This is a genomic window from Pseudoxanthomonas helianthi (genome assembly GCF_017939625.1).
GTDB lineage: Bacteria > Pseudomonadota > Gammaproteobacteria > Xanthomonadales > Xanthomonadaceae > Pseudoxanthomonas_A > Pseudoxanthomonas_A helianthi.
Genome location: NZ_JAGKTC010000002.1, coordinates 56,954 through 113,589 on the forward strand (window position 1 = coordinate 56,954; position 56,636 = coordinate 113,589).

A 56,636-nucleotide genomic window follows, 5' to 3' on the forward strand; every position below is an offset into this window, starting at 1 on the left:
CTGGGTACTGCCGTCGCCGAGCACCAGCACGTAGTCGTCGGCGAGGATCTTCGCCATGGTGTCGGCGTCGTTGGCCTTGACCGCGGCCTGGAAGGCGGTATCGAGCGCCGCGACTTCGGCCTGGTCGCGTTGCGCGGGCGTCGTTGTCGCGACGGCGAGGAAAATCAGCGGAAGGAAGGGCATGGAGCCGGCTCCGGAAGGAAGTGGAGCCAGCGTAGGCATCGCGGCGCGCGCTTACTCACCGTTTCCGGACAAGGTCGACAGCCCGACAGAAAACATCTTCCGATGTGGGAGTGGTTGTGGACGCCACAACCACTCCCACACCGGAGATCCTTGGATGGAAGTGGAGCCAGCGCGGGTGGCGCGCTTACTCGCCGTTTCCGGACAAGCTCGCCGGTCGCGCGAACCGCGCCGCGATGCGCGGCCACAGTGAAATCACCGCCAGTCCGGCCAACAGCAGCACGCAGGCCTGAATCTTCCATCCCGGCAACGCTTCGCCGAACGCCAGCGCCGCGGCCAGCATGCCGAACACCGGCACCAGCAGCGACAGCGGCGACACCGTCGCGGCGGGATAGCGCGCCAGCAGCCAGTTCCATGCGCCGTAGCCGAACAGCGTGTTCGCCACGCCCTGCCACAGCGCCGCGCTCCAGCCGATCCAGTTCGCCTGGGCCAGGGCTTCGCCGATCCGCTGTGGGCCTTCGAACGCCAGGCTGGCCAGCAACAGCGGCGGCACCGCGAACAGGCTCGACCAGACCATGAAGCCGAGCATGTCGATCCTGCCGGCGCGCTTGGCGATCAGGTTGGCGACGGCCCAAGACAGGCCCGCGCACAAGGTCAGGACCAGTCCGCGCACGGTCAGCGACGCATCGGTATGCGCGAACAGCAGCACCAGCCCGGCCACGCACAGCGCCAGTCCCGCGACCTGGAACGCACGCAGGCGTTCGCCCAGCAACAGCATCGACAGGCCGATGGTGAAGAACGCCTGGGTCTGCACCACCAGCGAGGCCACGCCTGGGGTGATGTCGGCGCGCATCGCGATGAACAGCAGGCCGAACATGCCGAAGCCGAGGAACACGCCGTTGCCGACCAGCCAGCGCCACCGCACCGGCGGCCGTTTGACGAACAGCAGCCACGGCAGGAACGACAGCACGAAGCGCAAGGTAGCGAACAGCAGCGGCGGGAACTCGTCCAGGCCCAGCCGGATCACGACGAAGTTGGTGCCCCAGACCAGGACCACGGCCAGGGCGAGCAGCAGGTGGGCGGGGGACATGCGGGGGCATGGAGCGCGGGGCGGGATAGTGTGCACGCGCCGCCGGCGGGCGGAAAGCGCGGCTCCGCCGCAGTTCGCCTCCCTGCGCGGCCGGTTTCGTCGCCGCCGGCCGCGTTTCGTCGCAACGGCGCTTCCCAAGGCGCCAGCCGCGACTATGCTTCGCCGCATCTTCCGCAACGGAACGCCGACGTGATCCGCAACTGCCTCTTCCTGCTCCGCCTGGTCGCTGCCTGGTTCGGCGTGTTTTTCCTGCTGGCGCTGGTATGGAACGGCCTGCTGTTCCGCGGCATGGATCCCTGGCCGGTCCTGCTGGTCGGTGCTGTGGTGATGGTGTTCGTGATCACCGGCGCGTTCTCGCACCTGCGCCGGGTACGCCTGATCGCGGGCCGCACCGATGGCGACACGCTCGGCAACCGCCAGCGCCGGCAGATCGAGATTCCGTTCGAAGCCGGCGAAGCCTTCGACCTGCTCGACGCCGCGATCCGCGAATTGCCGCGCGTCGTGGAAGTGGAAAGCGCGCGGGACAGCCTGCAGATCAAGGCGAAGGTACGCCGCCCCGATCCCTACGGTCGCAATCCGCTGGGGCGCTGGAATCCGCTGGAATGGTTCGGCGTGCCGCGCAACCAGATCCTGGCCACGGTGACCCCGGGCCACGACAGCGGCAGCGTCACCCTGGTCTGCGAACCGGAGAGCGGCGCATGGAGCGACTGGTTCCGGGTCGACGACGGCACCAATTTGGAAAACGCCGAAGCCATCGCCCGCGCCATCACCCGCCGCGTGGCCGAGCGCCGCCGCAACGAACAGGCCGACGTCCAGCGCACCACGGTGGAAAAGGACCTGACCGTGGCCAAGCTGAGCCTGCTGCACGCGCAGGTCGAACCGCATTTCCTCTACAACACGCTGGCCAGTGCGCAGTTGCTGACCCGCAGCGATCCGGAACGCGCCGAGAGCATGCTCGGCCACCTGATCCAATACCTGCGCCATTCGCTGCCGCGTACCGACGATGCGTGGTCGACGCTGGGCGAGGAACTCGAGCGCGCCATCGCCTACCTGGAAATCCTGAAGATCCGCATGGGCTCGCGCCTGGCCGTGCAGGTCGACGTGCCCGACGCGCTGCGCGGCACGTCGATGCCGCCGATGATGTTGCAGACCCTGGTAGAGAACGCGATCAAGCATGGGCTGGAGCCGAAGACCTCGGGCGGCACCGTCTGGATCCGCGCGCGCCGCAGCGACGACGCTGTGGCGGTTACTGTCGCCGACGACGGCGAAGGGTTCAGTGCGGCCAAATCCGGTGGCACCGGCATCGGCCTGAAGAACGTGCGCGAACGCCTGCAACTGCTCTACGGCGGCGAGGCGGCGCTGGCGGTGGTGGCCAATTTCCCGGCGGGCGTCGCGGCGACGATCTCGGTGCCGGCCGGCCACGAACCGGTGCGGGACGTGGCCCATGGCTAAGGCCGTAGTCGCCGAAGACGAAGCGCTGCTGCGCGATGCGCTGGTCGATGCGCTGGCGCAGGCCTGGCCGGCGCTGGACATCGCCGCCGAGTGCGAGGATGGCGCCAGCGCGCTGGAAGCCATCGCCGAGCACCAGCCGGAAGTCGCTTTCCTCGACATCCGCATGCCCGGGCTGACCGGTCTCGAAGTCGCCGCGGCGGCGGCCGAAGCCAGCCCGCGCACGCGCATCGTGTTCACCACCGCGTACGACCAGTACGCCATCGACGCGTTCGAACGCGGCGCGGTGGATTACCTGCTCAAGCCGGTGGCACCCGAGCGCCTGGCCGCCACCGTGGCGCGGCTGCAGGCGCGCGCGGGCGAAGCGGATGCCGGCAGCGCCGCGCTGGCCGAACTGCTGCGCAAGCTGGGGCAGGGCGCGCCGGCCGAACGCAAACAGCCGCCGTTGACCTGGATCACCGCCAGCGTGGGCCGCGAAACGCGTTTGATCGGCATCGACGACGTGCTGTATTTCCGCGCCGCCGACAAATACACCACCGTGGTCACCGCCGAAGGCGAGGCCTTGCTGCGCACGCCGATCAAGGACCTGTTGGCTGCGCTCGACCCCACTCATTTCAAGCAGATCCACCGTTCGACCCTGGTCAACCTGCGTGCGATCGCCTCGATCGTGCGCGACGACAGCGGCAAGGGCGTCGTGCGCCTGAAGGCACGGCCGGAGACGCTGGTGGTGAGCCAGCCGTTCATGACCCTGTTCCGGCACATGTAAGTCGATCCGCGCAACACCGCTTCGCGAAACGCCGTCACCCCATCCGCGCCGCACCTTCCGGAGATCACGCCATGCGCCGATCCATCGCCTTGCTTTGCCTGACGTTCCTGCTCGCCGCCTGCTCGCCGGGCACCCGCACCTTCGTCTATCGCGCCAGCGAGAACGGCGAATGGCGCATCGATGCCCGGATCAAGGTCGCCAACGGCATCGCCGATTTCGAATGCCGGCACAGCTTCAGCGGCCGTTGCCACTACGCCCTGTTCGGCGATTGCCAGGCCGGCGCGGGCATCGATTGCGAAGGCAAGGTGCTGCAGCGCTTCAGCTTGGCGGTGAACGCCCACCGCCGTATCGCCGTCCTGCCCGACCTGCGCCTTTGCGTCAGCGACCGCGCCGACCAGTCGGATCCGGTCTGCAACCTCGATCCGCCGGCCAAGTCATGAATCCGAACGCGGAGGCGTTGATGGACACGTTGTCTCCCGGCTGGAAGTTCCTGCTCATGGCCGCGGTCCTGGTGCCCGTGGTCTATTTCGGAGCACAGGTCCTGGCCGCACCGTATTTCCCGAACTACAGCATTCTCACCACCTCGGCGAGCGAGCTCGGCTCCAACCTTTCCTCGCGGCCGGGCATCCTGAACATCGGTGCGCTGCTCACCGGCGTGTTGGCGCTGCTGGGCAGCGTGGGCCTGGCCGGATCGCTTCCGCGCCTCGGTGCCGGCAAGCTCGCCGCCGGCGCGTTGGCCCTGTGCCTCGCATCCGCCGGCGTGGCCTCGTTCTGGGCCGGCTGGCATCCGCTTCCCAGTCCGCGACACGACCCGGGCGCGCTGGGCATCGGCATGTTCGTCGCGCCATTCGCGGCCGTGTGGGTCGCATGGCGCATGTCTGCCGCGAGAAGGTTGCGTTGGGTCTTGTCGCTGAATGCCGTCGCGTTCATCGCGTTGGCGGCGATCATGTTCGGTGTCGGCCGTATCGATCTGTCTGCGTGCGGCGGGCTCATGCAGAAGCTCATTGCCGTCACGTCGTTCTCGCCCAGCGCCGTCATCGCCGCCATTGCGATCCGGGGTTCGGGGCGACCCGCCGACGCGATCCGGTAATCCGTCGGGGCCGGCGCCATGCCGCGCCCCGCTTGCGGGTCGCCGGCAGGTCATGAATCCGACAGGATTTCCGCGAAAACCGACAAGCCCGGCGGATGCGCCGGCCGTCGCGGGCAACCTACGATGCCGGCATGACGACCATCGACCTGCACCGCCCCTATCCGGTTTCCGCGCAACAGATCGCGAACTTCCGCCGCGACGGTTTCATCCGCCTGAAGGACGTGTTCAACGCGGATGAGTTGCGCCATTACGGCGACGAGATCACCCGCCTCACCATCGCCCTGAACACCCAGACCACGCCGCTGGAGGAGCGCAGCACCTACGACCGCGCTTTCCTGCAGGTGATGAACCTGTGGGAGCAGGGCGGATTGGCCCGCGAGTTCGTGTTCGGCCGGCGCCTGGCCGGCATCGCCGCCGCGCTGCTGGAAACCGAGGGCGTGCGCCTGTACCACGACCAGTCGCTGTACAAGGAACCCGGCGGCGGCATCACCCCCGCGCACGCCGACCAGTACTACTGGCCGCTGCACAGCGATCGTTGCGTCACCGCGTGGGTGCCGTTGCAGGCGGTGCCGCGCGACATGGGCCCGCTGGCGTTCTTCGCCGGCAGCCAGCACGTCGAATTCGGCCGCGACCTCGGCATCTCCGACGAGAGCGAACGCGAGATCACCGCGAACATGGAAGCGCACGGCTTCCCGGTGGTCGACGAACCGTTCGACCTGGGCGAAGTCAGCTTCCACCTCGGCTGGACCTTCCACCGCGCCGGGCCGAACCGCTCGCAGGCGCCGCGTTCGGTGATGACGGTGATCTACATGGACCGCGACATGCGGTTGAAGGCGCCGGAGAACCACATGCAACAGCAGGACTGGGAGAAGTGGTGCCCGGGCGCGCAGGTCGACGAGGTCATCGACACGCCGAAGAACCCGGTGCTGTTCGAACCGGCGGCGTGAGCGTGAACAGTCCGGACATCCTGGCCGGTCGCGCCGCCATCGCCGATGGTGCGGGCGGCTTCGTCATCGACACGATCGAAGTCGATCCGCCCGGCCCGGGCGAGGTGCGCGTGGCCGTCGCCGCGGCGGGCGTGTGCCATACCGACCACGCCTCGCTGCGCTGGCCGGGACCGCTGGTGATGGGGCACGAAGGCGCGGGCGTCGTCGAGTCCGTCGGCAGCGGCGTGTCGCACCTGCGCGCCGGCCAGCCGGTGCTGCTGAACTGGGCGATTCCCTGCGGCGATTGCTTCCAGTGCGGTCGCGGCATGCAATCGTTGTGCGAACGCACGCACGGACCGCGCGACGCGGCCGACGCCAGCAGTCGCGCGCATGCGGGCGGCACGCGCTGGCAGGGCTGGCCGATCGAACGTTCGTTCCATCTCGGCACATTCGCCGAATGGACCCTGGTGCGCGCCGAGGCGGCCACGCCGCTGCCCGAGGCATTGCCGCCGGATCCCGCCTGCATCCTCGGCTGCGCGGTGATGACCGGCGTGGGTTCGGTGCTGAACATCGCCCGGGTCGCGCCCGGCGACAGCGTCGCGGTGCTGGGTTGCGGCGGGGTTGGCCTGAACGTCGTGCAGGGCGCGCGCCTTGCCGGCGCATCGAAGATCATCGCCATCGACCGGGTCGCCGAACGGCTGAAGCGGGCGCGCAAGCTCGGCGCCACCCATGTCCTGCAGCCGCAGGCGAACGACACCGGCCATGCCGGCTTGATCGCCCAGGTGCGCGCGATGGCGGATGGGCGCGGCGTCGACCATGCCTTCGAAGCGACCGGCGTTCCTGCGCTGGCCTTCCTGCCGTTGCGCCTGGCGCGCAACGGCGGCAATGCGTTGCAGGTCAGCGGCGCGCACGGCGCGGGCAACGTCGAGCTGACCGATTTCTTCTGGAACAAGCGCTACCTGGCACCGCTGTACGGCGGTTGCGTGCCGTCGCGCGATTTCCCGCGCCTGTTCGACTGGGTGGGCAACGGTTCGCTGGAACTCGCCTCGCTGGTCAGCCATCGTTATCCGCTGGAAGCGCTCGGCGATGCCTTCGCCGATATGCTGGCCGGACGCAGCGCCAAGGGCGTGCTGCGGATCGCGCGGGAGGATTGAGTGGCGGATTTCCGCACCATCGAACTGTCCGATCCGGCGATTCCCGTCGATGGCTTGCGCTTCGCGACGGTGAAAAGCCGCGCGCTGCGGCAGCGTGCCGACGTGACGATGTACGCGACGCCGGGCGCCGACGGTGCTACCGACCTGCCTATCGTGATCCTGCTGCACGGCGTGTACGGTTCGCACTGGGCCTGGGCGCTGAAGGGCGATGCGCATCGCACCGCCGCACGCTTGGTTGCGGAAGGCGCGTTGCCACCGGTGGCGTTGCTGATGCCTTCGGATGGTTTGTGGGGCGACGGTTCCGGCTATCTGCCGCACCAGGCGCAGGATTTCGAGCGCTGGATCGTCGAGGAAGTACCCACGCTGGCCCTCGAGGCCATTGCGGGCTGCACGCCGCGTTCGCCCTTGCTCATCGCCGGGCTCAGCATGGGCGGCTTCGGTGCGTTGCGGCTGGTCGGCAAGCATCCGGCGCGCTTCGTCGCTGCCGCGGCGCATTCGACGATGACCGACATCGCGCAGTTCGATGGCCTGGTCGAAGACGACCGTGCGGGCTGGAGTGGGGCCGAGGCCGACCGCAGCGTCGCCGCCGCACTGCACGCCGCGCGCGGGCAACTGCCGCCGATCCGCTTCGATTGCGGGCGCGAGGATCCTTTCATCGAAGCCAACCGCACCTTGCACGCCACGCTCGACACGGCAGGCATCCGCCACCGCTATGTCGAGCGCGATGGCGGGCATGAGTGGTCCTACTGGACCGTTGCGCTCGAAGACACATTGCGCTTCTTCGGCCGCGTGTTGCGCGGCGCCGGCGACGTATACGAGGAGAAACCATGAATCCGATCCGCACGCTCGCCGTCCTGGCGATGGCAATCGCCTGCAACCTTGTGGGAGCGACCTCGGTCGCGAATGCTTCTGCTGGTGTTGGGCAGGATGGACAAAATTCATTCGCGACCAAGGTCGCTCCCACAAAAGCTGTCCCTGCGAGGGTCACGCCCGCCAAGGCCGGCGAGGAAGTCTTCTACCACGTGTTCTTCCGCAGCTTCGCCGACGGCGATGGCGACCGCATCGGCGACCTGAAGGGCATGACCGCGCGGCTGGATTACCTGAAGCAACTGGGCATCACCTCGATCCTGCTGACGCCGCTGCAGCCGTCGCCGTTCTACCACAACTATTTCGCCACCGATTTCGAAAGCATCGAGCCGGCCTACGGCACGATGGACGACTACCGCGCCTTCCTCCGCGCCGCGCATGCGCGCGGGCTGAAGGTGTATATGGACATGGAAATCCAGTACGTCGGCGAGGGCCATCCGTGGTGGCCGCAATCCGTCGGCAAGCCGGATGCGCCGTCCTCCGACTTCCTGTTGTGGCGCGACAAGGCGCGCGGCGAGGCCGAGCCGTTCCTGAACCAGGCGCGCTGGGAAGGCTACGACGGCCGCATGATCGGCATCGCCATGGTCGATCTGAACTCGCCGAAGGTTCGCGACTATTTCCAGCGCGTGCTGCTGCAATGGGCCGATCCGCACGGCGACGGCAGCGGCCGCGATGGCGCGGACGGTTTCCGCATCGATCACATGATGGACGACCTCGACAACAAGCATCTGGCCACGCAGCTGTTCGGGACGTTCTGGAAACCGATCTTCGATGCCCTGCGCGAACGTCGCCCCGGCTTCCGGATCATGGCCGAGCAGTCGGACTGGGGCTATGGCGCGGATTGGCTGGTGCGCGGCCATGCCGACATGGTGTTCGCCTTCCCCCTGCGTGGCGCGATCGACAAGCTCGACAAGCGCGAGATCATCAAGGCGCTGCGCGAAACCGAGCGCCTGACGCCAGCGGGGAAAAGCCAGATCGTGTTCCTCGAAAACCACGACACCGACCGCTTCATGTCCCTGGTCGGCGGCGACATGGCGAAGGCGCGCGCCGGTGCCGCGATCATGTTGCTGGCCCAAGGCGAACCGCTGGTCTACTACGGCCAGGAACTGGGCATGCGCGGCATCACCGGCAAGGTCGGCCTGTCCGACGCGAACCACATCCCGCTGCGCGAAGCGATGCGCTGGTCGGCCGACCTGAACGCGCGGGGTTCGGCGACCTGGTACCAGGGCGACAAGCCCTGGTGGACGAATCGCTACAACCGCAGCGACGACGGCGTGTCGGTGCAGGAACAGGACAAGGATCCCGCTTCGCTGCTGAACTGGTATCGCCGGTTGCTGGCGCTGCGCCAGTCGCGTCCGGAATTGCGGCATGGCGCGCAACGCATCCTCTGCGACGATGCCGGCCAGGTTCTGTGCCTGCTGCGCGAGTCCGGCGGGCAGCGCACATTGCTGCTCGTCAATCTAGGCAATGCGGCGGCGGCGCCGAGCTTGGGCAGCGAAATCGCGGGCATGCCGTGGTTCGACCTGCTCGACGCGAAAGCCGCACGGCAGCCGATCCATCCGGCTTCGTTGTCGTTGCCGCCGATGGGTGTGCGCGTGCTGGGCGCACCCTGAACTCTGGACATAGCCCAAGCCACGATTTTTCCAGGACATCCCGCCGTGGGAGCGACGTAAGTCGCGAAGCTTTACGTCCAGACCATCGCAATCCGTTCGCGACTTACCGGTCACGGCATGCCGTAACCACTCCCACATCGGGCATCATGGCATCCCTTGGAGTAGGGCCCGCTCCTACAATGACGACATGATGGTTCCCCATCTCGACCGTCCGATCTGCGAGCCGGTGGAATTGCGCCCCGGCGCGCGGCTGCGCGTGCGCCACGTGGCCGAAGGGCGCGGCGCCGAGCCGAGCACACCGTTCCCGCATTACCACGACGTCTGCGAGCTGGTGTTGTTCGGCCAAGTGCGCGGCGAATTCGTCGCCGATGGCGTTCGCTATCCGTTGTCGCGCGGCTGCCTGGTGTTCGTGCCTTCGTTGCGCCAGCACGACTTCACCCTGGCCGGCGGCGCGCGCGACTGGACCCTGGTCCAGATCGATCCCGGCACCGTCGCCTCGCTGCCCGGCGGCGAATCCCTGCGCAGCGCTTTCTGCGCCCGGCCCCGCGGCGCATTGGCCCAGCGCATCGGCGTGCTGGTCGAATGGCTGCGCGAAGCCGGGGAAGACGATGTGCTGGCGACGCCGTCGGCGCAGCTCCTGTTGCTGGCCGCCGCGCAGGCGCCTCGGATCGAGGGCCTGGCCGATGGCGTCGGCGCCGACGCGTTACGCCGCCTGCGTCCGGCGATAGAACGGCTGCGCCGCGATCCCGCCAACGCGCCCTCGGCGGAACAGGCTGCGGCGCTGTGCGCACTGTCGCCCGCGTACTTCAGCCGCCGTTTCCACCAGCAGCTGGGCATGGCCTGGAGCGATTACGTGCGCACTCATCGCCTGCACCTGGCCAGCCAGCGCCTGCGCGACGGCGAAGGCAGCGTGGCGGAAATCGCCTATGCGCTCGGTTTCTCCACGCCTTCGCATTTCGGCGACGTGTTCCAGCGCCACTTCCACGTCACGCCCGCGGAGTACCGCAGGCGCGGACGTTGAGCGCAGCTCAGGCCGCTTCGGCGAACGCCGGACGGGTCAGGTTCTGCGGCTCGCCGTCGGTGCACAGTACCTCGTCCTCGATGCGGATGCCGCCGTAGGGACGGAACGCATCGACGCGCGCCCAGTCGACGCTGTCGGCGTGGCCGTTCTGCTTCAGTTCGTCCAGCAGCATGTCGATGAAGTAGAGGCCGGGTTCGATGGTCACCACCATGCCCGGTTCCAGCACGCGGGTCATGCGCAGGTACGGATGGCCGGCGGGACGTTCGATGCGGCCGCCGCGATCGCTGGCGGCGAAGCCGGCCACGTCATGCACCTGCAGGCCGATAGGATGGCCCAGGCCGTGCGGGAAAAAGGCGGCGCTGACGCCGCTCGCCAGCGCGGCTTCCGGCGACACCTTGATCACGCCGAAATCCTTGAGGATCGCCATCAGCTGCAGGTGCGCATCGACGTGCAGCTGCTTGTAGTCGACGCCGGCACGTACCGACTTGCCCATCTTCACCTGAGCCGCGTCGACCGCATCGATCAGGGCCTGGAATTCGCCCGAGCGGTCGGCCGCATAGGTGCGGGTGATGTCGCTGGCGTAGCCGCGATGGCTGGCCCCGGCGTCGATCAGGAAGCTGCGCGATTGCGCCGGCGCGGTGCGGCCCAGGTCCATGTAGTGCAGCACGGCGGCGTGTTCGTTCAGGCCGATGATGTTGCCGTAGGGCAGTTCGTTCGCGTCCTGGCCGACAGCGCTGCAATAGGCCATGTGGATTTCGAATTCACTGGCGCCGCTGCGGAATGCGGCTTCGGCGGCGCGATGTCCGCGCACGGCCAGGCGTTGCGCCTCGCGCATCAGCGCGACTTCGTACGGCGTCTTGTACGAACGCTGGTATTCCAGGTAGTTGATGACCGGTTCCGGATTGTTCGGAATGTAGTCGCCCAGGGCGCTTTGCGGTTCGCCAAGGATCGCGCAACGTCCCGCCGCCTTCGGCAGCAGGCCCAGCGCTTCCTCCGGCTTGCGGATGATGAGGACATCGAAATGCTCGACCCACCAGCCGTTCGGTGCGTCCGGCACCACGTGCCAGTAATCGTGCGGCTGGTAGTAGATGACCTGCGGACGTTGGCCGGGCGTGTAGACCAGCCAGCTGTACGGCAATTTGGTCAGCGGCAGCCAGTGCTTGAATTGCGGGTTGACCGCATAGGGATAGTCGCGATCGTCGAACACCTGCCAGTGCTGGGTGCCGCTGGGCACGACCAGGTGGTCGAAACCGCCGCGCGCCAGCGCTTCGTCGGCGCGACGCTTGAGTTCGGCCAGGTGGGAGGCGTAGAGGGCGGCGATGTCGGGAGCGTTCATGGAAGGGCCTGCGGGATCGAAGACCTACATTTTGCCCCACCTGGCGCGGATCGCGCTGTGACCACGCCTGCCCGGTCACTTTCATTGTGGGAGCGACGTAAGTCGCGATGCCTTTCGGCAGCAACCTCAAAAGCATCGCGACTTACATCGCTCCCACAATGGAGTTCCGCCGCAGGTCGGGGCTACAGGAACAACTCGACCGCGTCATTGGTGAAGCGCCGCCCCAGCTCGGTCGGCACGATGCGGTCGCCATCGCGCTCCAGCCAGCCATTGGCGAAGGCCTGCTGCAATGGCGCCGCGATGGCGCTCTCCGGCAGGTCCGTGGTCGCCTCGAAGCCGGCCAGCGTGAAGCCCTCGCGCAAGCGCAGCGCGTTGAGCATGAATTCGAACGGCCGCCGCGCCGCATCGATGCGGTCGTCGCCGCCGATCGCCTGCGGCGTGCCGGCGGCCGCCAGGTAGGCGGTCGGGTGCTTGATCTTCCAGCGGCGCAGGATGGTCTGCTCGCTGCCCAGGGTGATCTTGCCGTGCGCGCCGGCGCCGATGCCGAGGTAGTCGCCGAAGCGCCAGTAGTTCAGGTTGTGCGCGCATTGCCGGCCCGGCCGCGCATACGCACTGACTTCGTACTGCGCATAGCCCGCGTCGGCAAGCAGTGCCTGGCAATGCTCCTGCATGTCCCAAGCCGCGTCGTCATCGGGGATGCCCTTCGGCGGCCGGGCGAAATACACCGTGTTCGGTTCCAGGGTCAGCTGGTAGTGGCTGATGTGCGCCGGCTGCAGCGCGAACGCCCGCTGCAGGTCGTTTTCCGCCATCGCCAGGGTCTGCTGCGGCAGCGCGTACATCAGGTCGAGGTTGAAATTGTCGAAGCCGGCGTCCTGCGCCAGCTTCACCGCCGCTTCGGCTTCATGGCTGTCATGGATCCGACCCAGCCGTTGCAGGCTGCCATCGTCGAAGCTCTGGATGCCAAAGCTGATCCGGTTGACCCCGGCCTTGCGGTATTCCTCGAACCGGCCGTGCTCGGCGGTGCCGGGATTGGTTTCCAGGGTGATCTCGCAGCCCGGCGCGAAACGCAGGCGCGCACTGGCTTCCTGCAGGAAGCGGTCGATGTGCTGGGGCGGGAACAGGCTCGGCGTGCCGCCGCCGAAGAACACCGTCTGCACGGTGCGGCCCCAGACCAGCGGCAGATCGAAGTCGAGATCGCGCAGCAACGCGTCGACGTATTCGCCGAACGGCAACTCGCCCTTGCCCTGGTGCGAATTGAAATCGCAGTACGGGCATTTGCGCACGCACCAGGGCAGGTGCACGTACAGCGAGAGGGGCGGGGGAATCAACATATGCGTATTGTGTAGGAGCGCACTTCAGTGCGCGACCGGAGACGATCCGATGCGGGGAATTTCCACGCGACGCCGACTGTCCGGTCGCGCACTGAAGTGCGCTCCTACAGGGCCGTGAGCAGCCTGCGGCGCAACTCGACCAGCGCCTTGCCGCGATGGCTCAGCAGGTTCTTCAGCTCCGCCGGCATCTCCGCGGCGGTCTGGCCGCGCTCGACGTCGAGGAACACCGGATCGTAACCATGTCCGCCGTCGCCGCGCCGCTCGAACGCGATGCGCCCGCGCCATTCGCCCTCGGCGATCAGCGGTTGCGGGTCGTCGGCGTGGCGCACCCATACCAGCACGCAATAGAAATGTGCGCCGCGTGCTTCTTCGGGCACGTCACGCAGCTCGTGCAGCAACTTGTCGATGTTGGCTTGTGCATCGCCATGCACGCCGCTGTAACGCGCCGAATACAGGCCGGGGGCGCCGTTCAGCGCGTCGACGCACAGGCCGGAATCGTCGGCCAGCGCCGGCAATCCGGTCAGCGCGGCGGCGTGTCGGGCCTTCAGCAAGGCGTTTTCGACGAAGGTGACCGCGGTTTCGTCCGCGTCGGTGACGCCGAGTTCGGACTGCGCGACCAATTCGACGCCGGCGTCGCCGAGCAGGTGGCGCAACTCCTCCAGCTTGCCCTGGTTGGAAGAAGCCAGGACGAGTTTCATGCTTTCGGCTCCAGCAGGTCCCACTTGTTGCCGTAGCGATCGCGGAACACGGCAACGATGCCGTAACTCTCCTCGCGCGGCGCTTCAAGGAATTCGACGCCGCGTTCGCGCATCGCGGCGTAGTCGCGACGGAAGTCGTCGGTATGCAGGAAGAACGACACGCGTCCGCCGGTCTGGTCGCCGATCCGCGCCTGTTGCGCGTCGCCGTCGGCGCGGGCCAGCAGCAATGCGGTTTCCGCGCCGCGCGGGGCGACACAGACCCAGCGCTTGCCGCCGCCGCGGTCGCTGTCCTCGCGCAGTTCGAAACCCAGGTCGCCGGTGTAGTGGGCGATCGCGGCGTCGTAGTCGTCGACGACCAGGGTGACCAGCGCGATGTGACGCTTCATAGGTCGCCTAGCCGGCGGCCAGCGCGGCGCGCTGCGCGGCGAACAGTTCGCCGATGCCCTTCTCGCCCAGCGCCAGCAGTGCGTCGAGTTCGTCGCGGCGGAAGGCGTGGCCTTCGGCCGTGCCCTGCAGCTCGATGAAGCCGCCGCCGTCGTTCATCACCAGGTTCATGTCGGTATCGCAGTCGCTGTCCTCGGCATAGTCGAGGTCCAGCACCGGCACGCCACGATAGACGCCGACCGAGACCGCGGCCACCGCGCCGAGGATCGGGTCGCGCTTGACCATGCCCTGCTTCTTCAATCCGTTCACCGCGTCGACCAGCGCCACGTAGGCGCCGGTGATCGCCGCGGTGCGGGTGCCGCCGTCGGCCTGCAGCACGTCGCAATCCAGGGTGATGGTGCATTCGCCCAAGGCGGCGCGGTCGACGCAGGCGCGCAGCGAGCGGCCGATCAGGCGCTGGATTTCCAGGGTGCGGCCGCCCTGCTTGCCTTTCGCCGCTTCGCGGTCGCCGCGGGTGTGGGTGGCGCGCGGCAGCATGCCGTATTCGGCGGTGACCCAGCCTTCGCCCTTGCCGCGCAGGAAGCCCGGCACCCGGTTCTCGACGCTGGCGGTGCACAGCACGCGGGTCTCGCCGAAACTGACCAGCACCGAGCCTTCGGCGTGCCTGGTGAAGCCGCGCTGGATCGAAACCGGGCGCAACTGGTCGGGCGCGCGGCCGCTGGGGCGGAGTGCTCCAGACGGAGACGTACTCATGGCGAAATCCGTGGAAAGGGCAGCATAGGTTACCATTCGCGTCCATTCGCACCGGCCGTTGCCATGATCCGCAGCATGACCGCCTTCGCCACGCTGGAGCGCGCCTTCGAAGGCGGCGCACTGGTGGCCGAACTGCGCGCGGTCAACCATCGTTTCCTCGAACTGGGCCTGCGCCTGCCCGAGGAACTGCGCGCGCTGGAACCCGCGCTGCGCGAACGCATCGCCTCGCGCATCGGCCGCGGCAAGCTCGACTTCGCCCTGCGCCTGCGCGCCGGCGAAAGCGACGGCGAACTGAAGCCCAACCCGCGCGTCGTCGCCCAGTTGTCGGAGCTGGCGCTGGACTTCGGCGCGCGCTTCCCGGGCCTGCACACCGAACTCGGCGCGTTGCTGCAGTTCCCCGGCGTGCTGCAGAACAAGGCCTTCGACGCGGACGTGCTGCAGGCCGAGGCGTTGGCCCTGCTCGACGCGCTGCTCGACCAGTTCGTCGCCGCGCGCGAACGCGAAGGCGCCAAGCTGGCCGCGGTGATCAACGATCGCGTCGACGCCATCGCCGCGCGCGCGGCCGAAGCGCGCGAACTGATGCCGCAGATCCGCGCCGGCCAGCGGCAGAAGCTGGAGACGCGCCTCGCCGACCTGTCGCAACCCGCCGACCCCGGCCGGCTGGAGCAGGAACTGGTGCTGTGGCTGCAGAAGCTCGACGTGGACGAGGAGCTCGATCGCCTCGACAGCCATGTCAAGGAAATCCGCCGCGTACTCAGGCAATCCGAGCCGGTCGGCCGCCGCCTGGATTTCCTGTTGCAGGAATTCAATCGCGAAGCCAACACCTTCGGCTCCAAGTCGGTCGACGTGCGCACCACCAACCTCGCCGTCGAGCTGAAGGTGCTGATCGACCAGGTGCGCGAACAAGTGCAGAACATCGAGTAGGGAAGCGGACGGATGAGCATGCGCGGCACCCTGTACATCGTCGCGGCGCCTTCGGGTGCCGGAAAGTCCAGCATCGTCAACGCGGTGCTGGCGCGCGACCCGCAGATCTCGCTGTCGATTTCGTTCACCTCGCGCCAGCCGCGCCCGGGCGAACGCCACGCCGAGCACTACAACTTCGTCGGCGCGGAGGAATTCCAGCGCATGATCGACGCCGGCGATTTCTTCGAACACGCGCGGGTCCACAACGACTGGAAGGGCACCGCCCGGCAGTCGGTGGAACCGCAGTTGAGCGCGGGCCAGGACGTGCTGCTGGAAATCGACTGGCAGGGCGCGCGCCAGGTGCGGGCCAAGGTGCCGGACGCGGTCAGCGTATTCATCCTGCCGCCGTCGCGCGCCGCGCTCGAGGACCGCATGCGCAAGCGCGCGCAGGACAGCGAGGCGGTGATCCAGCAGCGCCTCGCCGCCGCGCGCGAGGAGATGTCGCATTACGGCGAGTTCGACTACGTGATCGTCAACGACGTGTTCGAGCGCGCGGTCGACGAGATGCACGCCATCTTCACCGCCAGCCGCCTGCGTCGCGACCGCCAGGTCGCCCGCCACGGCAAGCTGATTTCGGCGCTTCTGGCGGAATAACCTTGGGCCGGGGCACATCCCGTGCGTGCTTTTTGCCGGGCTGCGGCCGGGGACGGTACCCCGACCTATGGCGAATCCGCCGGAAATATCGGCCAATTCTTCCTGTAACTGGTTGATTTGCAAGAAAAGAGTTGCGTTCCGGCGGTATTGCCCATAGAATCGCCGCCCCTTTCTCTTTTGATCGCGCGGCCCCCGGGTCGCCGGGAGCCCCCATGGCCCGCATCACCGTCGAAGATTGCCTGGAAGTCGTCAACAACCGTTTCGAGCTGGTCATGATGGCTGCCAAGCGCGCCCGCCAGCTGGCCAACGGCGTGGAGCCGACCATCGACAACAGCGAAGCCGGCGACAAGCCGACCGTGCTGGCGCTGCGCGAGATCGCCGCGCGCAGCATCGACAACAGCCTGATCGACCAGGTCGACAAGGCCGAGCGCGAGCGCAAGGAGCGCGAGGCGCTGGAATGGGCCGCGGCCGAAGTGGTCGCCGACGACGACATGTCGAAGGGCGACGACTGAGTTCCGGTCTGCCCGCAAGCGTTTCCCGGACGGCTCGCCTCGTGCGGGCCGTTTGCTTTTCCGGACTCCCAATGGCGGCGCCGATTCACGGCGATTCGCGACGATATTCGGCGTGGGAGCGACGTCAGTCGCGAATGCCGAAGCCAGGAAAGTGCCCGTTCGCCGCATCAAGCGGAACTCCGGCATCTCCATGCCCGCGGCTTCGAAGTTCGCGACTTACCGGTTACGGCATGCCGTAACCACTCCCACGCCGGAAAACATGGCCGAATTTGCCGGATTCCCGCCGCTGGCATAGGCTTCCGGCATGAGTCCCGCGCGTACCGCCAAAGCCAAGGCAAAAGCCGCCGTCGAGCCGTCCAACGGCGACGACACGCCGGATTACGTGCGCAAGCTGTTGCAGGCCGCTTCCTATCTGCCCAAGGAACAGCTGCCGCTGCTGCGCCGTGCGTGGGAGGTCGGCGCGGCCGCGCACGAAGGGCAGATGCGCAAGTCCGGCGAGCCCTACATCACCCATCCGGTCGCGGTGGCCGGGGTACTGGCCGACATGGGCCTGGATGCGGAAACGCTGATCGCGGCGATCCTGCACGACACCATCGAGGACACACCGCTGGGCCGCGAGGAGATCGCCGCCGAGTTCGGCGAAGCGGTGGCCGAACTGGTCGACGGCGTCACCAAGCTGGACAAGCTGAAGTTCCGCGATCGCCAGGAAGCGGCGGCGGAGAGCTTCCGCAAGATGCTGCTGGCGATGTCGCGCGACCTGCGCGTGATCATGATCAAGCTGGCCGATCGCCTGCACAACATGCGCACGCTCGGCGCGCAGAGCGCCGAGGCGCGCAAGCGCATCGCCCGCGAGACCCTGGACATCTACGCGCCCATCGCCCAGCGCCTGGGCATGAACCTGATCAAGTCGGAGCTGCAGGACCTCAGCTTCCGCGCGATGTATCCGTTGCGCCACGCGATCATCGAGCGGCACATCCGCAGCCAGCCGGTGATGCGGCGCGAGGCGATGGCGCAGATCGAGGCGCACCTGTCGCAGCGCCTGCACAAGGAAGGCATCGCCCATCGCCTGGTCAGCCGGATCAAGACCCCGTGGAGCATCTACACGAAGATGCGCGGGGAGAACAAGAGCTTCGACCGGGTGATGGACGTATTCGGCTTCCGCGTGGTGGTGCAGTCGGTGCCGGCCTGCTACCACGCGCTCGGCGCGGTGCATGCGGTGTACAAGCCGCTGGATGGGCGCTTCCGCGATTTCATCGCCATTCCCAAGGCCAACGGCTACCAGTCGCTGCACACGGTGTTGTTCGGTCCCTACGGTTCGCCGATCGAGGTGCAGATCCGCACCGAGGAAATGGATCTGGTCGCCGAACGCGGCGTCGCCGCGCACTGGAGCTACAAGTTCGGCAGCGAAGCGCCGAACAGCGCGCAGAGCCGCGCGCACGCGTGGATCGTCGAGCTGATCGAGAACCAGCGCGCCGCCGGCTCGTCGCTGGAGTTCCTCGACAACGTCAAGGTCGACCTGTTCCCCGACGAGGTCTACCTGTTCACCCCGAAGGGCAAGATCCTGTCGCTGCCGCGCAACGCCACCGCGCTGGATTTCGCCTACGCGGTGCACACCGATATCGGCAACCACGCGGTCGCTTCGCGCGTGGACAAGAAGCTGGTGCCGCTGCGCACCAAGCTGACCAGCGGCCAGACCGTGGAAATAATTACTGCCAAGTCCGCGACGCCAAAGCCGCAGTGGCTGGAATTCGTCGTCACCAGCAAGGCACGCACGGCGATCCGCCACCAGCTCAAGCAGTTGGAGCACGAGGATGCGGTGCAGCTGGGCCATCGCATGCTCGACAATGCGCTGGAACAGCTGGACAGTTCTTTGGAACGCCTGCCGCAGCAGCGCCTGGAGGCCTTCCTCGCCGAGCACCGCTACCCGCGCCTGGAGGCGTTCCTTGCCGACGTGGCTCTGGGCAACTGGATGCCGGCGCAGGCGGCGCAGGCGCTGACCGCGTACGCCGAGCTGCGCGGCGGTGGCCACAACCGGCACGTGCAGGAGAAGATCCTGATCACCGGCAGCGAGCGCGGCGTGGTCAGTTTCGCCAATTGCTGCCAGCCGATCCCGGGCGACGACATCATGGGTTACCACACCGCCGGCAAGGGCATCGTGGTGCACCGGCTGGATTGCCCGAACGTGGTCGAGTTCCGCAAGTCGCCGGAGCGTTGGGTGCCGATCGATTGGGATTCGAAGGTCTCGGGCGATTTCGATGCTTCGTTGCTGGTCGACGTGGAGAACCGGCCCGGCGTGCTGGCGCAGGTCGCGGCGGCGATGGCGCAGGGACAGTCGAACATCGACCGGGTCGAGTACCTGGAGCGCGATTTCAATGCGGCGGTATTGCGGTTCCAGATCCAGGTGCGGGACCGCACGCATCTGGCCGAGGTGATGCGGCGGTTGCGGCGATTGAATGTGGTGAATGGCGTGCGTCGGCAGTAGCTTTTTTTGCTCGTCATGACCCGACATACGTCGGTTGAAAGCCCCGCGAAGGCGGGAATCCAGTGGCTTGGCTCTTGCTTTTGCAGCAAAAGCATTTCGCGCTGACGCGCGAGTCACTGTCTTTGCTTGTGCAAAGAGGCGCTTTTCAACAGCCCGAAGGGCTGGTCAAGTAACCAAAGAGGCGCTTTTTCAACAGACGAATGTCTGGTCAAGCACACCTGCCTCGCCCTTCGCGCTGCGCGCGAAGGGTTCGCAGAGCAGGCGGGAATTTCCGGAAGCAACATCCTGTTGCTCCGGAAACGGCGCACATCCCTGTGCGCCGCCCCCTGCGGGGGCTTACCCACCGGCTCCGCCGCTGCGGAGGGAACTTGCAGGGCCAACGGCAAAGGCAACGGCATGCTTCGGTTTAGAATTGCGGCTGCCACTGCAGGAATTTCCTTATGACCCGCCAGATCATCAACACCGAAAAAGCTCCCGCCGCCATCGGTCCGTATTCGCAGGCCGTGCGCGCCGGCAACACCGTGTACTTCTCCGGCCAGATCCCGCTCGACCCTGCCACCGGCAACGTAGTCGAAGGCGGCATCGAGGTGCAGGCGCGGCGTGCGTTCGACAACCTCAAGGCGGTGGCCGAAGCGGCCGGCGGTTCGCTCGACAAGATCGTTCGCCTCGGTCTGTTCCTGACCGACCTGTCCGAGTTCGCCGCGGTCAACGCAGTGATGCAGGAATATTTCAAGGCGCCGTTCCCGGCGCGTTCGACCGTGCAGGTTGCCGCGCTGCCGAAGGGCGTGGGCTTCGAAGTCGAAGCGACGATGATCCTGGACTGAGCGCGTCGCCAGGAATCCGCTCGGCGCCTCGAGATTTGCTCGTCGTCCCGGCGCAAGCCGGGATCCAGCTCCGGCTCCTGTGGTTGCCTGCCGAGCGGAAAGCAAAGGCTGGGTCCCGGCTTGCGCCGGGATGACGACGCCCTTTGGACTGTGATTGGGCGGTCAGCCGAAATGGTGCCGGGCTTCGCTCGGCGCTTGCCCGGTCCAGCGCTTGAAGGCGCGACGGAATTCGCGCACGTCGTTGAAGCCGATCTGGCCGCCGATCCAGGCGATGGTCAGCGCCGGGTCCTGCAGCAGTTCCAGCGCGCGTTCGGTGCGGACGCGATCGTGCACCGCGCTGAAGCTGGTGCCTTCTTCGGCGAGCTGGCGGCGCAAGGTGCGTTCGCTCAGGTGCAGGGCCGTCGCGATGTCGGTCATTTGCGGGTTCTCGCGCAGGCGCGGTCGCAACTGGCGCTCGACCGCCGCGGTGGTTTCGCCGCGCGGCGATATCGCCGCCAGTTGCGCCTGGCACAAGGCCAGCGCCTGCTGCGAAGTCACCGGGTTGTAGCTGGCGAACGGCAACGCCAGCCAGCGGCGATCCACCACCATCGCATGCTGCGGCTGGTCGAAACGCACTTCGCAGCCGAACAGGTCGTGGTAACGCGCGGCATAGCGTGGCGCGGGGTAACCCAGCTCGAGCCGCAACGGGCGGAATTCCGGGCCGGCCAGTTCGCGCGCCAGCATCAATGTGCTGGCGAACATCTCTTCGCATAGGAAGGGCAGCAGGTCGGCGGCCTCCTCGGGCGCGGTGGCGGTCACGGCAAGGCCGCCGTCGTCGCGGTCCTGCAATTCCAGTTCCATCAGCGGCCCGAGGTTGCGCTGGTACTCGAGCCCGATCAGCACGGCGTCGCCGAAGGTGGGGGCGGTCTTCATCGCCAATCCGAGCACGCCGAAATTGCCTCCGTTCTGGGTTCCGCCGATGGCAAGGCCGGTGCCTTCGATCGGCAGCGTCGGCAATGCGCGACGGATCACTTCGCACGCCTGACGATAGGAGACGCGTGCCTGGGGGTCGTGGATCTCCTGCACGTTCAAGCGCATGCCCGCGAACCAGCTCTCGGTGTTGACGCCGAACTCGCCGGCCAGCAGCACCAGGCTGCACAGCATGTTGGTGGGAAGGTTGGCAATCGAAAGACGGCTGCCCAGTCCGGTTTTCCATTGCATCGAAGCCCCTCCAGCTTGTCCGCTTTCCCCCCCGTAGTATGCCGTTCCTGCCCTCCGCGTGGCGCGAGCCAGCACACAGACTGCGCGACATCATTCGCAGGCGTATGGAGGGGATTTCATGCAGCGCACCATTTCCGTAGCCGTGGCTGGCGCCTTGGCGCTGTCGCTCGCGGCTTGCCAGCAGAAGGCACCCGAAACCCCCTCGGCGGCGGTACCGGCCGGCGACGCCGCCTTCGCCGCCAGGTTCCAGGAACAGTTGCTGGACGCCAAGCCGGGCGATGTCATCGAGATTCCGGCGGGCAAGTTCTCCTTCGATCGCAGCCTGACCCTGCGCGCGGACGGCGTGACCATCCGTGGCGCGGGCATGGACAAGAGCGTGCTCAGCTTCAAGGGCCAGAAGGCCGGCGCCGAAGGCCTGCTGGTCAACGGCGATGATTTCACCATCGAAGACCTGACCATCGAGGATTCGAAAGGCGACGGCCTGAAGGTCAGCGAGTCGCAGAACATCACCATCCGCAAGGTCAAGGTGCAGTGGACCGGCGGGCCGAGCACCAAGAACGGCGGCTACGGCCTGTATCCGGTGCTGACCCGGAACGTGCTGATCGAGGATTCGGTGGCGATCGGCGCTTCCGACGCCGGCATCTACGTCGGCCAGTCCAGGGGCGTGATCGTGCGCCGCAGCCGCGCCGAGCAGAACGTGGCCGGCATCGAGATCGAGAACACCATCGACGCCGACGTGTACGAGAACGTGGCCACCGGCAACACCGGCGGCATCCTGGTGTTCAACATGCCGGGCCTGTCGCAGCAGGGGGGCAACATCCGCGTGTTCAACAACCAGGTCATCGCCAACAACCACGAGAACTTCGGCGCCAAGGGCACGCCGGTGGCCAGCGTGCCGGCCGGCTCGGGCATCGTTGTCAATTCCAACGACGACATCGAGATCTTCGCCAACAAGGTCGCCGACAACGCCAGCGCCAACCTGATCCTGTCCAGCGTGTATTCCACCGGATACAAGGACCAGAGCATGTCGAAGGAATTCGATCCGTACCCGGAACGCATCTACGTGCACGACAACCAGTTCAGCGGCGGCGGCGATTCGCCCGACCGGCTCGACTTCAAGGCGCTGAAACTGGCCCTGTACGGCATCGGCGGCAGCCTGCCGGACGTGCTGTTCGATGGTTACGTCAATCCGGCGCGCAAGGAAGGCCCGCAGCTGTGCCTGCGCGGGGTCAGTGGCGTGGTCAACGTCGACGGACCCAACGGCAACAAGAATCCGAGCAAGGACATGAAGCCGTTCGAATGCGATCTGCCGCGCCTGCCCGCGGTCGACCTGAAGCGGGGTTGAGCCGCACGATGCCCCGCGTTGTCCTGCTGTTGGTTCTGTCGTTGCTGTTGGCAGCCTGTCGCGGCGCGCAGCCGGTGCATTACTTCGCCGAGGGCCAGCCGGCCTCGCTCGACGACTGGCATCTGTTGCGCGTCGAAGGCGGCAAGTTGCGCTTGAACGAAGGCGTGGTGCCTTACGATCTCAACACGCCGCTGTTCAGCGACTACGCGCATAAGCTGCGCACCGTGTGGATGCCGAAGGGCCAGGCCGCGCACTACGACGCCAATGCGGCGTTCGATTTCCCGGTCGGCACCATCCTCAGCAAGACGTTCTATTACCCGCTCCCGGAAAACGGCAAATGGGACGGCAAATCGGTGGCCCGCACGCCGCCTTCGCTGTCGATGATGGAAGGCGAAACGCTGGACCTGGGCAAGGTCCGGTTGATCGAGACCCGGTTGCTGGTCCATCGCGCCGAGGGATGGGTCGCACTGCCGTACGTGTGGAACGACGCGCAGACCGAGGCCACGCTGAAACGCACCGGCGAGCTGGTGTCGCTGGAACTGGTCGATGCGAACGGCGCGCGCGAGGCCGTGGATTACCAGGTGCCCGACCAGAACCAGTGTGGTGGTTGCCACCTCACCAACAACCATTCGCGCAAGCTGTTGCCGATCGGGCCGAAGGCGCGGCACCTGAATCGCGAACTCGATTACGCGGCCGGCCGCGAGAACCAGTTGGCCCACTGGACACGGGTCGGCTATCTACAAGGCGCGCCGGATGCCGCGTCCGCGCCGCGCGCGGTCGATGCCACCGATCCAAACGCACCGCTCGACGCGCGCGCCCGGGCTTATCTCGACGTCAACTGCGGCCACTGCCACAGCGCGACCGGTCCGGCGATCACTTCTGGCCTGCATCTGGACGCATCGCCTGCCACACGCCTGCAGAACGGCTTTTGCAAGCAGCCGGTGGCGGCGGGCAAGGGCACCGGCGACCGCCTGTACGACATCCAGCCCGGTCGCGCGGACGGTTCGGTCCTGCTGTTCCGCATGGACAGCGACGATCCGTCGGTGATGATGCCGGAAGTGGGGCGCTCGGTCGTGCATCGCGAAGGCGTCGAGCTGATCCGGCAATGGATAGACGCGCAGCACGGCAGTTGCGCTGCCGAGGCGGACGTTCCTGCCGCCGCCGGCGGTTGAACGCGCTCTATTGAAACAGGCTTTCGTACACCACCTGGGAGAGGGAGTGATGAGAACGAAACAACGCAATCTGGTGATCGGGCTGCGTCGCGCCATGATGGGCTGCATGGCGCTGGGCGCCAGCGGCACGGCATGGGCGCAACAGGCGTCCGCGCCCGCCACGGGGGACGCGGCGACCACGCTGGATCGCATCGTCGTCACCGCGCAGAGCCGCGAGCAGGAGCTCAAGGACGTGCCCATCGCGTTGCAGGTGGTGGGCGAGGACGTGATGGAGCAGACCGCGGCGGAAAACCTCGGCGATCTCGACAGCTTCGTGCCCGGCCTGTCGGTCAGCGACGACCAGCCGACCCAGGCCGGCTTCAAGCTGCGCGGCCTGAGCACCGGCGACTTCGGCATCGGTACCGACCCGACCGTCGGCGTGTACGTCGACGGCGTCTACGCCGGCCGCGGCGGCGGCACCGTGTTGCCGTTTCTCGACGTGGAACGCATCGAGGTACTGAAAGGCCCGCAAGGCACGCTGTTCGGCCGCAACACCGCCGCCGGCGCCGTGTCGATCATCACCAAGCGGCCCAGCGACCACCTCGAAGGCCGCGCGCGAGTGCGCGTGGGCAACTACGGCAAGCAGTATTTCGACGGCATGCTCAACCTGCCGGCCGGCGAAGACATGGCCTTCCGCATCAACGCGTTGTACAACCGGACCGACGGCTGGCTGGACGATGCGGCCACCGGCGAACCGCTCAACGACGGCAAGAACTGGGCCACGCGCGCGGCGTTCCGCTGGGACATCAGCGACAACACGCAGATGCTGCTGAGCTGGGACCACGAGGACCTCGACCAGCGCTCGCACCCGACCATCGGCATCGTTGACCTGCCGGCGGCGCCGGGCGTGCCGCCGGTACCGGCCGACCCGGCCGGATACGAGGATCCGATCGGCCGTCCCGCCTACACCGACGTGCCCGGCAACGACGAAACCCGCAAGTTCGACGGCGCGACGCTGATCCTCGACCACGCCTTCGAATGGGGCCACCTCAGCTCGATGACCGCGTGGCGCAACTTCGACACCTACAACCGCGCCGAGGAAGACGGCACCAACCGCAGCGACCTGTACCTCGACACGATCAACATCGAGGACAACACCACCTGGTACCAGGAATTCAAGTTCAGCGGCAACACCGGCTCCCTGGACTGGGTCGCCGGCGCCAGCTGGTTCCAGGAGAAGGCCAAGCAGTCCAGCGTGGTCGACCTGACCAGCGACAGCATCAATACCGCCGCCGCGGGCCTGTATGGGTTGCCATTGTTCAGCCTGCTGCAGGGTGCCGCGGACGAATTCGGCATACCGGTGCAACTGTTCGGCAATCCGTGGCGCGAGTCCTACGACAACACCGTGGATTCCACCGCCTACGCGGCGTTCGGCGACGTGATCTGGCACGCCACCGACAAGTTGAACGTGACTTTCGGCCTGCGCTACACCCGCGACCAGAAGAAGTTCAGCTGGTTCAACGATTACCATCGCGCCGACGCGCTGAACCAGGGACTGCAGGTGCTGGAGCAGTACGGCGTGCTGCCGCAGCAGGTGCCCTGCTCGATGCTGGGCCTGTGCGCGCCGGGCGGCGAAGACGCGATGATCGACATCGATGCCGCCTTCCTCGCCGCGTTCGACCTGGCCTTCAGCGACCCGATCTCGATGGCCAACAAGGGCGTGACCAACCGCGCGAAGCATTCGTGGAGCGACTGGAGCCCGCGTTTCGTCGTCGACTACCACCCGTCCGAGGACACCATGGTGTTCGCCTCGCTGGCCAAGGGCTACAAGGCCGGCGGCTACAACGCGTTCTCGCCCGGCGCCACGTTCGACAACGAAGACGTGTGGAACTTCGAGACCGGCATCAAGCGCGACCTGCGCGACTTGCGCATGCAGTACGAAGCCTCGGCGTTCTACTACGTCTACGACAACCGCCAGGCGATCCGCCTGGATACGTCGGAAGGCATCCCGCGCTACGTGGTCAGCACCAGCGACCTGACCGCCTGGGGCCTGGACTTCAGCGCGCGCTGGCATCCCACCGACCAGCTAAGCTTCGACTTCGCCACCGAGTGGATCGACTCGACCTACAAGGACTTCATCACCCCGGACGGTCGCGACCTGAGCGGCGAACCGACCGGCGAGGCGAACTGGTCGTTCGCCGCCGGCGTCGCCTACACCGTGCCGCTGGCCGCGAACGGCGACCTGCTGTTCTCGCTGCGCCATTCCTACAACGGCCGCGGCCGCTGCAATTCGGGCTCGGCCAGCCAGGGCAATTGCGGGCGTTACGCCAACTTCACCATCGGCGAGGAACGCAACCGCACCGATGTGTACGTGCGCTGGCGTTCGCCGTCGACGCAGTGGAGCGTGGCTGCCTACGCCAACAACGTGTTCGACAACCGTTACGTGAACGGCCTGAACACCTACGGCACCACGGTGATCGGCACCACCGGCGCCGGCATCAGCGAGCCGCGTTTCTACGGCATGGAAGTGCAATACCAGTTCTGACCCCGCGGCGCGGGGAAATCCGACTGGCGCGGCGCGCGCGCTGCCGGCATGCTTAGTCCATGCCGGCAGCAGCAAGCCCAGCGAAAGATTCCGCGGTTTCCGCGTTCGACCAACCCATCGCCCGCCTGACGGGCGCGGGCCCGCGCGTGCTCGAAAAGCTCGCCGCGCGCGGCTTGTCGACCTTGCAGGACCTGTGGCTGCACCTGCCGCTGCGCTACGAGGACCGCACCACGTTGACCCCGATCCGCGCGCTGCAAGCCGGCGTGGCGGCGCAGGTGGAAGGCACGGTGGAAGCGGTGGAGCGCGGCTTCCGCTACCGGCCGATGCTGCGGGTGGCCATCGGCGACGACTCGCAGGCCACCCTGGTGCTGCGCTTCTTCCATTTCCGCTCGCAGCAGGTCAACCAGTTCCGGGTCGGCGCGCGCGTGCGCTGCTACGGCACGCCGCGTGCCGGCCAACATGGGTTGGAGATCGTCCACCCCAGCTATCGCGTGCTCGAGGAAAGCGATGCCGGCGAACTCGGCGAGCAGCTCGACCCGGTCTACCCGGCGATCGAGGGAATCGGTCCGGCGACGCTGCGCAAGCTGATCGTGCAGGCGCTGGACCGATTGCCCGACGAGGCGTCGCTGGAATTGCTGCCCTCCGAATGGCTGCAGGGCCTGGGCCTGCCTTCGCTGCGCACCGCGCTGCTGGCGATGCATCGGCCCGCGCGCGATGCCGACCTGGCCGCGCTGGCTGCCGGCACCCATCCCGCGCAGCGTCGGCTGGCGCTGGAAGAACTGCTCGCCCATCACCTCAGCCTGCGGCGCCAGCGCATCGCCTTGCAACGGCATCGTGCACCCGCGTTGAAGGGGCAGGGTGCGCTGGCGAAGCGGTTGCAGGACGCGCTGCCATTCGAGCTGACCGGCGCGCAGCAGCGGGTGTTCGCCCAGGTCCGCCACGACCTGGCCCAGCCTTCGCCGATGCTGCGGCTAGTGCAGGGCGATGTCGGTTCCGGCAAAACCGTGGTCGCGGCGCTGGCCGCGATGCTGGCGGTCGAAGCCGGCAAACAGGCCGCACTGGCCGCGCCGACCGAATTGCTGGCCGAGCAGCACCTCGCCAACCTGCGCGCATGGCTGGAACCGCTGGGCGTGCGCGTCGCCTGGCTGGCCGGCAAGGTCACCGGCAAGGCGCGCGCGACGGTGCTGGCCGACGTCGCCAGCGGCGCGGCGCAGGTCGTGGTTGGCACCCACGCGTTGATGCAGGAGGGCGTGGCCTTCCACGACCTGGCCCTCGCCATCGTCGACGAGCAGCATCGCTTCGGCGTGCACCAGCGCCTGGCGCTGCGCGAGAAAGGCGCCAGCGACGACGCGGTTCCACACCAGCTGGTGATGACCGCGACGCCGATCCCGCGCACGCTGGCAATGGCCGCCTACGCCGACCTGGACGTGTCCGCCATCGACGAGCTCCCGCCCGGACGCACGCCGGTGCAGACCATCGCGTTGAGCGGCGAACGGCGGCCGGAGCTGGTCGAGCGCATCCGCGCCGCCTGCGCCGAAGGCCGGCAGGCGTACTGGGTATGCACCCTGATCGACGACAGCGATGAAGTCGTCGCCCAGGCCGCGCAGACCACGTTCGAACAACTGTCGGCGGCGATGCCCGAACTGCGTATCGCCCTGGTGCATGGACGGATGAAGGCGGGCGACAAGCAGGCGACGATGCGCGCGTTCAAGCAGGGCGATGTCGACCTGCTGGTCGCGACCACGGTCATAGAGGTGGGCGTCGACGTGCCCAATGCCTCGCTGATGATCGTCGAGAACGCCGAACGCCTCGGCCTGGCCCAGTTGCACCAGTTGCGTGGACGCGTCGGGCGCGGCGCCACCGCTTCAACCTGCGTGCTGCTGTACCAGCCGCCGCTGTCGCAGATGGCCAAGCAACGGCTCGCCACGTTGCGCGAAACCAACGACGGCTTCGTCATTGCCGAGAAGGACCTGGAACTGCGCGGCCCCGGCGAACTGCTCGGCACCCGCCAGACCGGCCTGGCGAACTTCCGCGTCGCCGATCTCGCCCGCGATGCCGCATTGCTGCCGCAGGTGCGCGAATTGGCCGAACGGCTGCTGCACGAGTCGCCCGCGCTCGCGGACCGCATCATCGGCCGCTGGGTCGGCGGCGCGGCGAGGTATGCTTCGGCCTAGCCTGTCGTTCCGAGCGAAGCGAGGGATCCGCTTTGCGCAGGCCGTGAAAGCGGATCCCTCACTGCGTTCGGGATGACATCGTTTGTCATCCCTGGAGAAATCGAGTGACGAAGAAGATCCCCCTGCTGATCGACACCGACCCGGGCGTCGATGATGCGCTGGCCATCCTGATGGCATTCAACGACGCGGACCACGAAGTGGTCGGCCTGAGCATCGCCGCCGGCAACGTCGGCCTCGAGTACACCGTGCGCAACGCGCTGAAGCTGTGCGAGGTTGCCGGTCGCGACGACATTCCGGTGTTCGCCGGCTGCGATTCGCCGCTGGTGCTGGCGCCGCGCGAGGACGCGGCGCACGTCCATGGCCGCGATGGCTTCGGCGATTCCGGATTCGAACCGGCCGCGCGCGAGGCGGAAAGCGAGCATGCGGCGCTGGCGATCCTGCGCCTGTCGCACGAACACGCGGGCCGCCTGTTGCTGGTCGCACTGGGGCCGCTGACCAACATCGCCCTGGCGCTGAAGCTGGATCCGACCCTGCCGCAGCGCGTCGCGCGCTTCGTGGTCATGGGCGGCGCGGTCAGCGCCCACGGCAACATCACCGCGGCCGCCGAATTCAACGTCGCCTTCGACCCGGAGGCGGCGCACGTGGTGTTCGAGGCCTTCCCGCATTTCGACCTGGCCGATTGGGAAGCGACCATCGCCCACGGCTTCCACCACCAGAAGGCCGAACGCTGGCTGCAGGCCGCATCGCCGCGCGCCCGTTTCTATGACCGCATCTCGCTGCAGACCCGCAAGTGGTCGGCCGACCGCCGCGGCGAGCTGTGGCATAGCGCCGACGCGCTGGCGATGGCCTTTGCCCTGCAGCCGGACGGCGCGACCCGGCTGGCCGAGCGCCCCGTGCAGGTCGAACTGGCCGGCGCCCTGACCCGCGGCGCCACCGTCACCGACTGGAACCGGCAGACCGGTCGGCCGGACAACGCCCGGATCCTGCTGGGCTACGACCAGGCCCGGTTCGAGGCGCTGGTCGAGGCGGCGCTGGCGGCGGGGTAGGGCGGGCTTGCGGCGAGACTGCCGGAGCGGGTAAAATGCCCGGCTCGCTCTGCCCGGATTCGAGCCGACTCGGCCGGCAGTTTGCTTCCTCAACTACCGCAAAAGGTGCCGCCATGAAGGCCGACATCCATCCGAACTACCGCGCCGTGGTTTTCCACGACGTCACCTCCGACTTCAAGATCCTGACCAAGTCGACCATTCCCACCAAGGAAACGGTCAAGTGGGAAGACGGCCAGGAGTACCCGCTGGTCAAGGTCGAAATTTCCTCGGCTTCGCACCCGTTCTACACCGGCAAGCACAAGGTCGTGGACACCGGCGGCCGCATCGACAAGTTCCAGAAGCGCTACCAGAAGCAGTAATCGCCGCTTCCACGTGGTGCCCGACGGCCGCGCTTGCGCGGCCGTTCGCGTTTCCGGGTTCCGCCTCGCGGGCACGCCTCCGTGCCGCCCGGCTGGTCCGACTTTGGTCGCGTTTCGAGCGACGGCTCAAGGTCGCTATGCGATAATTCGCGTTCCTCGCGGTTCGCGACGCGGACCGATGGCGCAAGCCATTCCCTCCCCCGGGACATACTTACGAAGGAGCATGTTGTGTCCGAACTCGACCATGTCACGTTGAATGCAGGCGACAAGAGCGTCGACCTGCCGGTTCTGAAACCGACGCTGGGCAACGATTGCATCGACATCGCCAAGCTGACCAAGGAAACCGGGCTTTTCACCTACGACTCCGGCTTCACCGCCACCGCCAGCTGCAAGTCGGCGATCACCTACATCGACGGCGACAAGGGCGTGCTGCTGTACCGCGGCTACCCGATCGAGCAGCTCGCGGCGAAGTCCAGCTTCCTCGAAGTGGCCTACCTGCTGATGAACGGCGAACTGCCGACCGCGGCGGAGTTCACCAAGTTCGAGGACGAGGTCACCCACCACACGATGATGCACGAGTCGCTGAAGAACTTCCTCGGCGGCTTCCACTACGACGCGCACCCGATGGCCATGCTGGCCGGCACGGTCGCTTCGCTTTCGGCGTTCTACCACGACACGCTGGACCTCGAGGATCCGGAACAGCGCCGCCTCGCCGCGATCCGCCTGCTGGCGAAGATGCCGACCCTGGCCGCTGCCGCATACCGCTATTCGATCGGCTGGCCGATCCGCTATCCGCGCAACAACCTCGAGTACGTCAATCGCTTCCTGCACATGATGTTCGAAGTGCCGAGCGAGCCGCTGGACCTCAACCCGGTGGTGGCCAAGGCGCTGGACCTGCTGTTCATCCTGCACGCCGACCACGAGCAGAACGCGTCCACCAGCACCGTGCGCATGGTCGGCTCGACCGGTGCCAATCCGTACGCCTCGGTCGCTGCCGGCATCACCGCGCTGTGGGGCCCCGCGCATGGCGGCGCCAACGAGGCGGTGCTGAAGATGCTGGAAGAGATCGGTACCCCGGACAAGGTCGAGAGCGCCGTGGCCAAGGCCAAGGACAAGGAATCGGGTTTCCGCCTGATGGGCTTCGGCCACCGCGTGTACAAGAACTTCGACCCGCGCGCCAAGATCATCCGCGAAATGACCCACAAGGTACTGGGCGAGCTGGGCGTCAACGATCCGCTGCTGGAAGTGGCGATGAAGCTGGAAGAGGCCGCACTGAAGGACGACTACTTCATCCAGCGCAAGCTGTACCCGAACGTCGACTTCTACAGCGGCATCATCTACAAGGCGCTGAAGATCCCGACCGAGATGTTCACGGTGATGTTCGCCATTGGCCGCACCGCCGGCTGGGTCTCGCACTGGCTGGAACAGCAGGTCGACCCGGAAGCCAAGATCGGCCGTCCGCGCCAGATCTATACCGGCTACGACGTGCGCGACTACAAGGACATCGGCGGGCGCTGATCGCCGCATCCGCGAACCGCAAGAACGAAAAAGGCTCCGCGAGGGGCCTTCTTCGTTCCTGCCGGCCTCTCAGGCGGCTTCGGCATCGGCCACCAGCGCCACGCGCGTGGACAACGCATTCAGCGCGAAGCGATGGATGGCCGGGTCGACGGTCGTCGTGCAATCGCTCAGCACGCTGACCCGATAGGGGTCGGCTCCGCGCGAAAGCGCGGTATGGGCGATGCAGTTCTGGGTCATCATGCCGGCGATGCGCAGGTGGTCCACGCCACGGCCGGCCAGCACTTCGCCGAGCCCGGTCTGGTGGAAGCTGTCGGCGAATCGCTTGACCACCACCGGTGCGTCCGGCGCCGCGGCGAGGATGCGCGGATGGATCTCCGCACCCGGCGTGCCCGCCTTCAGCAACGGACTGTCGGACGTGGCGGCCAGGTGCTGGACCAGTACGACCGGTTCGCCGCGTTGGCGCGCGCGCCCGATGGCAGCCACGGTGGCGTCGAGGGTGGCGGCGGTGTTCCAGAGTGGGAACGCGCCATCGGGGAAGTAATCGTTCTGGACGTCGATGACGAGCAGTGCGGCGGTCATGGTTGTCTCGGTGTCTTGGGTTGCGGACTATCCTAGTGAGGCACCCGCGGCCGCGACATTGCGATCCGCAAGATTTCGCGCCGTTCCGCTTGAACCCTGAAAGAAGATGACGATGGACAAGATCGGCCGCGCCATCCTGGCGCACCTGGCGCGCGATGCGCGCCTCACCTGGCAGGAACTCGGGCGACAGGTGCACCTGTCCGGCCAGGCGGTGGCCACGCGCGTGCAGCAGATGGTGGACGCCGGCACGATCCGCCGCTTCACCGTGCTGCGCGGCGACCTGCGCCGCCATTTCGTCACCGTGTTCATGGACACCAACCGCTTCGACGAATTCGAATCGTTCCTGCAGGCGCGCGAAGAAGTGGAGAGCGCAAGCAAGGTGGTGGGCGAAGGCTGCTACTTCCTCACCCTGGCCTGCGAAGACGACGCGGCGCTCGAGGGCTTTACCCGGGACCTGCTGCGCTACGGCCGCTACAAGGTGTCCAGCGAGATGCGGCGGACGAAGGGCTAGCGCGCGTCGATTCCCGGCGCCTCCGGGAATGCCGCGCATCGCGCGGCGTTTTTCATTCGCCCGAGCCGTCGGATTCGCGGGTGAAATAGAAACCGTAATAACGGTCGATTCCATAGCCCGGATGGAAGGGTACGTGCAATTGCCGCTCGTGCAGGGACCAACGATCGCGCTCGGTATAGCCCAGATCGCGCATGGCGGCCAGCAACTGCGGGATTCCTTCGACGCGATAGGGGCATATCGCGATGCGCAGATTCTGCAGGGTGAAATAGCCGCGGGTGGGATGCAGCGGCGTCAGGTTGAACAGCACGTGGCGCGGCGGTCGCCGCAGGCGCTGCAGCAGCTGCGGCAGGCTGTAGTCGAGGTATTGCAGGGCGCCGCTGCTGATCAGCAGGTCGCAACCGTCGGCCTGCGCCGGATCGCCGGCGAAATGCAGGGCGCCGCGGAGGTCGTGGTCGCGGGCCCAATCGCGTCCTGCCTGCATCACCTGCGGCACGTCGTGCACGCACCAGTCCGTGCCGCGCGGCAGGTCGAGGTAACGACCGAAGCCGTAGTAGGCCAGGCCGATGTGTCCGCCCAGGTCGAAGACCTTGCGTGCTCCCCCGGCCAGCGCGCGCTCGAGCCAGAACATCGCCGCGTAATCGCAGCTGCGCACCTGTTGCAGTTGCGCACGGTATTTCCGCGCCGCCTCGGCGAGGTCGTAGGTGGCCGGCAGGCGCGCGGTGGACAGCGCCTCCGCAGCCCGTCGCGCTTCGTCGTGGCTGCCGTAGATTCCGTAGTACAGGTTGTCGACGCGCGCGGGCCGACGGAAAAGGCGCAGGTACAGCGGGCGGGCCAGCATGGCGATAACGGGCAGTTCCATCGCATCCAGGGCCAGGCGCAGCAGGCGCGTGCGATGGCCCTCGTTAAGCAGTCCCTCGGTGCTCTCGCTCATGTCCGCGCGTGTTCGCTGGGTCCGACCCGTTCGGAGAATCAACGTCGGACCGGGCGGCGGCCGGACACGAGGAACCCGCCAACCAGGGCGGCCGCCGGGCGCAGCGCCTACTCGGGAGAACCGGTTTCGTAGCCGGCGATCTCGTCTTCCGCAAGCAACTGCCGCAATTGCGCGATGGAGGCGCGGCGCATCGGCTTCTCGTCCACCGACGACAGCGGCGCCTGGCGCAGCGCGTCCAGCGGCAGCACGGTGGCGTCGAAGGTCAGGCCTTCCGCGCCGAACACCCAGACCGGCGCGTCGAGATTGCGTTCGCGATCCATGCGCAGCCGGCGCACGCGCGATTCGGCGGGAATGCCGTTTTCCTCCAGGAAGCGCGTGACCGCGTCGGGATCGTCTACGTGGAGGTGCAACATCACTGCGGCACCGGCATCGGCGGTGCCGTCCAGCACCGGGCCGACCAGGCGCGGCGAAAAATCGCGGAAGAAATCCAGCGCGCGCAGCGCGGCCTCGCGGCGCGTGCGCAGCGCCTGCGCATGGCCGGGACCGGCGAACAGGCGCTGGTATTCGCGCAGCGCGTCTTCGATCTCGCGGTTCCGCGGCAACGAAGCGTCGTCGAAGATGCCCAGCCGGCTGGCGGCCTTCAGCTTGGCCTGGTGGAAGTCGCGGATGCCGCCCTCGGCCATCAGTCGCGCGGCCTCGTGGGCGAGGCGGTGGCGGCGTTCGCGGGTGCGGGTCAACGCGTGTTCGTGGGCGTGACGGCGGGCTTGGTGCATGGCAGGCCTCCGCGTGGACCGTTTCGACTGTACACGATCCCGCTGAACCGCGGATGGCATGCCATCCGCGGCCTGCTCCGATCAGAAGATGTCGAACGCCTCTTCGTCCGGCACCGCATCCTGCGGGCCGAAGTCGTCGAAGTTCTGGATGCGGTCCAGATCCTCGGCCTTGACCCATTCGGTCGCACCGTTGAGGTTGAGCTGGACCATGCCGTCGGGCGGCTCGTTCTGCGCGACCGGCTGGTCCTTCAGCGCGACGCGCATGTAGTCGATCCAGATCGGCAACGCGGCACGGCCACCGTATTCGCCACGGCCGAGGCTGCGGAAATCGTCGCGGCCGACCCAGACCACGGTCGCATATGGGCCGCCGAAACCGCCGAACCATGCGTCGCGGTAATCGTTGGTCGAGCCGGTCTTGCCGCCGACGTCCTCGCGGTTGAGCACGCGCGCCGCGGTCGCGGTGCCGCGCAGCACCACGTCGCGCATCATCGACACCAGCTGGTAGGCGGTGCGTTCGTCGATGGCGCGCGGTGCGCTGGTCGCATCCGGGTCGATCGGCTTCGCCGGCGCGACCGGTTTCGGCTTGGCCGCGTCGGCGGCAGGCTTGGGCTTGGCCGAGCCCGCGGGGCCCAGGTCGAAGCCATCGACGACGTTGCTGACCGGCGCGACCGTGCCGTTGATGGCGAGGCCGCAACTGCGGCAGGCCAGCGCGGGCTTCTCCTTGAAGATCACGTTGCCTTCGCGATCCTTCACCTCGGCGATGAACCAAGGCGTGATCCGCGAGCCCCCGTTGGCGAAGGTGGCGTAGCCGCGCGCCATCGATATCGGGGTCAGCGAGGCGGTGCCCAGCGACATCGACAGGTTCGGCGGCAACTCGTTCTCGGCGAAGCCGAACTGGCTGATGTACTTGCGGGCGAAATCCACGCCGATGCTGTCGAGCAGGCGCACCGAAACCAGGTTCTTCGAACGCACCAGCGCTTCGCGAAGGCGCATCGGCCCGGAGAAACCGCCGCCGTCGTTCTGCGGCCGCCACATGTGGCCGCGGCGGTCGCGGAACACCACCGGCGCGTCCAGCACGATCGACGCGGGGTTGAAGCCCTTGTCGAACGCCGCCGCGTACACGAACGGCTTGAAGCTGGAGCCCGGCTGGCGTCGCGCCTGGGTCGCGCGGTTGAACTTGTTGCCGGCGAAGCTGTAGCCACCGATGATCGCCTTCAATGCGCCGCTGTTGGCGTCCAGCGACACCAGCGCGGCCTGGGCCTGCGGTACCTGGTCGATGGTGAATTCGCCGGGCTGGGCCCCGGCCTCGATCCGTACCAGATCGCCGCGCTTGAGCAGGGCGGCCGGAGTCTTGCCGGTCCACTTGCTGGCCGAAGCGGGGAGGGCGATCTCGCGCGCGTCGGCGGTGACCACAGTCGCGCCGCCGTCGGCGTTGACCTTCGCCACGATGCTGGGCAACAGGCCGGCCTGCGGCGGGATGCCGATCAGCTTCTCCGCCAGTGCCTTGGCGTCCGCGTCCGCCGGCAGGTCGAAATGCTGCTCGACGCCATGCCAGCCGTGGCGGTGGTCGTACAGGCTGAGGCCGTCGCGCACCGCCTTGTCGGCGGCCTGCTGTGCCACCGGGTCGATCGTGGTGGTGACGTGGTAGCCCTTGGTCAGCACGTCGCCGCCGAAGCGGGCGACCATTTCCTGGCGGACCATTTCCGCCACGTACGGCGCATAGACCTCGACCGGCCGCTCGTGCGGCGCGGCGTGCATCGGCTCGGCCTTGGCCAGGGCGGCTTCGGCCGGGGTGATGTAGCGGTCCTCGACCATGCGGTCCAGCACGTAGACCACGCGTTCGTGGTTGCGGTCCGGGTTGCTTATCGGATTGCCGCTGGAAGGGAACTTGAGCGAGCTGACCAGGGTGGCGGTTTCCGCCAGGGTGAGCTGGTCCAGGGGCTTGCCGTAGTAGAACTCGGCCGCGGCGGCCACGCCGTAAGCGCGGTTACCGAAGAAACTCTTGTTCAGGTACAGCTCGAAGATCTCGTCCTTGCTCAGCATCTTTTCGATGCGGATGGCCAGCAGCATGTCCTGCAGCTTGCGGGTATAGCTGTATTCGCCGCTGAGGAAGACCTGCTTGGCCACCTGCTGGGTGATGGTGCTGCCGCCGGCCACGCGGCCTTCCTTGCCGGTGACGATCTGCCAGATCGCGCGGCTGATGCCCTTGGGCGAGACCCCGTTGTGCTTGTAGAAATCGGCGTCTTCGGCCGCGATGAAGGCCTGCTTGACCCGCGCCGGCACGTTGGCGATGGCCACGGGATAACGCCTGGTTTCGCCGAACAGGCCGATCAGGCGGCCGTCGCTGGCGTAGATGTAAAGGGGCTCCTGCAGCTCCACGTTGCGCAGGGTGCGCGCGTCGGGAAGCTTGGAAGACACTGCGTAGTAGATGGCCCCAAGCCCGATGGCCGCGATCAGGATCAGAGCGAGTCCGGCGTAGATTGCCCAGCGCAGCAGGCGTCGGAGACGGGGCATGGATGAGCTTTTCGTTCTCAGGACAAGAGAGTATAAATTAGGGAAGATAGGGGCGGAGTGCTCGAGCGGGGACGGCGGGCGGCGGGGTTTCGCGCTATTGATGTTCGTTTTTGTGACCGATGGTGGCGTTGCGCAGCGTTTGAGTGATTGCCAGAGTTCAGCGGGCCGTTATGTAATGGCCCGGTGCATGCAAGCACGTCGTTGTGCCCGTCGGAAGGGGGAAAACCGTGGGGCTTATTCCGAGAAGTCAGGCGCCGCTGATCGGCGTTGATATCAGTTCGACTGCGGTCAAGCTGCTGCAGTTGTCGCGCGCGGGCAACCGCTACCGGGTCGACCACTACGCGGTCGAGCCGTTGCCGCCCAATGCCGTGGTGGAAAAGAACATCGTCGAGGTCGAGGCCGTGGGCGAGGCGATCCGCCGCGCGGTGACCCGTTCAGGAACGCGAAGCAAGTCCGCCGCGGCCGCCGTGGCGGGCTCCGCGGTGATCACCCGGGTGATCCCGGTGCCGGTCGACATCGACGGGGACGACCTCGAGGCCCATGTCGAGCTGGAGGCCGCCAACTACATTCCCTATCCGATCGAGGAAGTGAACCTCGATTTCGAGGTGTTGGGCCCGATGCCCAACAACCCCGAAATGAACCAGGTGCTGCTGGCCGCCTCGCGCAGCGAGAACGTCGAGCTGCGCCAGTCGGCGTTGGAGCTGGCCGGGCTGACCGCCAAGGTCATGGATGTCGAGGCCTTCGCGATCGAGAACGCATTCGCCTTGGTCGCCAACGACCTGGCCCTGCCGCACGACGCCCTGGTCACGCTGGTCGACATCGGCGCGACCATGACCACGCTCAACGTGTTGCGCGGCGGCCGCAGTCTGTACAGCCGCGAACAGGTGTTCGGCGGCAAGCAGCTGACCGACGAAGTGATGCGCCGCTACGGGCTGACCTACGAGGAAGCCGGCCAGGCCAAGCGCCTGGGCGGCCTGCCCGAGAGTTACCACGCCGAAGTCCTGCAGCCGTTCAAGGAGGCTGCCGTGCAGCAGGTCAGCCGCCTGCTGCAGTTCTTCTACGCCGGCAGCGAATACAACCGGGTCGACAAGATCGTGCTGGCTGGCGGTTGCGCCTCGATCGATGGCTTGGCCCGCATGATCGAGGACCAGCTCGGCGTGTCCACCCAGGTGGCCAATCCGCTGGCGCAGATGTCCTTGGGTTCGGGCCTGCAGGCCCATGCGCTGGCCCAGGATGCGCCGGCGCTGATGATCGCTTGCGGACTGGCCCTGAGGAGCTTCGACTGATGGCCAGGATCAACCTGTTGCCCTGGCGCGCAGAGCGCCGCCAGCAACGCCAACGCGAGTTCTACGGCTGGCTGGGCATGGCGGCGCTGGCGGGCGTGGCACTGTCCTTGCTGATCTGGCTGTATTACGGCGCCCAGATCAGCGGCCAGAACGACCGCAACGAATACCTGCGCGGCGAGATCGCCAAGGTCGACAAGGACATCGAGCAGATCAAGGAACTGGACAAGCAGAAGGACCGGCTGCTGGCGCGCAAGAAGGTGATCGAGGAACTGCAGGCCAACCGCTCGCAGATGGTCCACCTGTTCGATTCGCTGGTCCGCACCATTCCGGACGGAGTGGCGCTGACCAGCCTGAAGCAGGAAGGCGACATCCTGACCCTGGAAGGACGTGCGCAGTCCAATGCGCGGGTCAGCGACTACATGCGCACCCTGGAGCGTTCGGGCTGGATGACCAATCCCGACCTGTCGATCATCGAGGCCAAGGCCATCGAAGGGCCGGCCGCGGCGCTGACCCGCCCGGGCCAGGCGTTGCCCTACATGTTCAACCTGAAGGTCAAGCTGGCCAATCCCAGCGAAGCCGATCCTGAAGCGGCAGCGGGTACCCCGGCCGCCGATGGCAGCAGCGCGCCGGCGCCTGCCGCGAACCCGGCGGCAACCGCGGCGCCTGCCCCCGCCAATCCGCCGGCCCCGGCCGCGCCCGCCTCGGGGGAGAAGAAGCCATGAGCCAGAAGAAATTCCGCCTGAGCGACCTGGACTTTAACAACATCGGCGGCTGGCCGAAGCAGGCCAAGATCGTGTTCTGCGTACTGGTCGGCCTGTTCATCCTGGTCATGGCCTGGCTGCTGCTGATCAAGGGCAAGCGCGAGGAGCTGCAGGGGCTGGAGCGGCAGGAAGCCGACCTGCGGATGGAATTCGAAACCAAGCAGGGCCGTGCCGCCAACCTGCAGCCGCTGAAACAGCAGCTGGCGCAGATGGAGCAGGTGCTGCAGCAGATGTTGCGGCAGCTGCCCAGCAAGACCGAAATGCCGGACCTGATCGTCGACATCTCGCAGACCGCGCTGTCCACGGGCCTGTCCAACCAGTTGTTCCAGCCGGGTGCGGAGACGCCGCGCGAGTTCTATGCCGAGCGGCCGATCGCCTTGCGAATGGTTGGCAGCTACCACCAGTTCGGTGCGTTCGTCAGTGGCGTGGCCTCCTTGCCGCGCGTGGTGATCCTGACCATGCACGACATCTCGCTGAAGCCCAAGGCCGGCAACAGGATCACCGGCAATACGCCGCTGGAACTCGCCGGCACGGTCAAGACCTACCGTTACCTGGATGAAGAAGAAACCGCCGCGCAGGCACAGGCGCAGCCGAAGCCGGGCGAGGCGGCGCCCGCCGCAGCGGCGCCGGCCGGCAAGCAGGGGGGCGCGTGAGCATGCAGGCGAATAACCTCCGTTCCATGGCGCGTGTCGCGGGCTTCGCCGCGCTGGCCATCGGCCTGGCGGCCTGTACCCGCAGCCTCACCAGCGGGCCGGATCCGGCGTCGAACCTCGAGAAATGGGTGGCAGAAGTGCGTGCGCGACCGGCGCCGCCGCTGGATCCGTTGCCGGTGATGCGCCAGTTCGAGACTTTCGAATACTCCGCGCAGAACATGCGCGACCCGTTCAGCGACGAATGGCAGGAACGCGACACCGGCGGCCTGCGCCCGGATCCGAACCGGCGCAAGGAAGCCCTGGAATCGTATCCGCTGGATAGCCTGGACATGGTCGGCACCATCGGCAAGGGGGCCGGGCTGGTGGCACTGGTGATGGCGCCCGACAAGGTGACCTACCGGGTGCGGCCGGGATCGTATCTGGGGCAGAGCGACGGTCGCGCCACGGGCGTGTACGAAGACCGTATCGAGCTGGTGGAATTGGTGCCCGATGGCGCAGGCGGCTGGCTGGAACGCCCGGCCTCGATCGCACTGGAAGATCAATGACTGGGGGTAGCACGATGACTGTTTTCCTGACCGAAACCCCGCGAGGCGGCCGACGCAACAGGGCGATCATGCGGGCCTGCGGGCTGGGCATCGCGCTGGCCCTGTCGCTGGCCGGCACGGCCATCGCCGCCACGCCGGGAACTGCGCCGATATCGAAGGGCGACCCGACCAAGCAGGTCGCAGGTACCGTTTCGGTGGCCGGCATCGACTTCAAGCGCGGCGATGGCGGCTCCGGCCGGTTGATCCTGAAGTTCAACGGCAGCGGCGCCGCCCCCGACCTGCGCAACCAGGAATCGGGCGTGGTCGTCGACATCGGCAACGCCAGCCTGCCGGCTGAACTGCAACGTCCGCTCAACGTGACCGATTTCGCCACCCCGGTGCAGCGCATCGACGCGCACAACGCCGGCAAGGGCGCGCAACTGGTGCTGAGCGTGCGGGGGCCGTACGAATCGCTGGCCTACCAGACCGGCAACGAGTACGTGGTGGAAATCGCGCCGCGCGCTTCGGCACCGGCTACGGGCGCCGCCTCCACGGCGGGCGCCAAGGCCTCTGGCCAGACGGGTTACCGCGGCAAGCCGGTGACGTTCAACTTCCAGGACGTGCCGGTGCGCACCGTGCTGCAGCTGATCGCCGAGGAGTCGAACCTCAACATCGTCGCCTCCGACACCGTGCAGGGCAACGTGACCCTGCGCCTGGTGAACGTGCCGTGGGACCAGGCGCTGGACATCGTGTTGCGCGCCAAGGGCCTGGACAAGCGGCGCGATGGCGGCGTGGTCTGGGTCGCTCCGCAGGCGGAGCTGGCCAAGTTCGAGCAGGACAAGGAAGACGCGCGCATCGCGATCGAGAACCGCGAAGAGCTGGTGACCGACTACATCCAGATCAACTACCACAGCGCCAACGCGATCTACAAGGCGCTGACCGAGGCCAAGGGCATCGGCGGCAGCGGAGGCAGCGGCAGCAATAGCAACGACAATGGCTTCCTCTCGCCGCGTGGCCGTCTGGTCGCGGACGAGCGTACCAATACCCTGATGATCAGCGACACGCCGAAGAAGGTCGCGCAGATGCGCGAACTGGTCAGCGTGATCGACCGTCCGGTCGACCAGGTGCTGATCGAGGGCCGCATCGTCATCGCCAACGACACCTTTGCCCGCGAACTGGGTGCCAAGTTCGGTATCAGCGGCTCCAAGGACAACGTCAGTTTCGGCGGCAACCTCGATGCGGCTCATGCCAACCGCAATTCGATCATCAGTACGGACATCGCCAACGCCAATTCGATCCGCAGCTGGGAAATTGCCCGTGACGCGGCCCTTGCTGCCGGCACTCCTGTGCCACCGCGCCCCGTCCTGGCCAACTCGACGATCACTACCACGCCGTCCAACTTCAACCTCCCGGCGGCGGTGGGCAGCTTCATCGGCAACAGTCCCGCGGCGTTGGCCTTCACCATCCTCAATGCCGGCTACTACCTCGACGTTGAACTGTCGGCGCTGCAGGAAGAAGGCCGCGGCGAAGTGATCAGCAATCCGCGCATCGTCACCAGCAACCAGCGCGAAGCGGTGATCCGCCAAGGCTCGCAGGTCGGCTATGTGACCCAGACGGGTACCGGTGCGGCCGGCGGCCAGGCGCTGCCCAGCGTGCAGTTCAAGGACGTGGTGCTGGAACTGAAGGTCACCCCGACCATCACCAACGACAACCGCGTGTTCCTGAACCTGGCGGTGAAGAAGGACGAGATCGAGGGCTTCGTCGATACCTCGATCGGCAGCGTGCCGCAGATCGCCACCCGCGAGATCAACACCGCAGTGCTGATCGACGACGGCCAGACCGTGGTCATCGGCGGCGTGTACGAGTTCAAGGACCAGCAGAGCCTGTCCAAGGTCCCGTTCCTGGGCGATATCCCGATCCTCGGCAACCTGTTCAAGAAGCGTGGCCGCAGCAAGGACAAGGCCGAACTGCTGATCTTCGTCACCCCGAAGATCATGCGCGTGGCCCAGACCGCCGGCGCCGACCGCGTGCGTCGCTGAGCGGAAAACGTGAAAGCTGCAACGAAACGGGGCCGCATGGCCCCGTTTCTTTTTGCTCGGTGGCTTGAAGCTGAATCCGCCGTGCCGTATGTCGAACCAATCCGGCGCGCTTCGGTCAAAATCGGCCTGTCTCCCCCCGATGGATCGCCGTGGACACGTCGACGCCCCCCGAATTGCCTGTTGCCTCCCGCCTGCACGGACGTTTCCAGGAACTCCGCGACAGCCTCTCGCAGACGATCGTCGGCCAGTCCGCGCTGGTCGAGCGCCTCCTGATCGCCCTGCTGGCCGATGGCCACCTGTTGGTCGAAGGCGCGCCGGGGTTGGCCAAGACCACCGCGATCCGCGCCCTGGCCTCGCACCTGCACGCCGATTTCGCCCGGGTGCAGTTCACTCCCGACCTGCTGCCGGCCGACCTGACCGGCACCGAAGTCTGGCGCCCGCAGGACGGACGTTTCGAATTCCAGCCCGGACCGATCTTCCATCCGATCCTGCTGGCCGACGAGATCAACCGCGCACCGGCCAAGGTGCAGTCGGCCTTGCTCGAGGCAATGGGCGAACGCCAGGTCACCGTCGGCCGCCACACCTATCCATTGCCGCAGCTGTTCCTGGTGATGGCCACGCAGAACCCGATCGAACAGGAAGGCACGTTCCCGTTGCCGGAAGCGCAACTCGACCGCTTCCTGATGCACGTGCGCATCGGCTACCCGGAAGCCGCGGCGGAAACCGAGATCCTGCGCCTGGCCCGCGAACGCGCTCGCGAATCGCTGCAATCCGGTGCCGCGACCGTCGCCGACAAGCTGACTCCTGACGACGTTTTCGCCGCGCGGCGGGAAGTGCTCGATCTGCACGTGGCGCCGCAGCTGGAGCGCTACCTGGTCGAGCTGGTGCTGGCTTCGCGCGACGCGAAGCGCTACGACCCGCAACTGGCGCGGCGCATCGCCTGGGGTGCGAGTCCGCGCGGCTCCATCGCGCTGGAGCGCTGCGCGCGTGCGCGGGCGTGGCTGGCGGGGCGCGATTACGCGACGCCGGAGGACGTGCGTGCGATCGCGCCGGACGTGCTGCGCCATCGCGTGCTGCCGAGCTACGAGGCGACGGCCGAGGGCTGGGATGGCGACAGGTTGGTCGAAGCGCTGGTCGAGAAAGTGCCGCTGCCGTGAATCCGGTGGCCTTTCGCGCTTTTGTTTTCGCTCGTCGTTCCCGCGAAGGCGGGAATCGCTCTTCGCTTGCCGTTCCGAACGTAGTGAGGGATCGGCTTTTGCCCTGGCATGAAGCGAAAGTGTTGACTAGCCTACGGCTGTTGAAGAGCTTTCGCGCTTACGCGCGAGTTACTTTCTTTGCTTGTGCAAAGAAAGTAACCAAAGAAAGCACACCCTGCCTCTCGCCCTTCGCTGCGCGAAGGGTTCGCGGAGCCGGCGGGAATTTTCGGACGGGGCATCCTGCCCCTTCCGAAAACGGCGCACATCCCTGTGCGCCGCCCCTGCGGGGTTTACCCACCGGCTCCGCCGCTGCGGACGGGGCCCTAAATCAGGAGCAAAACAGCAACAGCGACAGCACGTGCGTTGGAGCAGTCCATGCCTGAGGGCATCACCCCAACTCTGGCCGAACTGGTTGCGTTGCGCGCAGTCGCGCAGCGGCCGCGGCCTGCGCGCAAGGGACGGCATGGGGTGGCGGGGCCGGCGGCGTCGAACCTGCGCGGGCGCGGCATGGAATACGCGGAGTCGCGCGAGTACGTTCCGGGCGACGACGTGCGCCACATCGACTGGCGCCTCACCGCACGCAGCGGGCGTACGCATACCAAGCTGTTCCAGGCCGAACGCGAGCGCCTGACCCTGATCGTCGCGGACACGTCGCCGATGTTGTATTTCGGCACCCGCGTGCGTTTCAAGTCGGTGCAGGCGGCGCGCGCCGGTGCGGTTGCGGCGTGGGCCGCGGTGCGCGATGGCGATCGCGTCGCGACGTTGCGCGGCACGCGCGCGGAAGCACCGGTGCCGCCGGCCGCGGGCGCGCGCGGTGCCTTGCGCGTACTCGATGCGCTGGTGCGCTGGTATGCGCGCCAGCCGGCGGACGACGCCGGCCTTGCGACGGCGCTGGAAAACGCTGGTCGCCTGCTGCGGCCGGGATCGCGGCTGGTCGTGCTGGCCGATCCGCGCAGCATCGCGGCGATTCCCGAATCGCGCTGGCCGCAACTGGCTGCGCATCATGAAGTGGTGGTATTGCTGTTGACCGATGCGCTGGAACGGGAACCGCCGAAGTCGGTGCTGCCGTTCGCCAGCGGAGGCCATCGGGTCGAACTCGACCTCGGCAACGCCGCGCAGCGGCAGAAATGGCGCAACGAATTCGTCGTACCGATGGAACGCGCGTTGGAGACCCTGCCGTCGCGCGGCGTCCGCGTGTTCGCGTTGTCGACCGACGCGAACAGCGAGGCATGGTTGCCCTTGCTCGGTCGCGCGCCGGCACAGGTGGCGTGATGGCGCAGCCCGACCAACTCGTCCTGCGCGACGTTCATGTGCCGGCGGCGCCCCCGTGGTGGCCGCCTGCACCCGGTTGGTGGATCGTCTTGGCTGCGGTATTCGCGGCCGCACTGGTCCTGTTGGCGTGGTCGCATCGTCGTCGCAAGCGGTTGCAGGCGTGGCAGAAGCTGTTCGACGAAGCCTGCGCCCTGCCACTGGCCAGTGCGCAGGTCGCCGCGATGTCCGAATTGCTGCGCCGCGCCGCGCGCAAGGTCGATCCGCATGCCGACACGCTGGAAGGCGAGGCCTGGTTGCGTTTCCTCGATGGCGATGCTTCGAGGAAAAAACCGCGCAGCGATTTCACCGAGGGCGCCGGCCGCCGGTTGCTCGATGGCGGCTATCGCCGCGACGTCGACGAAAACCAACTTGCCATCGTGAAGTCCGTGGCGCGCACGCGCTTCCTCGAGCTGATGGCGGGGCAGCGATGATCCCCGACTGGCTGCAGGCGCTGCGCGATCTGTTCGGCGGTTTCGCCTGGCCTTGGATGTGGCTGGCCTTCCCGTTGCCGTGGCTCGCCGCCTGGTTGTTGCCGGCGCGCTCCAGCGGCTCCGCTGCGTTGAAGGTGCCTTACGGCAACAAGCTCGACGGCATCGCCGGAGCCGGCGTGCGCGGTTACCGGATGCGGGTGCGGTGGTTGGCGTGGCTCGCGTGGTTCCTGCTGTGTTTCGGCGCTGCGCGGCCGCAGGAACTGAGCGAAGCGGTGGCGCCACCGCAGAGCGGGCGCGACCTGATGCTGGCGGTGGACCTGTCCGGCAGCATGAACGAGCCGGACATGGAACTGGGCGCCGAAGTAGTCGATCGCCTGACCGCCGCGAAGGCGGTGCTGGCCGATTTCCTCGACCGCCGCGTCGGCGACCGCGTCGGCCTGCTGGTGTTCGGGCAGCGTGCCTACGCGATGACGCCGTTGACCCTGGACCGCGACTCGGTGCGCGAACAGTTGCGCGACAGCGTGGTCGGCCTGGCGGGACAGGAAACCGCGATCGGCGATGCCATCGGCCTGGCGGTGAAACGCCTGCACGCGCAGCCGGAAGGCCAGCGCGTGCTGATCCTGCTGACCGACGGTGTGAACACCGCCGGCCTGCTCGATCCGGTCAAGGCCGCCGAAGTCGCCGCGCAGCAGGGCATCCGCATCCACACCATCGCCTTCGGCGGGCGCGGCGGCGACATGTCGCTGTTCGGTTTTCGCCTGCCGGTGCCGGGAGGCGACGATGAAATCGACGAAGCCACGCTGCAGCAGATCGCCAAGCTGACCGGCGGCCGCTTCTTCCGCGCCGGGGACACCGAGGAACTGGCGGGTATCTATGGCGAACTCGACCGCATCGAACCGGTGCGGCAGGAAGGCCAGAAGGTGCGCCCGCGGATCGAGCGCTACTGGTGGCCGCTGGCAGGCGCGATGCTGGCGGCATTGCTGGCCCTCGCATTGCCGGGGCGACGCGCATGAATGCGCTGCTCGCCGGCCTGCATTTCCTGCGTCCGCACTGGTTGTGGGCGTTGCTGGCGCTGCCCGCCTTGTGGTGGCTGTGGCGCTTGCGCCAACGGCGCGACAACGTCTGGCGCGAAAGCGTGGATCCGCACCTGTTGCCGCATCTGCTGCAGCGTGGCGATGGGACCGCGCGCGGACTGTTTGGAACCGGCGCGCCATGGCTGGGCCTGCTCGGTTACGTGCTGGGCGTGCTGGCGTGGGCCGGGCCCAGCTGGCGACAGGGCGAACAGCCGTTGTGGCAATCGCAGACGCCATTGGTCGTCGCGCTGGACATGTCGCCGCGGATCGGCGCGGCCGACCTGCCGCCCTCGCGACTGCTGCAGGTGCGCGCCAAGCTGGCGACGTTGTTGAACGAACGCGCCGGCGGTCAGGTTGCGCTGGTCGCGTATGCGGGCGAGGCGTTCACGGTAGCGCCGCTGACCGACGATGCGTCGAACGTCGCGCTGTTCCTCGACGCGCTCGAGCCCGACGTGATGCCGGTGGACGGACAGGATGCCGCAGCGGCGCTCGACCATTCCGCGCGCTTGCTGAAACAGGCCGGCTTCGATCGCGGCGACATCCTGCTGGTCGGCGACCACGCCGACGCCTCGGCGCTCGCCGCCGCGACCAAGCTGCGCCTGCAGGGTTATCGCGTGTCGGCGTTGGGCGTCGGTACCGCGCTCGGCGCGGCCTATCGCGACCTGGAGGGACGTTTCCAGCACGCCAGCCTCGATGCCGCTTCGCTGCGCGCGCTGGCGTCGGCCGGGGGCGGCGCATACGCGACGCTGGTGCCCGGCGATGCGGACCTGCGTGCGCTGGGTGTGCTCGATCCGCAGGCGGGCGAAGCCGCATCCGCGCGCGGGCAGAAGGGCCTGGCCTGGCTCGACGAAGGGTACTGGCTGCTGCCGCCCCTGTTGCTGCTGGGCCTGTTTGCGTTCCGTCGCAACGGTGTCGCCGCCGTGCTGGTGCTCGGTCTGATGATGCCGCTGGCGCCGACGGCGCGTGCGGCCGACACCGATTGGTGGCGACGTGCCGACCAGCGACAGCATGCGCGAATCGAGCAGGGCGCGCAGGCGTACCGCAAGGGCGATTTCGCTTCGGCCGAAAAGGCGTTTTCGGACATGCAGGGCGCCGACGGCGCGTACAACCGCGGCAACGCATTGGCCAAGCAGGGTCGTTACGACGAGGCGATCGCAGCCTACGACGAAGCGCTGAGGCAGCAGCCGGGCATGGACGACGCCATCGCCAACAGGAAGGCGGTCGAGGCGGCGAGGAGGCGTCAGCAGCAGAACGGGCAAGGCAAGAACAAGCAGCAGAATCAAAGCGGCCGGGGTAAACAGCAACAGAATTCGCAGCAGCAAAAGCCAGGACAGCAGCAGAACCCATCAGCGCAGCAGAATCAGCCGGGCCAACGGGAATCGAAATCGCCATCGGGTTCCGGCAACCAGCAGGCGGGCCCACAGAGCAAATCACAGCAGGACCGCGACGGCGGGCAGCCTGCGGACAAACCCGTGCAAGCTGAGAACGAGAAAGCGCAGCGCGAAGCCGATGCGGCACAGAAGCAGCGCATGCAGCAGGCGATGGCGCAGGCCACGAAGCCGGGCGAGAAGAAGAACGCCAATGGCGATACAGCCGCGCCCGTGGAAACGGCCGAGCAGCGCGAGCGTCGGCAGGCGGTCGAAGCCTGGTTGCGCCGCGTGCCCGACGATCCGGGTGGCTTGCTGCGGGCCAAGTTCCGGTTGGAATACGAACGCCGGCAGAGGGAAGGAAGATGATGCGACGGTTGTTTCTGATGTTCGCGATCGCGCTTGCGGCTGTCGCCACGGCGCAGGCCGAAACCCGTGCATGGGTCGACGGCGGGCGCGGCAGCGTCGGCGAAGAGCTGGTGTTGAACATCGAAACCGACCAGGCCACGGCCGCGCCCGACCTGTCGCCGCTGATGCGCGACTTCACCTTGGCCGACCAGTCCAGCAGCCGCTCGGTGCAGTGGGTCAATGGCAGCGTCAAGGCGAAGACGACTTATGCGATCGCCCTGGTGCCGCGGCGTGAGGGCCAGGTGACGATTCCGGCGATCCGCGTCGGCAACGAATTCTCCCGCCCGGTGGTGGTGCAGGTCAGTGCGGCGGGGGCCGGCTCGCAGCCGGCGTCGCAGGACCGCTCGGTTGCTTTCTTCGAAACCCTGGTCGACGACACGCAGCCCTACGTGCAGCAGAGTGTCGGCCTGACCGTGCGTTTCAACTACACCGACGCCATCGCCAGCGGCAGTTTCGGCATCGATACGCCGGATGGTGCGTCGATGCAGCAGGTCGGCCAGGACCGATTCTCGGCGCGGATCGTCGGCGGACGCGAATACAAGGTCGCCGAGCGCCAGTACGTGCTGGTCCCCGAACGCAGCGGGCGCCTGGTGATCCCCGCGCCGCAGTTCCAGGGGCGCAGCAACGGCGACCTGTTCGGCGCGTTCTTCGGTGGCGGCGGCGAGCCGGTGCGCATCGGCGGGCAGGCGCGCGTGCTCGACGTGCAGGCGCAACCGGCCCATGCGCCGCAACCGTGGCTGCCGTTGCGCGACCTGCGCCTGCGTTACGCCGGCGCCGCGCAGGCCGCGCGCACCGGCGAAGCGGCGACGTTGACCGTCGAAGCCGTGGCCGAAGGCGCGACCCAGGCGCAGATGCCGGAACTGCCGGCGCCGTCGGTGCCAGGCGCACAGGTGTTCGCCGACACGCCGCAGTTCGACGAAACCTTCGTCGATGGCGTGCCGCGGGTGAAGGCGACCCGGCGCTTCTCCATCGTGCCGTCGCGCCCGGGCAACCTGCGCGTGCCGGGCATGCGCCTGTCGTGGTGGGATGTGCGCGCGGACGCGGCGAAGGTCGCGTCGCTGCCGGACCTCACCCTCGCGGTGGCGCCTGGCGGCGGGATGTCCACGGCCGGACTGCCGCCTGCGCAGGATTCGTCCGCGCCGGAATCCGAGGATGCGGCGACGCTTCCGCCGCGCGTGCCGGCGCAGGTGTGGCCATGGCTCGCGGCGGGCTTCGCCTTGCTGTGGTTGCTGACCCTGTTGTGGGCATTGTCGCGCCGTCGCCATCCAGCCCCGGTGCGGGCGTTGCCTCTTGGCGCGTCGGCGGAGACGGATGCCGTGGTCGCGCCGTGGTATGCGGCCAGCGACCTGAAACGCGCGCTGGATACCGGCACCCTGGATGAAATCGGCGGGGTGCTGCGCGGCATGCACGCGCCGCCGCTGGCCGACCTGGATGCGGTGCTGGCCGAACTGGCTGAACCCTCGCAGCGCGAGGCGGTCGAGCAGTTGCGCCGCGCGCGCTGGGCCGACGGCGACGGTCCGCTGGCTCGCGCCGCGTTGCGTACCGCGTTCCGCAACGGACCTGTGTGGCGGGCGGCGAAAGTCGCAAAACCGGGACCGTTGCCGCCGCTGTATCCGGAGCGCTGAAACTCGTCGTTCTCCACCGGGTCGAAGCTGCCTCAGCGGCTGAGGGGTGGCGCGTAGCGCCGATGAAGGCGGGAGCCTGCGGACGCGGGACTGGCTGCATGGCAAGCGGGTCTTCAGCCCTCATCCGCCGTTCGGGCACCTTCGCCCGGTGGGAGAAGGGGAAAAGCCCCCGATTTGCTAAGCTGCCGCGTCTTTTTGCCCGCGAGAACGCCGCATGCATACCGCTCCCGAACCGAAGAAGCCTGGCCTGCCGTTGCACATCAAGGTGCTGCTGGGCTTCGTGCTGGGCACGGTGGTGGGCCTGGTCGTGCACGCCACGGCCGCGGATGCGGTCTGGGTGCAATCGCTGACCGAATACCTGACCCGGCCGTTCGGCCAGATCTTCCTCAACCTGCTGTTCATGCTGGTGGTGCCGCTGATGTTCTCGGCGCTGGTGCTGGGCGTGGGCGAACTGGGCGACATCGCCTCGCTCGGGCGGCTCGGCTGGAAGACCCTGATCTACACCGCCGTGGTGACGGCGGCGGCCGTGCTCATCGGCCTGGTCTGCGTCAACCTGTTCCAGCCCGGTACGCACATGGACGCCTCGCTGGTCGAGCGCGCGATGAGCAATGCGAAGACCGGCGAAATCATCAGCAAGGGCAACGAATTGCGCTTGATGGACCTGCTGGTCAACATCGTGCCGCACAACATCGTCGGCGCGATGGGCGACGACAGCAAGAAGCTGGGCATCGTGTTCTTCGCGCTGATGATCGGCATCGGCCTGGTGATGAAGCCGACGCCGGCGACCCATGCGTTCAAGAACGCGCTGCAGGGCCTGTTCGAAATCTGCATGCACCTGATCGGCCTGTTCATCCGCCTGGCGCCGTATGCGGTGGCCGCGTTCATGTTCAACCTGACCTCGCAGCTGGGCTGGGACGTGATCCAGAGCCTGCTGTGGTTCGTGGTCACCGTGCTGCTGGCGCTGGCGATCCACGGCTTCGTGGTGCTGCCGCTGTGGGTGAAGTTCATGGGCGGCATGGGTCCGCGCGAGTTCTTCCGCGGTACCCAGGAAGCCTCGCTGACCGCATTCGCCACCGCGTCGTCGACCGCGACCCTGCCGGTGACCCTTCGTGTGGCAGAAGAGAACCTGAAGCTGCCGCGCAAGGTCTCGCGTTTCGTGCTGACCGTCGGCGCCTCGGCCAACCATCACGGCACCGCGCTGTTCGAAGGCATCACCGTGCTGTTCCTGGCCCAGGTCTACGGCTTGCACCTGGGCCTGCCGCAGCAGTTGATGGTGCTGGTGCTGTGCATCCTCGGCGGCATCGGAACCGCGGGCATCCCGTCCGGTTCGCTGCCGGTGATCGCGATGATCTGCGGGATCATCGGCATCAAGCCGGAAGGCATCGGCATCGTCCTCGGCGTCAACACCTTCCTCGACATGTGTCGCACTTCGCTGAACGTCACCGGCGACTTGGCCACCGCGGTGGTGGTATCCAACCGCAGCGGCGTGGCCGATGAGGACGTACCGGAAGTGCCGGATACGGCCGGGCATTGAGGTCGGTGAAGGGTAGGGCGGGTCTTGACCCGCCTCGCAAGACGTCGAGTTGCTGCTGAAGGCGGGTCAAGACCCGCCCTACCGGGATTCGCATCTATTGGGCGGCAGGGCCGGGCAGGCGTGTGGGACAATAGGCGCTTCCGCCGCCCACCCCCGCCCCCATGACGACGCCCACCCGCCGCCAGCTCGCCAACGCCATCCGTTTCCTCGCCGCCGACGCGGTGCAGGCCGCCAACTCCGGCCATCCCGGCATGCCCATGGGCATGGCCGACATCGCCGAAGTGCTGTGGAACGACTACTACAAGCACAATCCGGCCAACCCGCACTGGGTCGACCGCGACCGCTTCGTGCTGTCCAACGGCCATGGCTCGATGCTGCAGTACGCCACCCTGCACCTGAGCGGCTACGACCTGCCGCTGGAAGAGCTGAAGCATTTCCGCCAACTGCACAGCAAGACCGCCGGCCATCCGGAGCGCAGCGAAACCCCCGGCGTCGAAACCACCACCGGTCCGCTGGGCCAGGGCTTCGCCAACGCGGTCGGCTTCGCCCTCGCCGAAAAGCTGCTGGCCCAGCGCTACAACCGCGACGACCTGACCCTGGTCGACCATCGCACCTGGGTGTTCATGGGCGATGGCTGCCTGATGGAAGGCGTGTCCCACGAGGCCGCCTCGCTGGCCGGCACCTGGGGCCTGCACAAGCTGGTCGCGTTCTGGGACAACAACCACATCTCCATCGACGGCAACACCGACGGCTGGTTCACCGACGATACGCCGATGCGTTTCGAAGCCTATGGCTGGCAGGTGATCCGCAACGTCGACGGCCACGATCCGGTCGAGATCAAGAAGGCCATCGACACCGCGCTGAAGTCGACCGACAAGCCCACCCTGATCTGCTGCCGCACCACGATCGGCTTCGGTTCGCCGAACAAGGCCGGCAAGGAATCCAGCCACGGCGCGCCGCTGGGCAAGGAAGAGCTGCAGGCCACCCGCGAGGCGCTGGAGTGGCCGTATGGGCCGTTCGAGATTCCCGACGAAATCTACGCCGCGTGGAACGCCAGGGCCGCCGGTGCGCAGCGCGAGACCGAGTGGAACCAGCGCTTCGACCAGTATGCCGCCCAGTATCCGGAGCAGGCCGCCGAGTTCACCCGCCGCACGCGCGGCGAGCTGCCGGCCGATTTCGTCGCGCAGGCCGACGCCTTCATCGCCAAGGTGCAGGCCGACGGCCAGACCATCGCATCGCGCAAGGCTTCGCAGAACACCATCGAGGCGTTCGCGCCGCTGTTGCCGGAAATCGTCGGCGGTTCGGCCGACCTGGCCCATTCCAACCTGACCCTGTGGAAGGCCAGCAAGTCGGTCGCCAGCGACGACGCCAACGCCAACTATGTCTACTACGGCGTGCGCGAGTTCGGCATGACCGCCATCGCCAATGGACTGGCCCTGCACGGCGGTTTCATTCCGTTCGACGCCACCTTCCTGGTGTTCAGCGACTACGCGCGCAACGGCGTGCGCATGAGCGCGCTGATCCCGGCGCATTCGATCCACGTCTACACCCACGACTCCATCGGCCTCGGCGAAGACGGCCCGACCCACCAGCCGGTCGAACACCTCGCCGCGTTGCGCTACATCCCCAACAACGACGTGTGGCGTCCCTGCGACGCGGTCGAGTCGGCTGCGGCGTGGAAGGCCGCGATCACCCGCAGCGGAGGTCCGAGCTGCCTGGTGTTCTCGCGCCAGAACCTGCCGCACCAGCCGCGCAGCGCGCAGCAGGTGGCCTTGATCGAACGCGGCGGCTACGTGCTGGCCGATGCCGAAGGCGGTGCCCCCGACGTGATCCTGATCGGCACCGGCTCGGAAGTCGGCCTGGCCGTGCAGGCCAAGGCGACGCTGGATGCGGCCGGGATCCGGACACGCGTGGTGTCGATGCCCTCGACCGACGTGTTCGATCGCCAGGACGCGGTCTACCGCGAATCGGTGTTGCCGTCGGCAGTGCGCAAGCGCGTGTCGGTCGAAGCCGGCGTGACCGGCTTCTGGCGCAAGTACGTCGGCCTCGACGGCGCGACCATCGGCATCGACACTTTCGGTGCCTCGGCGCCGGCCGAGGTGCTGTTCCCGCACTTCGGCATCACCGCCGAGCACGTGGTCGACGCGGCGAAGTCGCTTTGATGGCCCCGGGCCCTTCCCCGCGCAGGGGAAGGGCTCATTCGTCCAGCATTTCCGGCTTGAACAGGCGTCGCCGCGAGACTTCCTCGCCCGACAGCATGAAGCGTCCGCCGCCACGGTAATGCACGGTCCTCGGCAGCTTCGGCGAAGTCGCCACATGCGCCTTCACCACCTGCCAGACGAACAGGTTGTACAGGTCGGTGTTGCGCATCTCGTGCAGCACGCATTCGAAGTTCGCGTGGCACGCGTCGATCAGCGGCGCCGAGACTTTTTCGCCGGCCGTCGTCTTCAGCCCGAAGCGTTCGAACTTGTCGCCTTCGCGTCCGCTGCAATTGCCGATGCGGACCACGGTATCCAGCAGGTCCGCCGTCGGCAGGTTGATCACGCATTCGCGGCTCTTGCGGACCAGGTGGTGGGTGCGGTTCGCGTCCCAGATGTAGGTGCCGACCAGGTCCCAGCCCAGCATCATGTGCCAGCCCATCGTCATGACATCGCGCTCGCCGTTCCAGGCCGAACTGACCAGCACGACCGGGCCGGGTTCGAGGAAACGGCGGACCTGATCGACCGGGAAATCGCGCTTGCGTCGGGACGGCATCGGAAGTCTCCGGCAGAGTTGTTGGGCCCTGGATAGGTCGGAGTGCGTTACTGCGGCGTGTTGTCGGAGGGTTTCATCGAGTGTTCCGGAGGAAGCCGAAATTCCGTACTATCCCTAATATTGTTCCGAATATGGGACGGTTCGGCATGCGCGCAGGGCTGGTTCCGGCAACACCGCGGGCGCATCTTGTCGTCCGGCGGCCGATCCGGCCGGAAGAGTGGAGGCAACCATGAAGAAGATCATCGAGATCGGCTCGGCGCCCGGCCGGCATTGGGTCGGCGACGGATTCCCGGTGCACGGAATGTTCGGTTACAGCGGTCCGGGCGTGCCCGCGCGCAGTCCGTTCCTCATGCTGGATTACGCAGCGCCGACCACGTTCGAGCCGACCACGCAGCGGCGCGGCGTCGGCCAGCATCCGCACCGCGGCTTCGAGACCGTCACCATCGTCTACGAAGGCGAAGTCGAGCATCGCGACTCGACCGGCAAGGGCGGGGTGATCGGCCGCGGCGACGTGCAGTGGATGACCGCCGGCGGCGGCATCCTGCACGAGGAATTCCATTCGACCGAATACGCCAAGCGCGGCGGCCCGTTCGAGATGGTGCAGCTGTGGGTCAACCTGCCGAAGAAGCACAAGATGACCGCACCGGGCTACCAGGGCATCCTCGACGCCGACATCCCCGCGGTAGCGCTGCCGGAAGGCGCGGGCACGCTGCGCGTGATCGCCGGCGACTACAACGGCAAGCTCGGTCCGGCCAGCACCTTCAGCCCGATCAATGTCTGGGACGTGCGCCTGGGCGCCGGCAAGTCGGTCGAATTGCCGCAACCGGAAGGCTGGACCACGCTGCTGGTGGTGCTGGCCGGCACGGTGATGGTCAATGGCGCCGAAGTGCTGCGCGAAAAGCAGATGGCCACGCTGTCCACCGAGGGCACCGGCGTGAGCATCGAAGCCAACAGCGATGCCAAACTGCTGCTGCTCGCTGGCGAACCGATCGACGAGCCGGTGGTCGGCTATGGTCCGTTCGTGATGAACAGTCCGCAGGAAATCAGCCAGGCGATCAGCGACTTCAACAACGGCAAGTTCGGCCGGATGGACTGACAGGGAGATTGGGGATGGCCGTTTCCACGGTACGCGCAAGCATCGGCACCACGCCTTACGCCGTCGAACTGGAAGACAACCACGGCCATCGCTGGCTGGCGGACGAGCCGCTGGAGGCCGGCGGCGGAAACGTCGGTCCGGCCCCGGAGCAGTTGCTGCTGGCCTCGCTCGGCACCTGCACCGCGGTCACCGTGACGATGTACGCGCAACGCAAGCAATGGCCGCTGTCCGGCGTGCGGGTGGAGCTGGAGTTCAACCCCGACGGCAAGCCCGCGGCGGGCAGCGATATCCGCCGTCGCGTGGAACTGATCGGCGAGCTCGACGGCGCGCAGCGCGAACGCCTGCTGCAGGTCGCCAATGCGTGCCCGATCCACAAGGTGTTGACCGGGGAAATCCGCATCGACACGGCGCTGGCTTAAAGCGATACGGTTTCTTGCGAGTCCGCAGGAACACTCGCGATTGTCATCCCGAGCGTAGCGAGGGATCTGCTTTCAAAACAGATCCCTCGCTACGCTCGGGATGACGAAAACGGATAGTCCGGATCCTCGCGCTCAGAACCGATCCAGCGGCAGCTTGAGATAGCGCACGCCATTCTCTTCCGCTTCCGGCAACGCGCCGGCGCGGATGTTCACCTGCACCGCCGGCAGCATCAGCGCCGGCATCGCCAGGGTCGCGTCGCGCGTTTCGCGCACCTGCACGAATTGCGCTTCCTCCGTGTCCGCGCGGACATGGATGTTGTCGCGTTTCTGCGCGCCGATGGTCGTTTCGCAGGCGACGGCGCGTCCGCCCGGACCGTAGTCGTGGCAGACGAACACCCGGGTCGCGTCGGGCAGCGCGTACATGCGCCGGATCGAACGGTACAGCGTCGCCGCGCTGCCGCCGGGAAAGTCGCAGCGCGCGGTGCCGCCGTCGGGCATGAACAGCGAATCGCCGGTAAACAAGGCATCGCCGACCAGGTAGGCGCAACTGTCGCTGGTGTGTCCCGGCACGGCGATGACCTGTGCCTGCAATGCGCCGATGGCGAAGGCCTCGCCGTCGGCGAACAAGTGGTCGAACTGCGAACCGTCGACCGGGAAACCATCGCCGAGATGGTAGACATCGCGGAACGTCCGCTGCACCTGGCGAATGCCTTCGCCGATGGCCAGGCGCGCATCCGGCAATTGCCGCTTCAGCCAGTGCCCGGCGCTGAGGTGGTCCGCATGCGCGTGCGTTTCCACGATCCATGCCACGTCCAGCGCCTGTGTGCGGACGAAGTCCAGCAACGCCTGCGCCGAAGCGGTGGACGTCCGTCCGCTGGCCGGTTCGAAGTCGAGCACCGGATCGACGATCGCGGCGGCCTGCGTAGCGGCATCGGCGACGACGTAACTCCAGGTGTTGCTGGCCGCATGGAAGAACGGCGTGACCCGCGGCGCGTTCATTTCGCGCCGGGATCGAGCGTCTGGTTCAACAGCTGGGCAAGATGCAGGCCGGCTTCGCGGACGCGTTGTTCGGCCAGCGGCCGCATCGCGTCGAGGTAGCCGCGGTCCATCTTGTGTTCCGCCGGATACAGCTGGCGCTGATCGATGAGCTGGCAGGAGGTTTCGGCCCAGTCCAGCGGCGTATTGCCGCCGGTGGCCGGCGCCGGTTGCGCGGCCAGCAGCTTCGCATAGCGCTTCGCCGAAAGGCCGCGCGAGGCGAGGATGTAGTAATCCCACACCGAATGCAGGTTGGTGCCCATCACGCCGTCGACGTAATTGTTGCGCGCATAGGCTTCCGGCGGGATGTCGGTGCGCAGGCTGACCTGGAACTTGTTGCCGCCGGCGTCGGTGCGGTTGCCCGCATGCATCGGCTGGTGCACGTCGCCGACCAGGTGGACGATGAACTTCAGCGCATCGCGGCGTGCGGCCTGCGGCTGGCTGC

General features: G+C 67.3%; 52 protein-coding genes (2 of these 52 running past the window's edge). 37 read left to right on the plus strand and 15 right to left on the minus strand.

Going from position 1 to position 56,636, the window contains the following annotated elements; genetic code table 11:
* Window positions 1-183, minus strand: the 5' portion of a protein-coding gene (locus tag J5837_RS07970; protein ID WP_210536250.1) for a nuclear transport factor 2 family protein. Its footprint begins 249 nt before the window's first position; 183 of the gene's 432 nt are visible here — the first part of the coding sequence; the start codon lies at window positions 181-183; the stop codon falls past the left edge of the window.
* A 184-nt stretch (window positions 184-367) separates the two neighbouring features.
* Complete coding sequence (locus tag J5837_RS07975; protein WP_210536251.1) at window positions 368-1,270, minus strand: EamA family transporter; 903 nt, start codon at window positions 1,268-1,270, stop codon at window positions 368-370.
* A gap of 189 nt (window positions 1,271-1,459) precedes the next feature.
* Between J5837_RS07975 and J5837_RS07980 the strand changes: the two genes are divergently transcribed.
* The 9 genes from J5837_RS07980 to J5837_RS08020 all read left to right on the plus strand — a co-directional run bounded on the left by J5837_RS07980 (window position 1,460) and on the right by J5837_RS08020 (window position 10,156).
* Window positions 1,460-2,722, plus strand: a complete 1,263-nt coding sequence (locus J5837_RS07980) for a sensor histidine kinase (RefSeq protein WP_425504831.1) — start codon at window positions 1,460-1,462, stop codon at window positions 2,720-2,722.
* Window positions 2,715-3,485: a LytR/AlgR family response regulator transcription factor gene (locus J5837_RS07985; protein ID WP_210536252.1), complete on the plus strand. Its 771-nt coding sequence runs from the start codon at window positions 2,715-2,717 to the stop codon at window positions 3,483-3,485. The genes J5837_RS07980 and J5837_RS07985 overlap by 8 nt, the downstream gene beginning before the upstream one ends.
* A 71-nt stretch (window positions 3,486-3,556) precedes the next feature.
* On the plus strand, window positions 3,557-3,925 hold the full coding sequence (locus J5837_RS07990; protein ID WP_210536253.1) for a hypothetical protein: 369 nt from the start codon (window positions 3,557-3,559) through the stop codon (window positions 3,923-3,925).
* The gene (locus J5837_RS07995; protein WP_210536254.1) at window positions 3,922-4,575 is read left to right on the plus strand and encodes a DUF998 domain-containing protein; all 654 of its coding nucleotides are present in this window, start codon (window positions 3,922-3,924) and stop codon (window positions 4,573-4,575) included. Before J5837_RS07990 ends, J5837_RS07995 begins: the two co-directional genes overlap by 4 nt.
* Window positions 4,576-4,706: 131 nt before the next feature.
* A complete protein-coding gene (locus tag J5837_RS08000; protein WP_210536255.1) occupies window positions 4,707-5,522 on the plus strand; it encodes a phytanoyl-CoA dioxygenase family protein in 816 nt (271 codons plus the stop codon).
* Entirely contained in the window at window positions 5,519-6,655 is a 1,137-nt protein-coding gene (locus J5837_RS08005) for an alcohol dehydrogenase catalytic domain-containing protein (protein WP_210536256.1), read from the plus strand. Before J5837_RS08000 ends, J5837_RS08005 begins: the two co-directional genes overlap by 4 nt.
* Window positions 6,656-7,486 carry an alpha/beta hydrolase gene (locus tag J5837_RS08010; RefSeq protein ID WP_210536257.1) on the plus strand — a complete coding sequence of 277 codons (831 nt, stop codon included), beginning with the start codon at window positions 6,656-6,658 and terminating at the stop codon, window positions 7,484-7,486.
* On the plus strand, window positions 7,483-9,135 hold the full coding sequence (locus J5837_RS08015; RefSeq protein WP_244755841.1) for an alpha-amylase family glycosyl hydrolase: 1,653 nt from the start codon (window positions 7,483-7,485) through the stop codon (window positions 9,133-9,135). Before J5837_RS08010 ends, J5837_RS08015 begins: the two co-directional genes overlap by 4 nt.
* Window positions 9,136-9,322: 187 nt before the next feature.
* A complete protein-coding gene (locus J5837_RS08020) occupies window positions 9,323-10,156 on the plus strand; it encodes a helix-turn-helix transcriptional regulator (RefSeq protein WP_210536258.1) in 834 nt (277 codons plus the stop codon).
* A 7-nt stretch (window positions 10,157-10,163) separates the two neighbouring features.
* On the opposite strand, the gene pepQ is transcribed toward J5837_RS08020, so the two are convergent.
* From pepQ to rph, 5 genes are all read right to left on the minus strand, one after another.
* On the minus strand, window positions 10,164-11,492 hold the full coding sequence (gene pepQ / locus J5837_RS08025; RefSeq protein WP_210536259.1) for a Xaa-Pro dipeptidase: 1,329 nt from the start codon (window positions 11,490-11,492) through the stop codon (window positions 10,164-10,166).
* A gap of 182 nt (window positions 11,493-11,674) precedes the next feature.
* Window positions 11,675-12,823, minus strand: a complete 1,149-nt coding sequence (gene hemW / locus J5837_RS08030; RefSeq protein WP_210536260.1) for a radical SAM family heme chaperone HemW — start codon at window positions 12,821-12,823, stop codon at window positions 11,675-11,677.
* A 104-nt stretch (window positions 12,824-12,927) separates the two neighbouring features.
* Window positions 12,928-13,521, minus strand: coding sequence for an RdgB/HAM1 family non-canonical purine NTP pyrophosphatase (gene rdgB, locus J5837_RS08035; protein WP_210536261.1), 594 nt, complete (start codon window positions 13,519-13,521; stop codon window positions 12,928-12,930).
* A complete protein-coding gene (locus J5837_RS08040; RefSeq protein WP_210536262.1) occupies window positions 13,518-13,907 on the minus strand; it encodes a VOC family protein in 390 nt (129 codons plus the stop codon). Before J5837_RS08040 ends, rdgB begins: the two co-directional genes overlap by 4 nt.
* Before the next feature lie 7 nt (window positions 13,908-13,914).
* Window positions 13,915-14,658, minus strand: a complete 744-nt coding sequence (gene rph, locus J5837_RS08045) for a ribonuclease PH (RefSeq protein WP_210536263.1) — start codon at window positions 14,656-14,658, stop codon at window positions 13,915-13,917.
* Window positions 14,659-14,721: 63 nt separating this feature from the next.
* Between rph and J5837_RS08050 the strand changes: the two genes are divergently transcribed.
* From J5837_RS08050 to J5837_RS08070, 5 genes are all read left to right on the plus strand, one after another.
* Window positions 14,722-15,582 (plus strand): YicC/YloC family endoribonuclease, encoded by an 861-nt coding sequence (locus J5837_RS08050; protein WP_210536264.1) that lies wholly within the window; start codon window positions 14,722-14,724, stop codon window positions 15,580-15,582.
* Between the two features lie 18 nt (window positions 15,583-15,600).
* Window positions 15,601-16,215, plus strand: a complete 615-nt coding sequence (gene gmk / locus J5837_RS08055; protein WP_210536265.1) for a guanylate kinase — start codon at window positions 15,601-15,603, stop codon at window positions 16,213-16,215.
* A gap of 212 nt (window positions 16,216-16,427) precedes the next feature.
* Window positions 16,428-16,727 (plus strand): DNA-directed RNA polymerase subunit omega, encoded by a 300-nt coding sequence (gene rpoZ / locus J5837_RS08060; RefSeq protein ID WP_210536266.1) that lies wholly within the window; start codon window positions 16,428-16,430, stop codon window positions 16,725-16,727.
* 304 nt (window positions 16,728-17,031) lie between these two features.
* On the plus strand, window positions 17,032-19,209 hold the full coding sequence (locus J5837_RS08065; RefSeq protein ID WP_210536267.1) for a RelA/SpoT family protein: 2,178 nt from the start codon (window positions 17,032-17,034) through the stop codon (window positions 19,207-19,209).
* 440 nt (window positions 19,210-19,649) lie between these two features.
* On the plus strand, window positions 19,650-20,033 hold the full coding sequence (locus J5837_RS08070; RefSeq protein WP_210536268.1) for a RidA family protein: 384 nt from the start codon (window positions 19,650-19,652) through the stop codon (window positions 20,031-20,033).
* Window positions 20,034-20,195: 162 nt separating this feature from the next.
* Here the strand turns inward: J5837_RS08070 and J5837_RS08075 are convergent, their stop codons facing one another.
* Entirely contained in the window at window positions 20,196-21,233 is a 1,038-nt protein-coding gene (locus J5837_RS08075) for an AraC family transcriptional regulator (RefSeq protein ID WP_210536269.1), read from the minus strand.
* Between the two features lie 118 nt (window positions 21,234-21,351).
* On the opposite strand from J5837_RS08075, the gene J5837_RS08080 reads away from it, so the two are divergent.
* The 7 genes from J5837_RS08080 (at window position 21,352) to J5837_RS08110 (ending at window position 31,371) form a co-directional block, all read left to right on the plus strand.
* The gene (locus J5837_RS08080; protein ID WP_210536270.1) at window positions 21,352-22,578 is read left to right on the plus strand and encodes a parallel beta-helix domain-containing protein; all 1,227 of its coding nucleotides are present in this window, start codon (window positions 21,352-21,354) and stop codon (window positions 22,576-22,578) included.
* A gap of 8 nt (window positions 22,579-22,586) precedes the next feature.
* Window positions 22,587-23,750, plus strand: a complete 1,164-nt coding sequence (locus J5837_RS08085; RefSeq protein ID WP_210536271.1) for an SO2930 family diheme c-type cytochrome — start codon at window positions 22,587-22,589, stop codon at window positions 23,748-23,750.
* Between the two features lie 49 nt (window positions 23,751-23,799).
* The gene (locus J5837_RS08090) at window positions 23,800-26,274 is read left to right on the plus strand and encodes a TonB-dependent receptor (protein WP_210536272.1); all 2,475 of its coding nucleotides are present in this window, start codon (window positions 23,800-23,802) and stop codon (window positions 26,272-26,274) included.
* 59 nt (window positions 26,275-26,333) lie between these two features.
* Window positions 26,334-28,448 (plus strand): ATP-dependent DNA helicase RecG, encoded by a 2,115-nt coding sequence (recG, locus tag J5837_RS08095; protein WP_210536273.1) that lies wholly within the window; start codon window positions 26,334-26,336, stop codon window positions 28,446-28,448.
* Window positions 28,449-28,552: 104 nt separating this feature from the next.
* A complete protein-coding gene (locus J5837_RS08100; protein WP_210536274.1) occupies window positions 28,553-29,494 on the plus strand; it encodes a nucleoside hydrolase in 942 nt (313 codons plus the stop codon).
* 113 nt (window positions 29,495-29,607) lie between these two features.
* On the plus strand, window positions 29,608-29,853 hold the full coding sequence (locus J5837_RS08105; protein ID WP_210536275.1) for a type B 50S ribosomal protein L31: 246 nt from the start codon (window positions 29,608-29,610) through the stop codon (window positions 29,851-29,853).
* Window positions 29,854-30,081: 228 nt separating this feature from the next.
* Entirely contained in the window at window positions 30,082-31,371 is a 1,290-nt protein-coding gene (locus tag J5837_RS08110) for a citrate synthase (protein WP_210536276.1), read from the plus strand.
* Window positions 31,372-31,440: 69 nt separating this feature from the next.
* On the opposite strand, the gene J5837_RS08115 is transcribed toward J5837_RS08110, so the two are convergent.
* Entirely contained in the window at window positions 31,441-31,950 is a 510-nt protein-coding gene (locus J5837_RS08115; RefSeq protein WP_210536277.1) for a cysteine hydrolase family protein, read from the minus strand.
* Between the two features lie 112 nt (window positions 31,951-32,062).
* Between J5837_RS08115 and J5837_RS08120 the strand changes: the two genes are divergently transcribed.
* Entirely contained in the window at window positions 32,063-32,461 is a 399-nt protein-coding gene (locus J5837_RS08120) for an Lrp/AsnC family transcriptional regulator (RefSeq protein ID WP_210536278.1), read from the plus strand.
* A 52-nt stretch (window positions 32,462-32,513) separates the two neighbouring features.
* On the opposite strand, the gene J5837_RS08125 is transcribed toward J5837_RS08120, so the two are convergent.
* The 3 genes from J5837_RS08125 to J5837_RS08135 form a co-directional block, all read right to left on the minus strand.
* Window positions 32,514-33,392, minus strand: coding sequence for a methyltransferase, TIGR04325 family (locus J5837_RS08125; protein ID WP_210536279.1), 879 nt, complete (start codon window positions 33,390-33,392; stop codon window positions 32,514-32,516).
* 107 nt (window positions 33,393-33,499) lie between these two features.
* Window positions 33,500-34,165, minus strand: a complete 666-nt coding sequence (locus J5837_RS08130; protein WP_210536280.1) for a hypothetical protein — start codon at window positions 34,163-34,165, stop codon at window positions 33,500-33,502.
* Window positions 34,166-34,246: 81 nt separating this feature from the next.
* Window positions 34,247-36,679, minus strand: a complete 2,433-nt coding sequence (locus tag J5837_RS08135) for a penicillin-binding protein 1A (protein ID WP_210536281.1) — start codon at window positions 36,677-36,679, stop codon at window positions 34,247-34,249.
* Window positions 36,680-36,906: 227 nt separating this feature from the next.
* Between J5837_RS08135 and J5837_RS08140 the strand changes: the two genes are divergently transcribed.
* The 13 genes from J5837_RS08140 to tkt all read left to right on the plus strand — a co-directional run bounded on the left by J5837_RS08140 (window position 36,907) and on the right by tkt (window position 53,049).
* Window positions 36,907-37,965, plus strand: a complete 1,059-nt coding sequence (locus J5837_RS08140) for a pilus assembly protein PilM (protein ID WP_342345519.1) — start codon at window positions 36,907-36,909, stop codon at window positions 37,963-37,965.
* Window positions 37,965-38,687, plus strand: coding sequence for a PilN domain-containing protein (locus J5837_RS08145; protein WP_210536283.1), 723 nt, complete (start codon window positions 37,965-37,967; stop codon window positions 38,685-38,687). The genes J5837_RS08140 and J5837_RS08145 overlap by 1 nt, the downstream gene beginning before the upstream one ends.
* Window positions 38,684-39,379 carry a type IV pilus inner membrane component PilO gene (locus tag J5837_RS08150; protein ID WP_210536284.1) on the plus strand — a complete coding sequence of 232 codons (696 nt, stop codon included), beginning with the start codon at window positions 38,684-38,686 and terminating at the stop codon, window positions 39,377-39,379. Before J5837_RS08145 ends, J5837_RS08150 begins: the two co-directional genes overlap by 4 nt.
* A 26-nt stretch (window positions 39,380-39,405) precedes the next feature.
* Complete coding sequence (locus J5837_RS08155; protein WP_210536285.1) at window positions 39,406-39,924, plus strand: pilus assembly protein PilP; 519 nt, start codon at window positions 39,406-39,408, stop codon at window positions 39,922-39,924.
* Window positions 39,925-39,938: 14 nt separating this feature from the next.
* Window positions 39,939-41,942 carry a type IV pilus secretin PilQ gene (locus J5837_RS08160; RefSeq protein ID WP_425504832.1) on the plus strand — a complete coding sequence of 668 codons (2,004 nt, stop codon included), beginning with the start codon at window positions 39,939-39,941 and terminating at the stop codon, window positions 41,940-41,942.
* Window positions 41,943-42,085: 143 nt separating this feature from the next.
* Window positions 42,086-43,099, plus strand: coding sequence for an AAA family ATPase (locus J5837_RS08165; RefSeq protein ID WP_210536982.1), 1,014 nt, complete (start codon window positions 42,086-42,088; stop codon window positions 43,097-43,099).
* A 414-nt stretch (window positions 43,100-43,513) separates the two neighbouring features.
* Window positions 43,514-44,410 (plus strand): DUF58 domain-containing protein, encoded by an 897-nt coding sequence (locus tag J5837_RS08170; RefSeq protein ID WP_210536287.1) that lies wholly within the window; start codon window positions 43,514-43,516, stop codon window positions 44,408-44,410.
* Window positions 44,410-44,880: a DUF4381 family protein gene (locus J5837_RS08175; RefSeq protein ID WP_210536288.1), complete on the plus strand. Its 471-nt coding sequence runs from the start codon at window positions 44,410-44,412 to the stop codon at window positions 44,878-44,880. Before J5837_RS08170 ends, J5837_RS08175 begins: the two co-directional genes overlap by 1 nt.
* Window positions 44,877-45,893, plus strand: coding sequence for a vWA domain-containing protein (locus J5837_RS08180; RefSeq protein ID WP_210536289.1), 1,017 nt, complete (start codon window positions 44,877-44,879; stop codon window positions 45,891-45,893). The genes J5837_RS08175 and J5837_RS08180 overlap by 4 nt, the downstream gene beginning before the upstream one ends.
* Window positions 45,872-47,689 carry a VWA domain-containing protein gene (locus tag J5837_RS08185; RefSeq protein WP_425504840.1) on the plus strand — a complete coding sequence of 606 codons (1,818 nt, stop codon included), beginning with the start codon at window positions 45,872-45,874 and terminating at the stop codon, window positions 47,687-47,689. Before J5837_RS08180 ends, J5837_RS08185 begins: the two co-directional genes overlap by 22 nt.
* Window positions 47,689-49,353: a BatD family protein gene (locus tag J5837_RS08190; protein WP_244755842.1), complete on the plus strand. Its 1,665-nt coding sequence runs from the start codon at window positions 47,689-47,691 to the stop codon at window positions 49,351-49,353. The genes J5837_RS08185 and J5837_RS08190 overlap by 1 nt, the downstream gene beginning before the upstream one ends.
* Window positions 49,354-49,567: 214 nt before the next feature.
* Window positions 49,568-50,887, plus strand: a complete 1,320-nt coding sequence (locus J5837_RS08195; RefSeq protein ID WP_210536292.1) for a dicarboxylate/amino acid:cation symporter — start codon at window positions 49,568-49,570, stop codon at window positions 50,885-50,887.
* A gap of 161 nt (window positions 50,888-51,048) precedes the next feature.
* Window positions 51,049-53,049 (plus strand): transketolase, encoded by a 2,001-nt coding sequence (gene tkt, locus J5837_RS08200; protein ID WP_210536293.1) that lies wholly within the window; start codon window positions 51,049-51,051, stop codon window positions 53,047-53,049.
* Window positions 53,050-53,083: 34 nt separating this feature from the next.
* On the opposite strand, the gene J5837_RS08205 is transcribed toward tkt, so the two are convergent.
* Window positions 53,084-53,641 (minus strand): flavin reductase family protein, encoded by a 558-nt coding sequence (locus J5837_RS08205; protein WP_210536294.1) that lies wholly within the window; start codon window positions 53,639-53,641, stop codon window positions 53,084-53,086.
* Between the two features lie 229 nt (window positions 53,642-53,870).
* Here J5837_RS08205 and J5837_RS08210 point away from each other — a divergent pair, with 229 nt between their 5' ends.
* On the plus strand, window positions 53,871-54,737 hold the full coding sequence (locus tag J5837_RS08210; RefSeq protein ID WP_210536295.1) for a pirin family protein: 867 nt from the start codon (window positions 53,871-53,873) through the stop codon (window positions 54,735-54,737).
* Between the two features lie 14 nt (window positions 54,738-54,751).
* Complete coding sequence (locus J5837_RS08215) at window positions 54,752-55,156, plus strand: OsmC family protein (protein WP_210536296.1); 405 nt, start codon at window positions 54,752-54,754, stop codon at window positions 55,154-55,156.
* A gap of 132 nt (window positions 55,157-55,288) precedes the next feature.
* Here the strand turns inward: J5837_RS08215 and J5837_RS08220 are convergent, their stop codons facing one another.
* Together J5837_RS08220 and J5837_RS08225 are read right to left on the minus strand one after the other, a co-directional pair.
* Window positions 55,289-56,155 carry an MBL fold metallo-hydrolase gene (locus J5837_RS08220; RefSeq protein ID WP_210536297.1) on the minus strand — a complete coding sequence of 289 codons (867 nt, stop codon included), beginning with the start codon at window positions 56,153-56,155 and terminating at the stop codon, window positions 55,289-55,291.
* Window positions 56,152-56,636 carry the 3' portion of a S1/P1 nuclease gene (locus J5837_RS08225; RefSeq protein WP_210536298.1) on the minus strand. The gene runs 361 nt beyond the window's last position, so 485 of the gene's 846 nt are visible here — the last part of the coding sequence; its start codon lies beyond the right edge, outside the window — the gene reads right to left on this strand; it ends in the stop codon at window positions 56,152-56,154. The genes J5837_RS08220 and J5837_RS08225 overlap by 4 nt, the downstream gene beginning before the upstream one ends.

What these genes read in the sequence shown, in the direction of transcription:
- J5837_RS07975 (WP_210536251.1), bottom strand. Translation starts at nt 1,270, where the DNA reads ATGTCCCCCGCCCACCTGCTGCTCGCCCTGGCCGTGGTCCTGGTCTGG.
- J5837_RS07985 (WP_210536252.1), top strand. Translation starts at nt 2,715, where the DNA reads ATGGCTAAGGCCGTAGTCGCCGAAGACGAAGCGCTGCTGCGCGATGCG.
- J5837_RS07990 (WP_210536253.1), top strand. Translation starts at nt 3,557, where the DNA reads ATGCGCCGATCCATCGCCTTGCTTTGCCTGACGTTCCTGCTCGCCGCC.
- J5837_RS07995 (WP_210536254.1), top strand. Translation starts at nt 3,922, where the DNA reads ATGAATCCGAACGCGGAGGCGTTGATGGACACGTTGTCTCCCGGCTGG.
- J5837_RS08000 (WP_210536255.1), top strand. Translation starts at nt 4,707, where the DNA reads ATGACGACCATCGACCTGCACCGCCCCTATCCGGTTTCCGCGCAACAG.
- J5837_RS08015 (WP_244755841.1), top strand. Translation starts at nt 7,483, where the DNA reads ATGAATCCGATCCGCACGCTCGCCGTCCTGGCGATGGCAATCGCCTGC.
- J5837_RS08020 (WP_210536258.1), top strand. Translation starts at nt 9,323, where the DNA reads ATGATGGTTCCCCATCTCGACCGTCCGATCTGCGAGCCGGTGGAATTG.
- pepQ (WP_210536259.1), bottom strand. Translation starts at nt 11,492, where the DNA reads ATGAACGCTCCCGACATCGCCGCCCTCTACGCCTCCCACCTGGCCGAA.
- hemW (WP_210536260.1), bottom strand. Translation starts at nt 12,823, where the DNA reads ATGTTGATTCCCCCGCCCCTCTCGCTGTACGTGCACCTGCCCTGGTGC.
- rdgB (WP_210536261.1), bottom strand. Translation starts at nt 13,521, where the DNA reads ATGAAACTCGTCCTGGCTTCTTCCAACCAGGGCAAGCTGGAGGAGTTG.
- J5837_RS08040 (WP_210536262.1), bottom strand. Translation starts at nt 13,907, where the DNA reads ATGAAGCGTCACATCGCGCTGGTCACCCTGGTCGTCGACGACTACGAC.
- rph (WP_210536263.1), bottom strand. Translation starts at nt 14,658, where the DNA reads ATGAGTACGTCTCCGTCTGGAGCACTCCGCCCCAGCGGCCGCGCGCCC.
- J5837_RS08050 (WP_210536264.1), top strand. Translation starts at nt 14,722, where the DNA reads ATGATCCGCAGCATGACCGCCTTCGCCACGCTGGAGCGCGCCTTCGAA.
- gmk (WP_210536265.1), top strand. Translation starts at nt 15,601, where the DNA reads ATGCGCGGCACCCTGTACATCGTCGCGGCGCCTTCGGGTGCCGGAAAG.
- rpoZ (WP_210536266.1), top strand. Translation starts at nt 16,428, where the DNA reads ATGGCCCGCATCACCGTCGAAGATTGCCTGGAAGTCGTCAACAACCGT.
- J5837_RS08065 (WP_210536267.1), top strand. Translation starts at nt 17,032, where the DNA reads ATGAGTCCCGCGCGTACCGCCAAAGCCAAGGCAAAAGCCGCCGTCGAG.
- J5837_RS08070 (WP_210536268.1), top strand. Translation starts at nt 19,650, where the DNA reads ATGACCCGCCAGATCATCAACACCGAAAAAGCTCCCGCCGCCATCGGT.
- J5837_RS08075 (WP_210536269.1), bottom strand. Translation starts at nt 21,233, where the DNA reads ATGCAATGGAAAACCGGACTGGGCAGCCGTCTTTCGATTGCCAACCTT.
- J5837_RS08080 (WP_210536270.1), top strand. Translation starts at nt 21,352, where the DNA reads ATGCAGCGCACCATTTCCGTAGCCGTGGCTGGCGCCTTGGCGCTGTCG.
- J5837_RS08085 (WP_210536271.1), top strand. Translation starts at nt 22,587, where the DNA reads ATGCCCCGCGTTGTCCTGCTGTTGGTTCTGTCGTTGCTGTTGGCAGCC.
- J5837_RS08090 (WP_210536272.1), top strand. Translation starts at nt 23,800, where the DNA reads ATGAGAACGAAACAACGCAATCTGGTGATCGGGCTGCGTCGCGCCATG.
- recG (WP_210536273.1), top strand. Translation starts at nt 26,334, where the DNA reads ATGCCGGCAGCAGCAAGCCCAGCGAAAGATTCCGCGGTTTCCGCGTTC.
- J5837_RS08105 (WP_210536275.1), top strand. Translation starts at nt 29,608, where the DNA reads ATGAAGGCCGACATCCATCCGAACTACCGCGCCGTGGTTTTCCACGAC.
- J5837_RS08115 (WP_210536277.1), bottom strand. Translation starts at nt 31,950, where the DNA reads ATGACCGCCGCACTGCTCGTCATCGACGTCCAGAACGATTACTTCCCC.
- J5837_RS08120 (WP_210536278.1), top strand. Translation starts at nt 32,063, where the DNA reads ATGGACAAGATCGGCCGCGCCATCCTGGCGCACCTGGCGCGCGATGCG.
- J5837_RS08125 (WP_210536279.1), bottom strand. Translation starts at nt 33,392, where the DNA reads ATGAGCGAGAGCACCGAGGGACTGCTTAACGAGGGCCATCGCACGCGC.
- J5837_RS08130 (WP_210536280.1), bottom strand. Translation starts at nt 34,165, where the DNA reads ATGCACCAAGCCCGCCGTCACGCCCACGAACACGCGTTGACCCGCACC.
- J5837_RS08135 (WP_210536281.1), bottom strand. Translation starts at nt 36,679, where the DNA reads ATGCCCCGTCTCCGACGCCTGCTGCGCTGGGCAATCTACGCCGGACTC.
- J5837_RS08145 (WP_210536283.1), top strand. Translation starts at nt 37,965, where the DNA reads ATGGCCAGGATCAACCTGTTGCCCTGGCGCGCAGAGCGCCGCCAGCAA.
- J5837_RS08150 (WP_210536284.1), top strand. Translation starts at nt 38,684, where the DNA reads ATGAGCCAGAAGAAATTCCGCCTGAGCGACCTGGACTTTAACAACATC.
- J5837_RS08155 (WP_210536285.1), top strand. Translation starts at nt 39,406, where the DNA reads ATGGCGCGTGTCGCGGGCTTCGCCGCGCTGGCCATCGGCCTGGCGGCC.
- J5837_RS08160 (WP_425504832.1), top strand. Translation starts at nt 39,939, where the DNA reads ATGACTGTTTTCCTGACCGAAACCCCGCGAGGCGGCCGACGCAACAGG.
- J5837_RS08170 (WP_210536287.1), top strand. Translation starts at nt 43,514, where the DNA reads ATGCCTGAGGGCATCACCCCAACTCTGGCCGAACTGGTTGCGTTGCGC.
- J5837_RS08175 (WP_210536288.1), top strand. Translation starts at nt 44,410, where the DNA reads ATGGCGCAGCCCGACCAACTCGTCCTGCGCGACGTTCATGTGCCGGCG.
- J5837_RS08180 (WP_210536289.1), top strand. Translation starts at nt 44,877, where the DNA reads ATGATCCCCGACTGGCTGCAGGCGCTGCGCGATCTGTTCGGCGGTTTC.
- J5837_RS08190 (WP_244755842.1), top strand. Translation starts at nt 47,689, where the DNA reads ATGCGACGGTTGTTTCTGATGTTCGCGATCGCGCTTGCGGCTGTCGCC.
- J5837_RS08195 (WP_210536292.1), top strand. Translation starts at nt 49,568, where the DNA reads ATGCATACCGCTCCCGAACCGAAGAAGCCTGGCCTGCCGTTGCACATC.
- tkt (WP_210536293.1), top strand. Translation starts at nt 51,049, where the DNA reads ATGACGACGCCCACCCGCCGCCAGCTCGCCAACGCCATCCGTTTCCTC.
- J5837_RS08205 (WP_210536294.1), bottom strand. Translation starts at nt 53,641, where the DNA reads ATGCCGTCCCGACGCAAGCGCGATTTCCCGGTCGATCAGGTCCGCCGT.
- J5837_RS08210 (WP_210536295.1), top strand. Translation starts at nt 53,871, where the DNA reads ATGAAGAAGATCATCGAGATCGGCTCGGCGCCCGGCCGGCATTGGGTC.
- J5837_RS08215 (WP_210536296.1), top strand. Translation starts at nt 54,752, where the DNA reads ATGGCCGTTTCCACGGTACGCGCAAGCATCGGCACCACGCCTTACGCC.
- J5837_RS08220 (WP_210536297.1), bottom strand. Translation starts at nt 56,155, where the DNA reads ATGAACGCGCCGCGGGTCACGCCGTTCTTCCATGCGGCCAGCAACACC.